Source organism: Glutamicibacter sp., from assembly GCF_035257265.1.
Classification (GTDB): Bacteria; Actinomycetota; Actinomycetes; order Actinomycetales; family Micrococcaceae; genus Glutamicibacter.
This window is the reverse complement of the sequence record NZ_DATEXC010000067.1, coordinates 1-56,969: the sequence shown is the minus strand read 5'-3', so window position 1 is coordinate 56,969 and position 56,969 is coordinate 1. Positions and strand designations below refer to the sequence as shown.

Here is a 56,969-nt window from a genome sequence, read left to right as displayed (position 1 = left end):
ACGGAGTCGGATTTTCCATTGCTTCGGGGCTCATCCACGCGATTTCCCAGACGTGCCCGTCCGGGTCCTTCACGGCCGCCTGGTACATCCCGGGAAATGGTTCGTCCGCCGGACGGTAGACCCTGCCGCCGCCGGCGAGGGCGCGCGAGGCAAAATCATCGACCTCTTCGCGGGTCTCCGCGGACAGTGCGTTCAGGGCTTCGCGGTGCTTTGAACCCAGCGCAGGAACATCTCCATCCACCAGGAAACTGGCAAAGAACTCCTCACGGAGCACCATGATCAAGATGTTTTCGGCAACGACCCAAGAGGTTGCGTTCTCGTCCGAGAAGGTGGTGTTCTTCTCGTATCCCATGGCGGAGTAGAAGGCATCGGACTTGGCCAGATCGGCGGTAGGTAGGTTTACAAAGATCATCGTGCTCATGCTCATACCTCGGTAGCTGGTGGGCAGGGCGCGAACTACGCCCGAGACAAACTCTGCCCCAACACCGGCCCGTCGACAAGAGATTTTCACACCAAAATTTTCGCGGTTGAGCTGAACCAGGAAATGCGAATGCCCCAGCCCGCAAAACGCGGACTGGGGCACACCACCGTCAATTCATCGATGGCTGAGGGTATCGGTCAGAAAACTAGATCAGTGCCTTGGTGATTTCCAGCGGGATACGGTCACGGGTGTAGGTGATGTGGTCATAACCGTGCGGTTCAGGCTTGCCGTCTTCACCAATGTTGACGAATACGATCTTCTCAATGGTCAGGATCGATTCCTGGGTGAAGATGTTGCGAACTTCGGCGCGCAGGGTGACCGAGGTGCGGCCAAAGTCGATGGCGGTCAGGCCCATTTCAATCAGGTCGCCTTCCTTAGCGGAGGCGATGAAGTTGATTTCAGACATGAACTTGGTGACCACATGCTTGTTGCCAAGCTGGATGATCGAGTAGATGGCCGCCTCTTCGTCGATCCAGCGCAGCAGGCTGCCGCCGAACAGCGTGCCGTTTGCGTTGAGATCTTCGGGGCGGACCCATTTGCGTGTGTGAAAAGTGATTCCCTTAGCCATATCTAAAATGCTAGGTTAACTAGGCCTCTTTGCGCTGTTAGACTCTGCACATTGTCGGAGAGAACACAATTATTCTGGGTAAGAAATGATCGCTGCAAGACGCTCTCACTGTGTAATGATGCACTACTTGATGCCAAGTAGGAGCGCTATTGATAGTCTCAACATAGCGCAGAGAAAAACGTAAAAACATAAGTAGAAAGTGGGTGAACATGAACTATCCTTCGGACGGGAACGACACCATCCCTACCGATTTCGATGATGTGGTCCAGCAGGTATCTACCGGTTCGCTGGCACACCAGAAAATTGACGAGCTTCTACGCGAGGCACACGAGCGTTATTCGGATGTGGATGATGGATTGTTAGCCCACTACATCCCTATCCTTGGCCACGCTGACCCCGACCTTTTCGCCATCGCCATGTCCCACGTGGGCGGCTCGGTGCACGAGGTCGGAGACTGCCAGCACGAGTTTTCCATTCAGTCGATCGCCAAAATGTTTGTTTACGCGCTCGTAGTTCAAGAACACGGCCGAGAAGTTGTCCGTGAACGCATCGGCGTGAATAACACCGGCATGCCCTTTAACTCCGTGATGGCAGTCGAGCTGAATAACGGGCACCCGATGAACCCAATGGTCAACGCCGGTGCCATCGCCACCACCGAGATGATCCCGGGCCGCACCTCGGCTAAAAAATGGGAAAATGTCCGCTCCGGACTTTCCGCCTTCGCCGGTCGCCAACTGACGCTGGACGACGATGTGTATGCCTCGGAATCCGAGTCCAATGAACGAAATAAAGCCGTCGGCCGACTGCTCAAAAGCTACCGCCGCATCGAAGGCGATCCCTTGGCCGCGGTGGATGTCTACACCCGGCAATGCTCGCTGAACGTCACCGCCTATGATCTCGCGGTCATGGGTGCGACCCTCGCCGATGGCGGCGTCAATCCGGTGACCGGCCAGCGTGTAGTGGATGCGGATGTTTGCCGTGACACACTCGCCGCCGTAGCCACCAGCGGCCTCTACGAGCACTCGGGGGATTGGCTGTTCGAGATCGGGATCCCGGCAAAGTCAGGTGTCTCCGGTGGCATCGTTGCCATAGCTCCGGGTAAGGGCGCTATTGGCGCGTTCTCGCCACCCTTGGATATCGCGGGCAACTCGGTGAAAGCGCAGTTGGCGATCGGACATTTGTCGCGCGCCATGGGCCTGAACCTGTTTGCTTCGGCTCCGGAAAAGAGCCTGCTGGCGAAGGCCAGCAGGGGCTAGAGCCAGTTTCGGAGACCCTTCAGTGGGGTTATTTTTACCTAGCGACTTGGTCGTGCTCACGTGAGCACGACCAACTTTTTTGTGCTATGGCTAACCGTCTATTTTGCTGATCCAATCGGATAAATTTTTCTGACCACTTGCTTCGGAGTGTTATCAATCCAATAGATCATTTCTTCGACTATCTTCGAAATATCAGGTCAGAACGCACAATATTCTCAGTTTATGTGATTTACGCATACCCGTTCGGCACCTACGAATCTCGCAATTCAGAGATAGTTCATATTTATCTATCCTCGTGTTGAAAATATTACCCTTTCCGGTTTACTGGTAGAGAGACCTGCAGTGGGCTCGGCAAAGTGAGGACTAAAAATGAAGAAAACAACGAAGGCGACCATTGCGGCAGTCGCCGCCGGTGCATTGCTTATTGGCGGTGCCGGTACTCTCGCACTGTGGCAGGCCGAAGACAATGTCGATGCGGGAACGGTTACCACCGGTCACCTAGAACTGACCACCGACGGGGAAGGAGTTTGGACCGACGCAAGCCCGGATGCGGCAACCACGACGTTTGACCCTGTGACCGACAGCATTGTTCCGGGCGATACTGTCGAATTCAACCAGACGGTGACCATCGATGCTGAGGGTAAGAACATCCAGGGGGCACTGACTGTCGGCACCGTCGGTGCCGTTCCTGCGGATCTTGAAACCTATGTCACCATTGCGCTGGATGTTGATGCCTCGGCAGAAGGTATTACCGAAGCAGGCGGCGTACTTTCCTTCGCCGCCGCGGGTGTTTATGAGGTTCCCGTTTCGATCACTGTCACCTTCGACGAAGGTGCAGTTGGCACAACTCCCAACACCACCATGGACGAGCCTATCGATTTGACACAGCTGACCTTAACGCTGGATCAGATCCGTTCATAAGTCGCTCCGCAGCAGGTAATTGAATGCCTAAACAGCTGAAGTTTACTTTAGTCGCGGCCGTCGTCCTGGCGCTTTTTCTAGGAGCCCAAGGCACGGCCGCCGTTTGGCGCGCCGAAAGAAATATTGATGCGGGCACCATGAGAACGGGAAATCTGCTGCTTTTGGTGGGAGCCGAACCCAAAGAGGCAGCGAACTACGAATTCATTGAACTTGACGGCTCCAATTTAGTCCCCGGGCAGTATGTGCAAGCTCCATTGATGCTGAGCAACGGCGGGACTACCGACCTGCTCTACAACCTCGTGGGTGCTTCGGCGAAACCGGAAACGCCAACGGATGCCGATACCGCGCTGGCCGACTCCAGCATTTTGAGCATTTATGCTGGCATGACAGCGGTAGCTTGCGATGGTCGGCAGGCGCTCTCCGGACAGATGCTCTATAAAGGCACGGCCAATTCGACGGCCAAGTTTGCGGTGGCCCGTCCATTGCTGAGCGAAAATGGGGACGCTAGCAAGGAGAACCTCTGCGTAAGACTGTCGATCCCGTCGAATGCTCCGCAAGCTGCTTCTGGAGGTTCGCTCAAATTGGTGCTGAACTTTGTGGGGCAGCAACAATGAGTGCACGCAGTCGGGCAGAGCTTCGAATTGAACGCGAGAAGACTGGCGTGCTGTGGTGGGTAGGGCAAACCATCTCGTGGCTGGCGCTTTTTGTCGTTCTCGCATTGATTGCCATTATGGTCCTCATTCCACGGTTAGGCGGCGCGACCGCCTATACCGTACTTACCGGCTCGATGAGGCCGGACTATCAGCCCGGTTCGTTAGTTGTGGTGCGTCCGGTTGATCTGAATGAAATTCAGGTGGGCGATGTGGTCACCTATCAACTTGTTTCAGGCGAACCAGAAGTTGTGACGCATCGTGTTGTCGGGGTGGGAAATACGCTTGGCGGTGAACAGCGATTTGCCCTTCGGGGTGATGCAAACAATACGAATGACGCACCAGTTGTTCCCGAACAAATTAGAGGAAAACTCTGGTACGCGGTGCCGCTGTTAGGATTCGTAAACTCTGCAATTAGCGGTCAGCAACGTACGTGGCTGATTTGGCTCGCTGTGGGTGGACTGCTTTGCTACTCAGCTGTAATGCTTGCCGGTGCGTGGCATGACAACCGGCGCAAGGTGGAAAAATGAGCACTCGACGAATCTTTGCGTGGCTGTTCGCCGGCATCGCGCCGATGTTTTTTCTCGTCTTCACCCACGCGTCGGCGCAGGCAACAACGGCCTCGACAGTCGGCAACCAACTGAGCTACAGTACCGACGGGGAAAATTACACCCATACCCCTTCGCCCATCTTTACCAATGTTGAAAAAATCATCCCCGGTGAAAGCTTAAGCCGTTCCTTGTGGGTGCGTAATGATCTTTCAAAGTCCGTAGAAATCACAGTGCACACGAACACCCTCGAAGGTGCCAACGATTTACGGGCGGAAGCTTCGCCTAAGGGAATCATTTCACTGTCTGCTGGCGAGACGACCACCGTTGTAATCCGTGCGTGGCTGCCGGAAGTCGCAGGAAATGCCACCCAGAACATCAGCTCGGAGAACATCAGCATCCGCGTACGGGCAAGCGAGAAGGATCCGTTAGGCGAGGAACCCGATGAAGAATCGGCACCTCCAGTAGAAAATCCAGACTCTCAACCTCCTCAAGATCAAGACCAGCTGGGCGACACCGGATTTTTCCCTCGGTTCCTGCCGTTGGCAATCGGGGCACTAATCACCGGCGGAATACTCTTTGCCCTGAGCCGGCGAAATAGACAAACCATTCTGAATACTGAAGGAGATTCCCGATGAGCCGGCGTGGAATGCAGATTAAGGCGATGCTTACCTTGGGAATCCTTGTGGGATTTGGTGCTGTTTCGACCCTTGCCGCCTGGACGGGAACTGCCACAGCGACCTCCAGCATCAGTTCTGCCACGGTATCACTCGGTGTTGGTGCCACAGCCTCAACTGCTACGACGGCCAGTTACACAGTGCCAATAACGGGTGCCGGATGGTATCCGGGAATGAGCCAGGCCGCCGTCGTAGTTGTGAAAAATACCAGTTCAATTGCCGTCCCTTATTCCATTGCAGGAAGCGTCGCAGAAACTGGTGCCGGCACATTGGGAAATGCCCTGAACGTGGCTGTGAAAACAGGCGGTGGAGTTACGGGGACAGCGCCGAATGTGACCTGCACAGGTACCTCAGCTGTCACCAAAACGGCAGGTAGCGCGTTCCCTGCAGCAGTGGTACGGCCGACTTTGGCTCCAGGGGCCTCTGAAACACTTTGCGTGCAGTATGGGCTTCCGTCCACTGCAGCTAATGCATTGCAAGGGAATGCGACGTCCGTTAAGTTAAACTTCACCGCAACGGTGGGTTCCTGAAATGCGACTGCAGAAATCGCGTACACCTAGTGGCAAAAGCGCGCGTGGATGGCAGGGCTGGATGCTCAATGTGGGCGCCATGCTTGGTTCGATTTGCTTACTCATGGCACTTTTGACTCTATTCTTTGGGATCAAGCCGTTGATTTTTGTCTCAGGGTCTATGGGGCCACAGATTCCGATGGGCTCCTTAGGGATGGCGGTGTCTACTCCTGTCAGCGAGATCAGCCCAGGCCACATCGTTTCCGTGACTACTTCAGATAGCACCCGGGTCACCCACAGAGTTGTTGAGAATACTTTAGAAGGGCTCCTCCTCAAAGGCGACGCAAACCCTGTCGCTGACTTGGAATTGTATCAAGTCGATCGAGCCGATCGGCTCTTCTTCAGCATTCCGAATCTGGGATACGTCATTAGCTGGCTCAACCGGCCTTGGGTCTTTTTCGCAAGTGGGCTGCTGTGTGCTTACGTCCTATATGTGGCTTTTGTTAGACGTAATCCGCAAAATTGCGACGATGAGGACAACCAAGACAAAGGCGCTGGTCAGTTGGGAAGGCTTCGGGTAAATGCGGGCTCTTCGCGTCGTGCTTTCCGTCGGATCTCCAAGGTTCTTTCGGTACGCTCGATGGCTGTGTTGATGGCAATGTTGATAGCGGTTCAGTTGGGTACTGCATCAAAAATTGAAACGACAAAAGCTGCTTTTGCCGGAAGTGCCACGGCAACATCGAGTCCATTAGCAGCTGCAACGATCCCCTCAGTTCCTGGTCCACTAAAGTGCGAAACAACCGGTGGTTTACTCGGCGCAGCGACGAGAGCGGAAGTCACTTGGTCAGCGCCCGCGCTGCCACGCGGAGCAAGATATGCAGTCCGGGTCCTGTTATCCTCAGGGCAAATAACTTACATCAACGTTGACGCGGGTACCAATATCGTCGTTTTTCGGCCGGGTCTAAATTTGCTGGGGCTGCTACAAGGTCAACAAACTTTCCAGGTCAAAGTTCTCGTAGCTTTAACTACAGACGGGTTGGCAGTCGCAGCGAACGGAAGCAATATTGGCTGGGTCTCCCCAGTTGGCGGCGCCCCGGCGACATCTGTGCACTACAACCCGGGGGTACTGTTGCTGAATAACTTCTCTTGCGTGTAGGTACAGGCCACCGTTCTGCACCTCGGCCGTTGTTTCTAGCTGTTCGATCCTGCCAGAATCATGTCTTGGCCCCAACGAAAAGTGTCCGGCGCCCCGTTTTTGCTTTCCAAACCCGCTTTCAGAGATTCGCTGAAAGGACCGCTCAGCTCTGCATCTACTTCCCATAAGTCCTTTGATGCGGCCTCGTTCAAGGCTGTGCCGATGACGAACGAATCGATAAACGTGGTAGCGCGCAGGCGTTCGGCTGGATCAAATCCCGCGGCAGCAAATGCTTCAGTTGGGGCGTCATAGATACGCAAGGTTGTTCGGTCGTGAAACCTCATAGCTAGTCAGCAGGGTGACGAGCAGCGAGTCCTGTACATAAGAGTGCCAGTCCGCAATAGCGATGATGCGAACAGTTGGCTGCCAATCTTGGCTTTTGTATTCCGGAGGCTTGACGGCGGACATAGCCCTTCCTCGCACGAGCTCAATAATTTCATTCTTCTAATCAACGTGGTGGTAGAGCGAAGAAGCGCTAGCCGAAAGCGTTTTAGCCTGTCGCGGAATGGTGAATTCACCTTGCTTATCGACTTAGGCTAATGCAAAATTCGCGATGGATTAGCAACTCAGTTTGGGTGAAGACGTCCAGGCCGACAAAAGTGTCCATGGTCGTGTTGATCATTACTAGTGCTCTTTTGATCTAGTTTGTGTTCAAGGTCGACTAACCGTCAGTGGCAAAGTCTTACATCCACGTTATGACAGGCAGCCATTTTCTGGCGCCGCGCCCCTAACCAGTACCCACCATGCTGCCATGTCAAGCTCGGTGGCAACTATCCTGCCAGCAAGTACCAGACCTGCCAAGATCTATTGGAGGTATTGGGCACGTATGCCATAAATCGCTCCGTAGACAGGGAAACCGGAAGGCAGGTCGGGCTAGGTCAGAGAATGAAAGTGATGTGTCGTTCTAATAGGACATGTCCTGCACGTGGCCGGGTATGCATGATCCTGCCACTAATACCTCGCGACCGGAAGCAGGCAATGATCTCGTATGACGGTCGTTGCTCAGTTGACCGGCGGAGACTGCGAGCCCGCGGAATGCGCATTCTGAAGTCGTATCCGGGTGTACTAACGTAAGGAGCAAAGACGCGCTTGCGCTTGGCGCGGGAACTGGAAGGCAAAACACTGTTGGAAACGCTACAACTCGGGGCATTGCTCGGGCTCAGCGCTGCAGTATTCGTTGGCGCTTCCACCCAAAGAATCTCCGGCATGGGGTTCGCTCTGGTCTCCTCACCGTTCCTCGTGATGGTCCTGGGACCCTTCCACGGGGTCATGGTGGTCAATTTCCTTGGCGCCTGTAGTAGCTTTCTGATTCTGATTCAGGTCTTCCGCGACGTTGAGTATAAGAAGATTCTGCTGATGCTGATACCTGCGGTAGTCATGACGATTCCTGGTGCATGGGTGGCTTCCAAACTTGGCGGACCGTGGCTTTCTGTCGGTATCGCGGCGATGGTTATTCTTGCGCTGCTCTCAAGCTTCATGGTGCGCAATCTGCGCGCCGCACAGAGCAAGGAGCTTGCCATTGGTGCCGGCGCAGTCTCCGGATTTATGTCCGTCACCGCCGGGGTTTCTGGGCCCGCAATTGCCGGTTACGCGGTAGCTAGCCGCTGGCCACAGGCGAAGTTCGCAATTTCCGTTCAGTTGTATTTCTTCGTGCTTGCCATCGCTTCACTGCTGGCCAAGGGCGGGATGCCTGAGCTCCATTGGACGCAGTGGACCGGATGTCTTGTGGCGATGGTTCTCGGAATTCTTCTGGGTAACTATCTTGCACCCAAGATTCCAGACAAATTCAGTAGGGCCTTTGTCATCATCGTTGCGTTCTCTGGTGCCATAACTTTGATGATCAATGGGCTAACCCAAGCGTTGGCCTAAGCCAACGTTGGATAAATATCTACCAATGAGACAATTAGAAGTGTGCGGACCGAAGCGAACATTGAAACCCAAGGTAAACCGGCCACAGAACTCGAGATTGAGCGGCAGGCCTTGTGGGCCGGGTTTTTCTGTTCCATCCTAGGATTAGTTGTCGGCTTCATCCTCTTTGTGGGTAACCGGCCAGGTTTGTCTGGTGGCCTCTCCGTCGGTGCGGTGGCTGCCACCACCGGTGGCATCTGCGCAGCGCTAGTCAGTGTCATCGCTTTTCGACGGCTGCTCATCTCGCGCGAACCGTGGCTCCGACGGATCCCTAAGTGGCGACAGATCGTGACAATGCTAGGCCTGCTGATGGTTCACGCGGCGAGCACCATCATGATTTTGATGGTTGCTTTTCACCTGATGCAGCAGGCATTTTTTGGATTACATGTTGACGTGGTTGCAGGTGCACTGCTTGTCAGCGGTGCCACCGGCTTGAGTGCATACCTGTGTCTGGTGGCCACAGCACGCACGAATGCCCAGACACTATCGGTCATCCTGGGAATCTTCATGGCTTCGGGTGTAGTTATTAGCATGCTGCTGGCAGAAGACCGCGGCTGGTGGCAGTCGATGTTCTCCTCGCTAGGAACGTACGACGCGGGCATCGGATCTTTCTGGACCTTCAACACCACGCTGGTTATTTCGGGGCTCGTGCTGGCAGCATTTACCGAATTCATAACCCGTGACCTAGCCAGGCTCGCCCGCACTTACCGATGCCGCCCGGGTTTTGAGAAGTACCGAATTTCTAAGTTCGTCCGCCCACGCCCGAGTATCGTTCGTTGGTGTCTGCTCGCGGTAGCACTAGGTGTCATCTTGATCGGTGTCGTCCCGGTTAACGTTGCTCCCGAGGTGCATGGCGCGTTTGTGCAGCTGGCGGCGGTGGGCCTGGTGGTGCTTTTAATCAGCACCGTGGTTTTGCTTCCGGGATACCCCGTGGTCTTCCACCTCATGTCGCTGACGGCGCTCGGTGCCTTGTGGCTTGCGTTCTTGCTTTGGCAGGAATGGAACTACTACAACCTCACCGGCTTTGAACTTGCCGTCGTGGCAATTATCTTCACGTGGATTTCGGTGTTTATCCGAACTACCTCGGCGCTAATCCACGACAAGAAGCAACAGCTGCGCAAGGAAAAACGTGCGCGTCGACGTGAACAACGCGAGCAAATTACAACAGGCACGGAAACCTCCGGTGCATCTTCCGAACCATCTTTTGGGCCTCAGAAAATCCGTCGTAATGGGGAGGACGTAGGTTTCCAAACTCGGTAGCCTAGAAATATGTTGATCTCCGAGATGCTGTATCTACTGCTCACCAAGGACGACGGACAACCGGAAACGGTGATGAGCTCCTATAAATACGGGATGAACTCGGCCATCATTGCCGACCTGATCTTGGCAGGGCGAATCGGGCTCACCGATGACCCGAATCCACGAATCACCATCGTTGGCGCTGGACCAATCGCAGACCCTGTCTTAGAACACTCGCTGGAAAAGCTCGAAGGCAAAGACGGGATAAATCTCGATTCTGCCGTAGCGATCAACGGGCTATGCAATATTCGTCTGGTCACCGACTCGCTAGCCAAACAGGGGCTTGTCGAATATGGCGAGCGAGGATTATTGGGCTTAGGCAAGGCGCCCGTCCGCGTGCTCAATGGGCAGCTGGAACGTCAATTCCGTACCGGGTTGAGTTTGGTACTTCAGGGACAGCGTGAGGCCGCAACCCATGAGGCGACGCTGCTTTCCATCATTCATGGCATGGGTGTGTTGCAGCGGGTGCTGGCCGAAGAAATCGAGCCCCTCGGTGTGCAGCGCGCTCAAGCACGAATTAAGGAAGTCGCCACCGATTCCCGAGCAGGCGATGCGGTCCGCAAAGCGGTCGCAACCATGAACGAGGCCGTCGCAACGAACACCATCCTGCCCGGCGCTAGCTAAAACACCGCCACTTAGGCAGGTTGCTCAACCAGTCCTGCATGCATCACTACGTCGACGGTTGCTTGATAGTGATTTCGCAATAAGTGGCCCAGCTTTTCGGCGTCACGAGCCAGCGCCGCGTCAAGAATATCTGCGTGCTCTTGTTCGACGTCGCGGGCCACGGCTGCCTGAGATGGCGCGGCCCAGCGCCGGTAGAGCTCGGTGAAGTTCGCCAGATCGCCGGAGAGCTTGAGCATCGGCTGGCATTCGCAGGGTGCTAGGAGCTGGTGGTGGAATTCGCGGTGCGCCTGGGACCACTGCGGGTTCACTCGATCTGGTTCCTCGGGTAGCCGCCGCGGGGTGCGCGATAACTTATGGTGTATCGCGATCAGTGAGGATTCCCAACTGACGGTTCCGCGCTCGGTGGCAAGCTTCGCGGCCAGGGCTTCGGTGACACACCGCAATTCGGTGATATCGGCCAGCTCGCCCAGATTCAGGTCCGGGACAAAAAATCCACGGTTCGGCCGAATGGTGACCAAGTTTTCACCGGCAAGGCGGGTCAAAGACTCACGGATCACCGTGGTGCTGGTGCTGAATTGTTCGGCCAAAGTGGTGGGCTGCAAGCGATCCCCAGGGGACCAAAACCCGTCCAGAATGGTCCGGCGAATTCCCTCTAGCGAATGCGTTGATGCTTTTGCCATGCTGGCCTCCTCAGTATTTGCCGAACCTTTGTGAATGGCAATCAAAATAATCATATTATGCCCGCGTGCTCAGATAATTGAGCGACTGGGCTAACTTGTAAATAACTGACAGTTTCAGCCGACCCTTTACGCAGGCCTACCGCCCGCTTAGGCTCAAGTAATGTCAGTGATGCTGCGTACTATCCAGACCGCCGTGCCCGATACGATCCTCAAACAAGACGAGGTCCGTGATGTCTTCGCAGTGCAACCTGGACTAACCCGACTGGGCCAACGGCTGATCACCACCTCCTTTGATTCGTCAGCGATTAATACCCGCTATAGCTGTGTTGAGGACTTCGATACGCTCAACCCACCTGCGAATCCGCTGTTCTACGATGCGCGCACCCAACAGCTTCATTCGCCGAGCACCGCGACGAGAAACAACGAATATGTGGCTCACGCACCGGGACTATTTATTGCTGCGGCACGCAAAGCGCTAGCCGCCTGCCCGGAGATAGCTCCCGACGAAATCACCCACGTGATTACGGTGTCCTGCACGGGCTTTTACAACCCCGGCCCGGACTACCAAATTGTGCGTGCACTGGGTTTACGCCCCAATACGGTTCGCCACCACCTAGGCTTCATGGGCTGCTATGCAGCGTTTCCCGCACTACGCGCTGCCCGGGATTTCTGTCTGGCCGATCCGCAAGCGACGGTATTAGTGGTGTGCGCCGAGCTATGCACCCTGCATGTGCGCAGTTCCAACGATCCGGACACCATTATGGGTTCTGCGCTCTTTGCCGACGGCGCCGCAGCGGCCCTCGTTACTCAGCGTGGCAACGGGGGACTGGATATGGACGCCTTTGAAACCGTGCTGACCCCGGTGGGCGAGGAAGCGATGGCTTGGAACATCGGCGATGAAGGCTTCGAGATGGTGCTTGGCACCTACGTCCCGCATATTATCGATGACCACATCAGCGGCGCACTGGAACCACTCTTTGCCAAAGACGCCACGCCAGCACTAGAGGTTTCACAGATCACACACTGGGGGATCCACCCCGGTGGCCGGGCGATCCTGGATCGGGTGCAGAACCGGCTGGGACTGAGCGAGGTCCAGCTGGAACCTGCCCGCAGAATCCTCTCCGACTACGGCAACATGTCCAGTGCCACGGTGTTATTTGTGCTCAAAGAAATTATGGAGAATCCAGCGGCTAAGCCCGGAGAACGAGTCTGCGCCATGGCTTTCGGTCCAGGACTCACCGTGGAAACCGGGCTGTTCACCCTCCGCCCGGAGGTCTGATGTTTGAACTCGCCCGCGCCAAGGACGCCGTCGAAGAAATGGACAGGCCCGACTGCGACCCGGCACTTCTGCGCCGAACCTACGCACAGTTTCCCCTGGTTAACCGGGTGGTGGCAGGGTGGGGCAGACTTTACGCCGAGCTCATGGTGAATCAGCTGCCCACCAACCGGCCCGCCACCTTGCTGGATATCGGCTGCGGTGGCGGGGATATCTCCATCATGCTGGCCAAACGAGCGTTGGCCGACGGAATCAACCTCAAAGTTCTGGGAATCGACCCCGATGAACGAGCCTTTCAGTATGCGCGCGATGCCGGGCAGAGGTCTGGATTACCCGCAAGCCGTCTCGAATTCCGCCAGAGTGACAGCAGCCAGCTGGCAGCGCAGCAGGCCCAGTTTGATGTGGTCATCTCCAACCACCTGCTCCACCATCTCGATGAGCAACAATTTTCCGGGCTGCTGGAGGACTCGCAGCGGCTGGCCACCGGCCGGGTAGTGCACGCGGATATCCGCCGCTCACGGATCGCTGCGGTGCTCTTCGGTGCGGCAACACTGCCGCTGGCAACCAGTTCCTTCATCCGGCGTGACGGACTGCTCTCCATCAGACGCAGTTCCACCTCAGTCGAATTGGCCCGGCGTGTGCCCGCCGGGTGGCGGGTAGAAGAACGCCGCCCCTTCCGAAACCTGTTGCTTTGGGAACCGGCCGATGCAGTCTGACATCGCGATCATTGGCGCGGGGCCGGTGGGTTTGACCCTCGCCATCTTGCTGATTAAACGTGGCCATCGGGTGCAAGTTTTCGAAAAACGCCAGGAGATCGCAGAGCATTCGCGGGCAATCGGCCTGCATCCGCCGGCGCTTGAAGTATTGCACGAAGCCGGAATTGCGCAACAGCTGACGCACCAAGGACTGCAGATCCGCAAGGGCGTGGGAGTCTTCACGCGAGGCCAGCGCGCGGCTCTGGGCTTTGCGCGCATTCCCGGCGACTACCCGTATGTCCTGGCACTGCCGCAACGCCAAACCCAGCTGCTCTTGCGCGAGCGGCTGGCCGAGCTGGCACCACAGGCACTTCAGCTAGGTTGCCGCTTCCAACATGTGCTGGGGCAGGGCACCGACAGTGTGCACTTCACCGTGCAGCACAGCAACGCAGAGCCCCAGGTTCATGGTGCCCGGTGGCTGATTGGCGCCGACGGGGTGGATTCGGCAGTACGCCGTGCCTTAGCGGTACCGTGGCGCGGCAGAGCATTGCCCGACGCCTACCGCATGGGTGATTATCCCGATGCCAGTGGATTGGGTGAGACCGCGGTGCTCTACCTGCACCCAAGCGGGATTGTCGAATCCTTTCCGCTGCCCGGTGAGCAACGCCGCTGGGTGGCACACCGAGATCGAAGCCAAAGCTTGTCGTTGGAAGAACTCGTCCACCGGCGCACCGGCCACCGGTTAGCTCAACACTCACGCACCATGCACAGCGACTTCACGACAGCACAGTTTGCGGTGCCGAATATGGTCCACGGCCGAACCATCCTCATCGGCGACGCCGCCCACCAGATCAGCCCCATTGGTGGTCAAGGCCTCGCGCTGGGACTCCTCGATGCAGGAGCGCTTGCCGGGGTGCTGAATTCCGGGTGTTCCAGGCATAAATTAGCTGACTTTGAACAAACCCGGTTATCCGCCGCACGGCTTGCTTCCCGCCGGGCGCACCTGAATATGATGCTCGGCCGGCCGATGGCCCAATGGCTCAGCGGCCCGCGCGACGCGGTGTTCTCACGGATTCTAGCGAACCAGGAAGTGCATGATTCGGTAGCAAGAATTTTCACCATGACCGATCGCACGATGCGTGCCCAAACTCACCGCCAACATCCAGTAGATACGTGAAACAATAGGTAGCAATGACTTCCAGCGATCCCACCACACTTTCCGCCGTTGAACGCAAGGCCCTGCGCACCGAGCAGGCCGCCGCGCAACGTGCCCAGCAACTGCGTATTTCCAAGTCCCGAGCCCAGGCCGAAGGCCGCGCTCAGGTCGTTCCGACGGCCGAAGGCTGGAAGCAGGAGATGGGCGCCGATGGCCGCCCCGAGCTGCAGTTCGCCACCAAGCGCCGCGTCTCCCAGCCGCCAACGCACTTGGCTGATCTTTCCCTGGCCGAGCGCCAGGCCAAGCTGAAGGAACTGGGCCTGCCCGCCTTCCGCGCCAAGCAGCTGTCGACGCACTACTTCACGCACTACACCACCGACCCGGAGAAGATGAGCGATCTTCCCAAGGAGCGCCGCGCGGAACTAGCCGAGGCAATGTTCCCGAAGCTGCTTACCGAGGTGAAGCGCCTGGAGACCGACGATGGCAAGACCATCAAGTTCCTCTGGCGCCTGTTCGACGGTTCGCTCATTGAGTCCGTGCTCATGCGCTACCCGGGCCGTATCACCCTGTGCATCTCTTCGCAGTGCGGTTGCGGTATGAACTGCCCATTCTGCGCCACCGGCCAGGCCGGGTTGACCCGCAACATGTCCACCGCCGAAATTCTGGATCAGATCGTCCAGGCTAACCGCGTGATCGCCGAGGGCGGTCTGGGCGGGCAGAAGCACCCCGATGAGCGCGTGGGCAACATCGTGTTCATGGGTATGGGCGAGCCGCTGGCCAACTACAAACGCGTGATGAACGCCGTGCACCGCATGGTCGCCGACGTCCCTGAAGGCCTGGGCATGAGCGCGCGTGGCATCACCATCTCCACCGTGGGCCTGGTTCCTGCCATCCGCAAGCTGGCCGAGGAAAACGTCCCGGTGACCTTCGCCTTGTCGCTGCACGCACCGGATGACGAGCTGCGCGATGAACTGATCCCGGTCAACTCAAAATGGAAGGTCGACGAGGCACTGGACGCCGCGTTTGACTACTACGTGAAGACCGGACGCCGCGTCTCCATTGAATACGCGCTGATCAAGGACATGAACGACCACGAGTGGCGTGCAGAAATGCTCGCGAAGAAGCTCAACGCCCGTGGCCGCGGCTGGGTGCACGTGAACCCGATTCCGCTGAACCCGGTACCGGGCTCGGTCTGGACCCGAAGCGAGAAGGACATCACCAGCAAGTTTGTGCGCCGGCTGGATAGCCTGGGCGTGCCGACCACCTTGCGCGATACCCGCGGTAAGGAAATCGACGGCGCCTGCGGACAGCTCGCGGCCGACGAAGACTAATCTTTGGTCAGCAAGGGCCCTGCCACACGTGGAAGCGTGAGGCAGGGCCCTTGGCATATGTGGCGGCTAAACATGCTTGACGGGTATGGTTCACATATGGCCGTTTCAGACCCGCTTTTTCTCGACAAGACCAACCCCGAGCTGTGGAACTCCATTGGGAAGTTCTCCGCTCAAGTTGCCAAATCCTACCGCGCAGCAGGGGTCAGTGACCGCACTGCCGAGCTGATCAACTTGCGCGTTTCGCAGATCAACGGCTGCGCCTACTGTTTGGACCTGCACACCCGCAAGGCGCTGGCGGCCGGCGAAACAATGCAGCGCATCGTCTTGCTCAGCACCTGGGATGAATGCGGAGGGCACTTCGACGAATTTGAATGTGCGGCCCTAGCGATCGCCGAGGCCACCACCGACCTGCCCTGCCCCGAGGAACGCATCGCCGCAGTTGCCTCGGCGCGGCTGCTGCTCAACGATGAACAGGTAGCAGCGATCCAATGGATCGCGGTGGCAATGAACGCGTTCAATCGCATCTCCATCCTTTCGCGCCACCCGGTGAAGGAAAAAGAACTAGGCCAAGGAACGGCTAAATGAAAGTCTCAACCCGTGGCCAGGTACCGCCCTTTGAGGTCATGCAGATCGTCGATACGGTAGCCACCATGCGTGCCGCCGGCCACGACGTGATCTCCCTGTGCGTCGGTGAGCCGGGCGGGGGCGCCCCGGCCGCCGTCAACGAGCTTGCCGCAAAACTCCACGCCGAGCAGGCAGACTTCGGATACACCTCAACCATTGGATTAGAACCCACGCGGCAGGCCCTGTCCGATCATTACCGGCTGACCTACGGTATTCAGATTCCGGCGGAAAACTTCGTGATGACCGCAGGGTCCTCCGGCGCATTTCAGCTGGCATTTCTTGCGGCGTTCGACCAGGGGGACATCGTCGCGCTGGCTCGCCCCGGGTACCCGGCTTATGCCAATATTCTGCAAGCCCTGGGACTGAACGTCGTAGATCTGCCTACCGGTCCCGCGCAGCGTTTTCAGCCGACCGTCGAGCTTCTGGAAGCGGCGAAAAAGAAACACGGTCGCCTCGACGGACTGGTGATCGCCTCCCCGAACAACCCCACCGGCACCATGCTCAGCGCCGAAGAACTCGAAACCTTGGCTACCTGGTGCCAGACCAACGGGGTGCGGCTGATTAGCGACGAAATTTACCACGGCATCGAGTTTGTCCCGGAGCGCAAGGGCCACACCTCCTGGGAGTACTCGCGCTCCAGTATTGTGGTGTCTTCGTTCTCCAAATACTGGGGGATGACCGGCTGGCGTCTGGGCTGGATGATCGTCCCGGATGACATGCTGGCAGTGGTCGACGGATTGGCCTCGAACCTGGCACTGTGTGCCCCAGCGCCAGCACAACGAGCGGTGCTCGCAGCATTCGAACCAGACAGTCTCCACGAAGCAGAAGGACGCGTGCGCGAGTTTGCGCGCACCCGCGAACTGGTACTGGGCAGTCTGGACAAGCTCGGAATTATTGCGGCCGCCCCGGCTGACGGCGCGTTTTATCTCTACGGAAAACTCTCGCCGCAGGTACTTGCCCAGTTCGGTTCGGCTTCGGCTTTTTGTGCCGCGGTCTTGGAAGAAGCGCAGGTGGCGCTCACCCCGGGTGGTGATTTTGACCCGTTCGAGGGGAACCTGTTTATCCGGTTATCCTTCGCCGCCGGCTATCACCGTGTGGCCGAAGCACTGGACCGAGTCGAAGAATTCCTGAAAAAGAATATGTAGCGCCACGCGGTTATGCACAGTTCGACGAGGCAGCTAACCGCTTACCGGCCTAGGGGTTGAAGCTGAGATGAATCACTGATCATCTGCCAGCTAGGAGCCCTGAGATGAGCGACTTACCGCTTCCCGTCGACCACGAATGTCTTGCCTGCTATATGTACCGCGTGGCCGGGCAGTCGCCGTGCGGCGGATCCCTGCGCGTACTCAAGGAGTACCGCGATCACAGCGCACCGCGGGCCACCGCCTTAGAACGTAAAATTCGCTTGCTGGGCGGTTACTGCGACTGCGAGGTGCTCATGAACGCGTTGCGTCCTGCAGGCACCGAAGCGATCAGAGCGATAGACCGCGGAGATGATTTAATCTGCAAAGGAGTACGCCGCGGCTGTATTCAACCCTGCGAACAGTGGATGATACGCCGCGGCGTGCAATGGGCCGGCGGACAATTCCGCGGCCGGAGTGCTTAAAACTCTTAGTCCTCGATCACGTGTGACTGGGTGTTCTTCTTTTTCTTGCTTGCCATGCTGGCCTTGAGCAATTCGATCAGGATCGGAATGATCGAGATGAAGACGATCAGGATGAAGATGATGTCGATATTGTCTTTGATCCAGGTGAACTGACCCAGCCAGAAGCCCAGCAAGGTCACGCCGACGCCCCACAGCAAGGCGCCGATGAGGTTGTAGGCGACAAACGTCTTATGGTTCATCTTGGCCACGCCAGCGATTACCGGCACGAAGGTGCGCACCACTGGGACGAAGCGTGCGAGGATGACCGCGCGGCCACCGAACTTCTCAAAGAACCCGTGTGCTCGCTCCACGTTCGCCTGCGAGAAGAACCGGGAGTCTGGCTTTTTGAAGATCGCCGGACCCGTCTTCTTACCAATCATGTAGCCGGTCTGATCACCGGCAAAGGCGCAGACAAAGATTGACAGGGCAAATAGCCACAGCGGGACGTGAATCGTTCCGGCCGCGATGAGCATGCCCACGGTAAAGAGCATGGAATCGCCTGGCAGGAAGAACCCGACAAGTAGCCCGGTCTCCGCGAAAACGATGCCGCAGACTAACAGGACGACCCATGGGCCTAAGGCCGGGTCGTTAAGGAAGACAACAGGATTCAGCCAGTCGGGCAGGAACGCTGCTCCGAGGGTTGGCGTCCCGAACTGCGTCATGAGCGAGAGGAAAGAAGTTTGATCTAGCACGCTCAAAGCCTACGGTAAATCGCTGTGAGTTTCCCGGAGAGCTGACCGTATTCCTCCTCCACCCGCGCACACTATTTCCATGCCGGGGAACGGAATTCAGGCCATTGACCGGCACAGATCTTAGCAATGCGTGCACCCAGCGGATCGGACACAATTCGCCGGCGGTGCATCACAAGTTGCCAAGGTCACAGCCTCTGCGCAGTTTCAAGTCATCTGGTTCTCAAGCTCCCACAGCTACGCACCTGCAGGGCAGCACCGCCATGACAACGGTCATGGTCATGACATGACTTTCTGTTCTTCCCCGCGTGAGGCATCGCGCGAAGACTATAGGTATGCAAACGCTGATTAGAACCGAAGCAGTTTCGCTGACCGGGTTGACCAAGACCTTCTCCACGCCGCGCACTAAGGTCCAGGCGGTCAAAGGAATCGACCTGCAAATCCCCACCGGGCAAATAGTGGCTTTTTTGGGGCCCAACGGTGCCGGGAAAACGACCACCATTGACATGATCCTTGGGCTGACCCAGCCGACCGCCGGTGCAGCGAAAATCCTCGGCCTGGACCCTCCCCAGGCGGTTTCCTCCGGACGCGTCTCGGCCGTCCTGCAAACCGGAGGCTTACTGCGGGATATGACGGTGAAGGAAACCGTGACGGTCATTGCCTCGATGCACGGTAAGCCTGATCGCATCAATGAGGTCATGGAACGAACGGGCCTGACCCGGATCGCCAAACGGCGTGTGGGCAAGTGCTCCGGCGGTGAACAGCAACGCATCAAATTTGCGTTGGCCTTACTGCCCGATCCGGATGTGCTGATCCTCGATGAGCCGACGGCCGGCATGGACGTGATGGCGCGCCGCGAATTCTGGTCCACGATGCGATCCGAAGCCACCCAAGGGCGCACCGTCATTTTCGCCACGCACTACCTCGAAGAAGCCCAGAACTTCGCCGAACGCACCATCTTGATGAGCCAAGGGAAAATCGTGGCCGACGGCGCCACCGCCGAATTACGTCAGCTCATATCTGGCCGCACGCTCAGTGCGTCCTTCCCCTCAGAAGATCAGGGGGAACAGGCGGCAACATTTGATCAGTCGGTGCAGATCACCGAACGCAATGGCTCACGTTTCGCATTCCAATGCCAAAACTCGGACCGCTTTGCCGCCGCACTGCTGGGCGAATACCAAGCCTATGATCTGGAAATTTCCTCCCCGAGCCTGGAAGACGCCTTCATCCAGCTGACCAAGGACGCCTCATGATGACCACATACATCCGGGTAGAGTTCACCCGGCACTTCCGCGATGGCTACAACCTCATTTTCGCGTTGCTGCTCCCGGCAGCCATGTACATTTTGTTCGGCAACATTCCCAGCTACACCGCCTTGGATTTGGGCGCCGGCAACGTGAAGTTCTACTTAATGATTTCCATGGCCGCCTACGGCGCAGCAGTCAGTACCGTGGCGATCGCCGGTACCGTCGCAACCGAGACGATGCAGGGCTGGGGCCGGCAAATAGCGCTGACCAAAATGCCACCGGCGGTGTTCGTCGGCAGCAAGATGATTGTCGCGGCAACCGTCGCCGGCATTTCCGCGGCCATAGTCTTCACCTTGGGCGCCGCCACCGGAGCGCAAGTGAACGAACCATGGATCTGGGGTGCCAGCTACCTGATCGTCTTGCTCGGTGCGATGATTTTCGCCTGTTACGGCATCGGGGTGGGGATGGTCTTCAAATCGGAGTCGGCCCTCGGCCTGGCCTCCGGGCTGATGGTGTTCTTCGCCTTCTTCGGAAATGTATTCATGCCCCTGGAAGGCGGCATGCTGGATGCCGCCCGTTTCACCCCGATGTTCGGCTACGTCGCGTTGGCACGCTACCCGCTGCTCAAGGATATGCCCGCGGGAGTGGAGATGGCGCCGGATCCATTGTGGATGCCAACGGCTAACCTTGTAGCATGGGCAATCATTTTCGCGCTCTTCGCGGTAGTAGCAACCAGGAAAGCCAAGGCGCGCCAGTGAAGCTCAACGCACCAGGCACCAATCAAGCCCCAGAAGAACCTTGCGACTTCGGGGATGAACAGAAGTTCTGGGACCGCTGGGGCTGGATGGTGGCCGGAGTATGGATCATCTTCCTGGTTTTCCCCATACTTGACCTGCTCGTCGATGACTATCCGCTGCCCACCAGAGTTATTGGGTTGAGCTTGGTGGTGGTGTTCGCAGCCATTTACCTTCGGGCTTATGCGAAGTATTCGTGGATCGTCGGCCAAGGCGGAACCGAGCAACGCCGAGCGCACGTGTATTTTCTGATGCTGTGCGCCATCATCGTCATCGGCGTCCCGGTGACCGGTTTAACCGTCATGGGGCTGTTCCCGTTCATCACCTCCTATGCCGCGTTCCTGCTGACCAAGAAGTGGACCATCACCACCTATGCCGCGGTGCTGGTGGCCTGCTTTGCGCTGCCGGCGTTCTTCGGGAAATTCACGGACGTGATTTTCCTGATTGGCTTGAACATTGTCTTGATGGTGGTGTACGCCATTACCGTCGCCGCCATCACCCGTTCCTCTGATGCCGAGCGGATCCGGGCAGATTTTCTTGTGGTGGCCGAGCAGGAACGCGTGGCCAGAGACGTTCACGACGGCATCGGGCACTCGTTGACGGCGCTGAATTTGAAAGCGCAATTGGCGTTGCGGCTCATGGATGAAAAGCAGTACCAGCAGGCTCGGGGCGAACTGGTGCAACTCAGTGAGCTGGCGGTCGATGCCCTGGATTCGGTGCGCACCACCGTCCAAGGTCTTAACCGCCAAGACCTGGAGATTGAACTGGCCGAGCTGCAGCATGCGTGCAACGACAACAACCTCGAATTCACGGTAGCCGGAACCGCCGAGCAGATCCCATTGCAGTATCGCTCGCACGTGGCGTGGATCCTGCGCGAAGCGGTGACCAACGTGCTGCGTCACGCCCACGCGAGCACGGTGGTGCTGCATATCGAACCGGGCCAAGTGAGTATCGACGATGACGGGGACGGCTGCCAAGCAAATCGCCCCGGTCATGGCATCAGAGGAATGCAGGAACGTGCCCGGCAGTTCGGCGCCAACTGTACAGTGGGTTCATCACGGCTGGGCGGAACCAGCGTGCAAGTAGTCTTTGACGCCAAGGAGGCCCGGTGATTCGCGTACTCATCGCCGATGACCAGCACCTGGTCCGCGGAGCTTTGGCTGCCCTGCTGAATCTGGAAACAGACATCACAGTGGTCGCCGAGTGCGCGGACGGTGATGAAGTGGCCCCCGCCTTGGATACCCAGCCCGCAGATATCGCGCTGCTCGATGTGCAGATGCCGCGCCAGGACGGATTATCTACCGCCGCCGAACTGAAAACCAGCCACCCGGGGGTTAAAGTGCTGATTCTTACCACCTTTGACCGGCCAGGTTATTTCCGCCAGGCCTTCGAAGCGGGAGCCCACGGATTCCTCGTCAAGGATTCGCCGCCCGCGGAGTTGATCGCCGCTATCCGCAGGGTCTACTTGGGGGATAAAGTGGTCGATCCGCAGCGCGCCATGCTCAGCGTAGAAACACGGAATAATCCGCTGACCGAGCGGGAAAGAGAAATTCTGGGCTTCGCAGCCACCGGTGCCCCGGTGTCGAAGATTGCCTCCACGGTCCACCTGAGTGCCGGAACCGTGCGCAATCATCTGTCTAACGCGATCGGCAAAACCAATACGGCCAACCGGATTGAGGCTGCACGTTATGCCCGCGAGGTGGGCTGGATCTAACGCGTCGCGAAGTGCGTGATCAAACCGATGACCCACACCGAGGTGGCAAGCAGTACGCACCCGAATTCGACGAGAATGCCCAACCCCATGGCCTTGAGCGTCGCCCACGAGGAGGCCAAGGCGCCGGCAAATTTACGGTGCCGTGCGGCTTCGCCGATAAACAGTCCCAGCGCAAAACCTATAAACAAACCCACCACTGGGATGATAAACGCCCCGGCGATTGCACCGATCAGCCCCCAGAAGATCGAGCCCTTAGGGATCTGATGTTGCTTGAGTTTGCGCCCGGTCAGCACCGCGGAGGCGGACCAACCCAGGGCGGCGATCAGCATACCGAGCCCCGCCGCCCACCAGGAGGCTCCCGAGCCAAGCAGCCAACCCCAGCCCAAGAGGGTCACAATGGTCAGCAGCGATCCGGGAAGTACCGGGATGATCGTGCCCAAGGCGGAAACGACCAGCAGCAATCCGGCGATAACGGTGTAAATAATCTGTGCATCCACACCCTTAGTGTGGCACGGTGAAGTCAAGAATAACTTTTGGGCACGAGCAAAATCTTGAGGTGTTTGATGAGTCAGCAGCAACGCGGCAGCATCGGTGTGCAGATCACTAACCACGTAGCCACGGTAACCCTGGATAACCCCACCCAGTACAACGCGCTGACCAAGGACATGTGTCTGGAGCTGGTCGGTGCATTTTCCGGATTATCCGTTGACCCCCAGGTGCGCACGATCCTCGTCACCGGCGCCGGGGCAGACTTCAGCGCGGGCATCGCCATTGACCAAATGGATCTGGTGCTCTTTGACGAGCCGGTGGACGGCGAACTGGTCAACCATTTTGACCTGGTGGATCGGGCGATCACCGGCTGTCCCAAGCCGACCATCGCGGTGGTGCGTGGAAACTGTTTTGGTGGGGCCTGGCAGCTCGCTTCGGCCTGCGATATCCAGTTGGCGGCGGATACGACCCGCTTGGCGATCACCCCGGCCAAGGTCGGACTGGTTTTTCCGCGTCCGGGCGTGGAGCGTTTGGTGCAAACCGTGGGACAAAGCCGCGCAAAGTACCTGCTATTTAGCGGCGCAGAGATCTCCATGGAGCAGGCTTCGGCCTGGGGCCTGTTTACGCAGGTGGTTCCCAAGGAAAAACTCGAAAGCCAGCTGGCGACGCTGATCTTCCAAATGGCCGCAAATTCCGCGTTCTCCATTGTGCACACCAAGGAAGCCATCACCCTGAGTACCGCGAGCACCCCGGACTCGTTGTTCGACTCCTACTGGGCGCAGCTCTGGGAGCGCAATGCACGCAGCGAAGACTTGGCCGAGGGCCGTGCTGCCTTCGCTGCGAAACGTCGCCCAGAATTTAACTGGGGCTCATCAGGGAACTAAAAGCACCAGCTACGCGCCGTGCTTTGCCACCAGTTCACGCTTGAGAATCTTCCCGCTGGGACCCAGCGGGAATTCGCTGACGATCTCGATATGCCGAGGATACTTGTACGCTGCGATTTGCTTGCTGATCCAGGCGCCGATACTTTCTTCCGTCAGCGTTGAACCGGGTTCTAAGGTGATCGACGCGGCTATTTCCTGGCCATGCAGCTCGTGCGGGATCCCGTAGACCGCGGCGTTGGAGATTTCTGGATGCCCGACCAGTACCTCTTCCACCTCGCGCGGGTACACGTTGTAGCCGTTGCGCAGAATCATGTCCTTGGTGCGGTCCATAATGCGCAGATACCCGTCTTCGTCTTTGGTGCCAAGGTCCCCGGTGCGGAACCAGCCGTCCACCACTGCCTCGGAGGTCGCTTCCGGACGGTTCAGGTACCCGGAGAAGAGATTGTGCCCACGGATCACCAGCTCGCCGAGCTCCCCGGTAGGCAGCAAACGGATTTCTTGCGGGTACCCCGGATCGGCGATCTCTACGTCCACACCCCAGACCGCGGTGCCGATGGTCCCAGGCCGAGGCGCCCGTCCCATCTGATTAAAGGCGGCCACCGGCGAGGTTTCGGTCAGCCCGTAGCCTTCATGGATCGGCGCACCGAAGCGGTCTTGGAAGGCGGTGAGTATCGCCACCGGCAGCGCGGCCCCGCCGGAGACCGCATAACGAAGCTTTGTGGGTTTATCAGCCCGCGTCTTTCCCGCTTCCAGCAGCGCAACATACATCGTTGGCACACCGAAAAAGATGTCGATGTTTTCGTCGAGCACCAGATCCAGCGCGCCTTTCGCGGTGAATTTCGGCAGCAGCACGATCTCGGCTCCCGCCCGCATCCCGGTGTTGAGCACCGCGGTCTGCCCAAAGGTATGGAACAGCGGCAGCCCGCCAAAAATCTTGTCGCCCACTCGCATATCGATGGTGTCCAGCAGCATCGTGCTGGTTTGTTCCACCAGCGCCAGGTGCGTGCCCAACGCACCCTTGGGTGTTCCGGTGGTGCCTGAGGTGTAAAGGATTGTGGCAATATTTTCGGGGTGCTGCGGAACGTAGGTGGTGATCGCGGTGGCTTTGGCCGCCCGATCTTCGAGCCGGTCGGTCTCCAGCTCCTCCGGGGCTAAGACGCTGAGCAGCTGGACTCCGGCAAGCCCCGCAGCGGCGGCGCCTTCACCCAGCAGAGGAGCGGCGCAGACGAGCATCTTCGCCGACGCATCGTCGAGCACATAGGCGATTTCTTGCTTTTTCAGCAACGCGTGCACCGGGACCACTATGGCACCCAGGGAGAGGATTGCGTAGTAAACGCGCGCAAAATCGGTGACGTTGGGAATGAGCACCGCCACTCGATCTTCCGCTCCGATGCCCGCATCGCGCAGCGCACCGGCATAGGCGCGCGTTTCATCCCACAGCTGACCGTAGCTGGTGCTCTGGCCATTGACGGTGATGGCGTTCAAATCACGATGGCGCACGGCGCTTTCGGCCAACAGCGCAGCCACGGACATGGTCAGGTTTGAGTTCGAACGAATCACTGGGGCTCCTAAAGCACGAACAACACATCTCTAGTGAAGTGGATCACGTTATCAGCGTACTGAAACTTTGTTCCAAATCAAGGTACTGAGTATCATTATTTAGCTCTCGGCGCATTGAATACCCCGCAGGACAGACTTAGACTCAGCCTGTCATCACTAATCAACTCGCAAACCAAGGGGACAAAATGTCCATACCCGATTTTCCGCCGGGCGCACCGTGCTGGATCGATCTGCTCACCAGAGATCTCGATGCCGCCAAATCCTTCTACTCCCAGCTCTTCGGGTGGAGCTACGAGGTGGGCGACGAGGAAAAATACGGTGGATACCTGACCGCGACCAAGGATGGGCGCACCGTCGCGGGCCTGATGGGCAACGATCCGGACAATGATTACCCAGATGTCTGGAGCACCTATCTGCGCGCAGATGACATCGAAGAGCTCGCCGACAAGGCCGAATTCCATGGCGGGCAGGTCTACCTGCCACCGGTCGAAGTTCCCGAGCAGGGGAAGATGGCGATGATCGGAGATCCCTCGGGCCTGGGGGTGGGGCTCTGGCAGTTCGCCGGGCACACCGGCTACCAGAGCCAGGGTGAACCGGGCACCCCCGCATGGCATGAACTGCATACCAGAAAGTTTGACAGCTCGACGAAGTTCTACCGCCAAGCACTTGGCTGGGAGCTAGAGGTGCTCAGCGATAACGATCAGTTCCGCTACCAAACGCTCGGCTCCGGTGAGCAGGCGCGGGCCGGAATTATGGACATCTCGCACTTTGACGATCCAAGTTTGGCTGGCTGGAAGGTCTACTTCAACGTGGCCGACGTGGACCAGGCGGTAGCCACGGCGGTTGCCTCCGGAGGCACCGAAATCAGCGCGGCGATGGATTCGGACTTTGGCCGGGTGGCTGTCATCGCCGATCCCACCGGCGCCGAGTTCTACGTCATCGCAGCGAACGACTAGGGGAGCAGGGCCGTGCAAGCCAGCTGATTTCCCGCACCGCTCAACGCCTAAACCCTCCGGTAACTACAAGTCAGCACGGCGCTAGGCGGTATGCTCGAAATCATGCAACAGCGAATACTTGGACGCACCGATAAAACCGTTTCCGTCATTGGCCTAGGCACCTGGCAGCTGGGCGCCGACTGGGGTGAGGTGGATGAGGTCGCCGCTTTTGCGGTGCTCGACGCCGCCTACGCCGCGGGCGTCAGCTTCTTCGACACCGCCGATGTGTACGGCGACGGACGCAGCGAGGCGCTAATCGGCCGCTGGCTGAAAGCCAACCCGCAGGCGCATCTCACCGTGGCCACCAAGATGGGCCGCCGTGTGGAGCAGGTTCCCGAGGCCTACAACCTGGACGCCTTCCGCGCCTGGAACGATCGTTCGCGCACCAACTTGGGTGTGGACACACTGGATTTGGTGCAGCTGCACTGCCCGCCCACCGCGGTGTACTCCACCGACGCCGTGTATGACGCGCTGGATACCATGGTTCAGGAGGGCCGGATGCGCAGCTACGGCGTCTCGGTGGAAACCGTGGACGAGGCGCTGGCCGCGATCGCCCGCCCGAATATCGCCACCGTGCAGATCATCATCAACGCTTTTAGGCACAAGCCGCTGGAAGAAGTTCTGCCCGCAGCCCGCGCGGCCGGGGTGGGCATCATCGCCCGCGTACCGCTGGCCAGCGGCCTGCTGACCAACCGCTACACGCTGCACACCGCATTTGCCGATAACGATCACCGCAACTTCAACCGCGACGGTTCCGCCTTCGACGTGGGAGAGACCTTCTCCGGCGTGGATTATGCCACCGGCGTGGAGGCGGCCGGGGACTTCGCACGGCTGGCCGCCGCCGAGGCCCCCGAGTCAACCAGCGCCCAAGTGGCACTGGCCTGGCTGGCCGCCCAGGACGGCATCAGCTCCATCATCCCCGGGGCACGCAACGCCGAGCAGGCACGGGCTAATGCCGCCGCCGGGTCGCTGCAAATTTCGGGCGGCTTTAACGCATCGGTGCGCGAGCTCTATGACACGAAGCTGCGCGCCGCCATCCACCCGCGCTGGTAGCCGGCCCGGGTGCGTGCTAGCTGGGCGGGCCGATGCGGATGGCCGCGCCCAGTTGCACCGGAGCCGCCGGGCGGTGCTGACCGCGCTCGGCCACGTATTCCAGCTGCGTGTCGACCGCGCCGGGGGCGTTGACGAAGGAGCGGAAGCGGCGCAGCTTCTGCGGGTCCGCCAAGGTGGCAGCCCATTCGTCCTGATAGTTGCCCACATGGGTTTCCATGGCGGCCTCAAGTTCCGCACCCAGACCCAACGAGTCAGCAACCACCACCGCGCGCACGTGCTCGATGCCTCCATCCAGGTCCGCCATCCAGTGGGCGGTGCGCTGCAGCTTGTCGGCGGTGCGGATGTAATACATCAGGTAGCGGTCGATGTAGCGGTCGATGTAGCGGATCAGCGTCGTATCGTCGATGCCGCCGGCCAGCAGCTGCCCGTGGGCCGGGTTCGCCCCGCCGTTGCCTCCCACATACAGGTTCCAGCCCTCGGCGGTGGCGATCACCCCGACGTCTTTGGCGCGCGCCTCCGCGCATTCGCGGGCGCAGCCCGAGACCCCCATCTTGAACTTGTGCGGGGCACGCAGTCCGCGGTAGCGCAGCTCCATTTGGATGGCCATGGCCACCGAGTCCAGCATCCCGTAGCGGCACCAGGAGGAACCCACACAGGTTTTTACGTTGCGCAGCGACTTGCCGTAGGCCTGGCCGGACTCAAAACCGGCGTCCACCAATTCCTTCCAGATTTCTGGCAGCTGCTCCAGGCGGGCGCCGAACATGTCGATGCGCAGCCCGCCGGTCAGCTTGATGTACAGATTGTACTTGGCCGCGACGGCGGCGATCACGCCGAGCTTCTCTGGGGTGATCTCCCCGCCCGGGATGCGCGTCACCACCGAGTAGGTGCCGTCTTTTTGCATATTGGCCATTACCCGGTCGTTGGTGTCCTGAGTGCCGGCCAGTCCGGCATCCATCGGGTGCACCGAGGTCTGGCTGGCCAGAACCGAGGCGATCACCGGCTTGCAGATGTCGCAGCCCGCGCCGGTGCCGAAGCGTTCCATGACCTGCGGGTAGGTCCGCACACCGGCCAGGGCCACCGCCTCGAAGAGCTGGGCGCGGGAGAATTCGAAGTGCTCGCACATCGCGGTGGAAACTTCGGCGCCGTTGTCCAGCATCTGCGATTCCATGAGCTTCTTGAGCATCGGCACGCAGGATCCGCATTGGGTTCCGGCGCGGGTGCAGGCCTTCAGCCCGGCCAAGCTGGTCACCGGGGCATTGCCCGCGCAGCTGCCGCAGCCGCCCACCGCATCGCGGATGGTGCCCACGCTGACGTTGTTGCAGGAGCACAGCACCGCATCATCGGGCAGCTCGCCCTGCGGCGCTTCGCCGCCCAGCGCGCTGAGGTAAGCGCCCGGTTCACCGGGAAGCTCGCGACCCAGCAGCGGACGCAATGACTGGTACGGGGTGGCATCGCCAACAAAAATGCCGCCGAGCAGCACCTTCGCGTCCGAAGACATGACGATCTTCTGGTAGAGGCCGCGCGCAGCATCCGCGTAGACAACCTCCAGCGCGCCCTCTGTGCGGGCGAACCCGTCGCCGAAGCTTGCCACATCCACACCGGAGAGCTTGAGCTTAGTAGCGGTGTCGAAGCCGGTGAATTCGCCCCTGCCTCCCTGCAACCGATCGGCCAGGATCTCGGCCATCGCGTTGGCCGGGGCCACCAGCCCCACGCACACCCCTTCGAAGTTCGCTACCTCTCCGATGGCGTAAACATGCGGGATCGCGGTGGCGCAGCCCGCATTGATCTGAATGCCGCCACGCGGTCCGAGGCCAAAGCGCGGCGCGCTGCATTGCTGCGCTTCGAGTCCCGTGTTGTAACTGCGGGCGAGCTCATCGCGCGGGCGCACCCCGATGGACACGATGACCAGATCCGCGGCGATGGTGCGTTCGTCGGCCATCAGCACCCCGGTGACCGTCCCGGTTTGTGCGTGCGTGAGAATTTCTTTCGGGAACACCCCGCCGTGCACGGTGAACCCGGTCGCCGCGATGAGCCGGCCCATCGCCTGGCCTGCGCCCTCGTCGAGCTGCGTTCCCATCAGCCACTGGCCGCCATCGATCACCACCGCCTGCGCGCCGAGCGCTTGCGCTCCTGCCGCGGCTTCCAGGCCGAGCAGCCCGCCGCCGATGGTCGCGACCACCGGGGCGCGCCCCAGATCATTGGTGAGCTGGCGGACTTGATCGGCGATGGCCCAGACATCTTCCAAGGTGCGGTAGACGTGGGTATGCTCGGCCCCCGGAATCGGGAGGGTGGCGGCGTTGGAGCCGGTGGCCAGAACCAGCTCGTCGTAGTCAAAATTGCGTCCGTCGGCGGTGCTCACGCGCCGGTTGGCGGCGTCGAGCCCAATGACCGCAGCACCCGTTTCGAGGCTGACAAACTCGTGTTCCCACAAGCTGGCTTCTCCGAGCGTCAGGTCGACGTCCGGGGTGGTCAGGGCCTGGGACAGGGCAACCCGGTCGTAGGGCAGATGCGTTTCCTCGGTCAGTACGGTCAGGTGAACGCCGCTCGGTTCGCGGCTGGAAAAGGCCTGCGTGAAGCGGTGAGCGGCGGGACCTCCACCGACCACCACGATGCGGCGTAATCCATGTGCTGTACCCATGATGTAACTCGACTTTCGCTCGGAACATTACGTGCTGGTTGCTGCTAAGCCCCAGCCTAGAAAGCCGATTTTGCGCGCTAATTACCCTGGTGTTTCGGTCACCGCAAATTTATCCACCATGGCCAAAAGCATCGGTGAGAAGCATGAAATATGTTGGAATTATTGCCTTTGGCACACCGTTGGGGATCGCAGAAATAGTCTCGGAATTCCGCTGAATCACGGGCTTGAGCGCAGGCTCACCATGGGCAAAGGCCGCGGTGAGGGACCCTTTACGAAGGTGCAACAGAACAACGTACGGCGCGAAACATTGAAGTCCTAGGCTCAAACCACCGAAGCAAACCAGTTGAAAGGAGCGCCGTGATGAGCGCTGCAGTCCAAGAGTATGCATTAGAAATCCCAATCACGCACGTATCGGTCTGCCCGGCCGATGATCTGGAACCGGGATGGGGAGAGAGCGCCTTGCTCGATGGCCGGCAAATCGCGTTGTACCGCACCGATTCGCAGGACTTCTTCGCCGCCTCCCATCACTGCCCCAGCAGCGGGGCTAAGGTGATGGCTCGCGGAATTCTCGGCGATGCCGCCATCGCTGGCCAGCGGGTGCCGACCGTCGCCTGCCCGCTGCATAAAGAAATCTATCGATTGGATACCGGTGCATGCCTCAGTTCCGACTCGCAGCCACTTCCAGTACATAAACTCATCGAGATCGAGGGACAGCTATGGATGGAACAGAGACGATGATTTACGATCATGAAACCCCCGAGCGCATAGAGCATTCGGCCTGGCAAGGCTGGATAGAGGTCCATTCGGCGGCTGGATGCTGCCCAGCGCACTGACAATACCTGAGTGGGAGAATTTACGAGCAGGCAGCCAATGAGGCCGGGACAAACACGCACTGTGTTTGTCCCGGCCTCATTCAGCGATTAATTGCCACGGTCATGAAACCGGACTGTGGATTGGCTTGACGCCAGGATGCTGGTGGTTTCGCCGGAAAGATGCGCCGAATTCATCCCCCAAGCACCGCCCGGAGATTGCTGCCGGGCTAATTTTTCACAAGGTGAAGCGAGATTGCTGTGGGATGCTCCGCGGACATATGCACCGTATTCTCGGCGACCACCTTGACCCTGTCGGTGGCTATCAACCCACCGGTATTCGAGTTGATGTCGAAGCGCGGAAAATTGCTCGAGGAGATATCCAGCCGCAGCCGATGCCCGACTGCAAAGTGATTCGCAGTCGCCGGCGCCGAAACCCGAACACGGTAGACCTGATGTGGATTCATTAGCTCGGGTTCCGCAAAGGAATCCCGGTATCTGACACGCATGATGCCTTCGGTGAGATTCAGGGCGTATCCCTGAGGAAAATCGCTGTTCGGCGGGTACTCATCGATTAGTTTGATGGTCAAATCGGTGTCCTTGGCCGAGGAGGAGAGATAGATGTCGGCGGTGACCTCGCCCGCAATGCTCATCGACTCCTCGAGCCGATCGGTTCGGAAGACGAGCACGTCCGGCCGGGCGCTGAGCGGAAGCGGTGTCTGATCGGCGGCGAATACCGAGTCGTTGACCACCTGATCAAAGCCCCCGCCGCGCATTACAGGCTCCCCGCTGGTTACTTGTCCGCCGATGGTGGGAACCGGATTATTGGGATCGAACGAATAGGTAATGCTGGTTTCTGCCCGAACCGGTTCGGTAGTCAGCTGCCCTTGGGGTGAGCAGTACAGGTTAATTTTCTGCGTGTTCTCCGGCGGCCAGGTGCTTGCCTGTTCCCAGTGGCCACCGTGGTCCAGCCGTCCCTGCTCCGTGGCGCGGCCGCTGCCGCCGCCCATCAGGAAATAGGTGACACGGCTGCGTTGGTCGGCCGTGGAATTGCTGCGGAGTACCTCGTCCATCCAGTCTGCTCGGAAATCCAGGTACGAGGCCGCGAGATTGCCGTCAAAGTATGCGTTCGGGCCGAAGTCCACGTCGCCCGCGTATTTTTGGCATCGCTTGCCGTGAATCCAAGGACCCAGAAGCAGGTACGCCGGGCTGGTTTTACGCGCGGAAAGCTGCTGGAAGTTCTCGGTGGCCGAAGCGACGTACGGGTCGTACCAGCTGGAAATGTGGAAGCTGGGAACATCGGGAAACTTGTCATAGGAGTCTCGGGCATAAATGGCTGGCTGGCTCCAGTAGCCGTCGAACTTTTCGTTGGCCCATTGCTCAAGCAAGAAATTTTCGTACTCAGGGGTCAGGCTTAGCGGCGAGTTGCCTTTCCGCCATGGCGTTTGCCGGAACCAATCAGCAACGTTCACTTCTGCCAGGCCCGAAGCGATGACGGGGTTCACAGCGGCTTCGGGACTGCGGACCGCGTGGCGAAAAGCCCACGTGGCTTGCTTGAGTTCGAAGGCTCCACCCATGCGCATGCCAACTTCGTAGGCCGAAGAGAAACCGCCGGAGTCCATGAACATTCCGGCAAGGCCGGTTGGCGACAGCGCTGCGGCCGCCGTTTGGACATGCGCCGAGTAGGAAACGCCGTTCATCAGCACCCTGCCATCGCACCAAGGCTGGGAGATGATCCAAGTGATGGTATCGGCGCCATCTTGGCCCTCGTTGAGGTACTTCACGAAATCGCCCTCGGAACGTCCTCGGCCTCGGCAATCTTGCCGCACGACGATGTAGCCCCTTTGCACGAAGAAGTCGGCGATTTCGGAGGGTTGCGGAGTTGCCTGATCGTGCACAGACTGATCTGAATCCCGGCTTGAACGTTTTCCATAGGGGGTGCGTTCCAGAACGACGGGAAGTGGCCGATCGTGCTGGTTGACACCGTAGACATCGGTTGCCAACTTGCAGCCATCGCTGAGTGCAACCATGAATTCCTGAAGCTGGGCGGTCGTTTCAGATAGCAACGAAGCGTCATCGATAGAGGTAGGCAAGGCTGAACTCGTTTCTTGTAGTTAAACAACCGGTAAAACTCGCAGGTGCATCGGCGGTTCCTGCCACTATGAAGCTATCCAGTGAAGTGGCAGTGCGTGAGACAATTGGCAAAAGTGAGCCAATTGTTCATGAAGGCTCGCCACGGTGGAGGAGGACAGATGGCCATCACGCTGCAATTTGCCGGATTCGATACGAAAGATCTAGGCGTTTCAACTTCTCCGCTCGCGGAGCTGATGGCGATGCTCCATGTGTGGGCCGAACCTGACCACCATTTCGACTCATCAGCACAGATTCAGGAAATCGCCCGGCAACTGGATGACCAGTTGATCGCAGAATTCAACGAGCTTTCCCCCTTGTGGGCCAGGTTTCGGGCGCGTTTCTTCTTCCCCTTGGCTTCGGATAAGAACCAGATTTTCGAACGGGAGTTAGCCGTTTTGGCAGCATTGCCGTTGGAAACATTCGTCAGCATGGCCGCGGAAGGAATCCGCGGGTTCAGCAAGGGGCTGCCGGCCGCTGAAAAACTGCTGCATGATCAGAGCGGCCGAGCGGAATTCCTCGAGACTTGCCGCTCCCGTTCGCTTGGCCGCTTCGAGCTAGCCGATCAGCTTTTGCAGAACCCGCCGGAGTTCCGGAGCAGAATCATTAGATTCTTAGCCGATTGCTGGAGCTCGTTCTTCAGCAGAGAATGGGAAGGCTTATTTGTTCCACTCGGTGGTGCCGCGGCACAGCTCGCGGGCAAGCTGCAACGAGCTGATCCCGCAACGGTCGTCGCCACTCTGAGCGTCACTGCCAAAGCATTCCCCGGGCTATCGGAAGTTCGTTTCGACAAGCTTCAGCAGCGCAGAGTTCAGCTATCAGGCAGGCAGCTGCTGCTGATTCCCTCACGGTGGATCGGCAACCACCTCACGGTCAAGGATCACGCCGGCTATCCGGTCATCGTCCATTTTCCCGCGCAGGCCGGCCAGAAGGAAGTCCTCAAGATTCAGCAGGTACGCGACCGGCTCAGTGCCCTGAGCGCAGAGTCACGAATGGAACTGTTCAGGCACATTTCGGCCGAGCCCATGACCACCTCCGAACTCGCGGCCAGACTTGGACAGCCCGCAGCTCAGATTTCCCGCTCCCTGCGTGTTCTGCGCGAAGCCGATCTGGTGGTCTCGGAGCGCCGCGGCAAGCTGGTCTATCACCGAATCGACACGGCCATCGTGCTTCGGCTCGGCCCTGACCTGCTGGCCACGCTGACTCGGTGAACTGCGCAAGCAGATTCCGGAATTCTCGGAAGCGCTAGAGAATCCGGCTGTTTGAGATTGCCGGAGGCCTGTGCATTATTGGCCATTGGGCCGGGAAACGATTGTCGTAAATTGGATAATCATGACAGCCGACACGGCAGGTTGTAATAGAAATCACTAGTGGGGTAAGTGCCCCTGCGCTGCCAGATGCAACTGGGAGCTTTGAGCCAACCCACTATCGGAGGATTCCATGACCACCATTAAAACCGAGAGCCGCAAGGAGCCGTTAGGGCTCCGACTACTTGCGGGGGTGGAACGAGCAGGAAACGCTCTGCCGCATCCGTTTTGGTTGTTCTGGATCCTTTTTGGTGTGCTTGCTGTGGCCAGCTGGATTCTCTCGAGCACGGGAATTCAGGTGGTGGACCCGTCTACCGGCGATAAGGTCGGCGTTAATAACGCGCTGAGCGTCGAGGCTATCCGCGACCTGCTCACCGGAGCGGAAGAATCTTTTGTCACCTTCGGTCCGCTAGGCACGGTCTTGATCGTCATGCTCGGCGTTGCCGTTGCAGACCGATCCGGTCTCTTCGAGGTGATCGCACGCCGCGCGCTGAGCAACGTGTCCCCGCGTTCGGTTGTTTTCGCTGTGGCCTTGGGCGGGGCGCTATCCAAGTTTCTTTCGGATTCCGCCTATGTGGTGCTGATTCCGCTGGGAGCGGTGGCCTTCAAAGCCGTGGGCCGTTCGCCGATGCTGGGAATGATTGTGGCATTCGTTTCGATCAATGCGGCCGGTGACGCGAATCCGCTGATTGCTCCTGGCGACGTCGTTTTCGCCAAGGTAGCCACCGAGGCGGCGCATATTATCGATCCCACGCTCACCGTTCGTGCCACGGACAATATGTACTTTACGACCGTCTCCGCACTGGTGCTTGCAATAACTATCACCCTGGTCACCGAGCTGATCTTGAAGAAGCGCGAGCACACGCTGGTGGTCGACGAGCAGCATGCGGACTCCGCCAATGCCGGCGCGGGTTCCACTCCAGTGCTCACCGATGCCCAAGAACGACGCGGACTGCGTATTACCGGACTTGCTGCAATGTCGTTCATTGTGCTTCTGGTAGCGACCATCCTCATTCCAGGCTCGCCGCTACGCGGAGCGGGAGGAGAATTTCTCGAATCCCCTTTCCTGGACGGAATCGCGTTCTTCCTGTCGCTGTTCTTCCTGATCCTGGGATCCGCTTTCGCTAAGGGATCCGGGCAACTGGAATCCGCCTCCGACATCCCTCGGTTCATGGCAGATGGTGTGCGCTCCATTGCTCCGCTGATTGTCTTGTTCTTTGCGGTTTCGCAGTTCCTCGCATTGTTCAAATACACGAAAATCAGCACTGTGGTGGCGGTGGTCGGCTCCGATTCCATCCAGGGCTTGGGCATCGGCAGCGTGGGCTTATTCCTGATAGTGGTCGTAGCCATCGCAATGCTGAACCTGTTGATCACCTCCGGCCAGGCGCTCTGGGCTTTGGTGGCTCCGGTCATCGTGCCTATGATGATGCTTCTTGAGACGAATCCCGCCACTACGATGGCGCTCTACCGCATTGCGGATTCATGCACGAACTCCATCACGCCGATGAGCACCAGTTTTGTGCTGTGCGTTGGCTACCTTCAGACACTGAACAAAAAAGCCGGTATTGGTACGCTGATTTCCTTCACCTTGCCCTGTGCGCTGATCATGTTCGTGGTGTGGCTTGGCTTGTTCTTCGCCTGGTGGGCCCTTGGCATTCCACTTGGCCCGGGCGCACCGGTGCGCTAGAGATCGGCAGAACACCGAACGCCTGCACTGTGGACGCATGCATCAGGAACTTCTGAGAGTTGAACCGGAATGCCCAAGGGCGTGACGGCTCGAATCGATGCGAGTGAAACAGCAAGGTGCGCCAGTCCGGGATCTGCAGGACTGGTGCCTCAGGCCCGAACCGGCATCTTGAGCATCGCTTCAATCACCGCGCGGCAACCGCCGCAACCGGTGCCTGCGCGGCACGACTCGCCAACTTCAGCAACCGTGGCGCGCCCTGAGGCAACCGCGTGGGCAACCTGGCCATGGGTCGCTCCGGAGCAACGGCACAACTGGTCATCGGGGCCGGGTGCTCCCGCGGGTTCCAGCATTCCGGGATCATCAAGCCGCAGCAGCGTCGAACGGTCCGTGGGCAGCATGCTGCCGCGTTCATAGCTGAGCACTAGCTCCGCGCTGGTGCGTGGCAGCCCCATGGCGAGGAACCCGGTGAGCACACCTGCCTGGGAAACCATTTTCAGGTACTTGCCCTCGGCGGGGTCGGCGTAGACGGTAACTTGACTGCCGGACTCGTCCCAGAGTCCGGCAGCGATATTTCCGCCGGCAGTTAGCTCAATGCCTTGGCCCTTGAGCATCAGCACATCCGAAGATGCCAGGGTAGGAGGGACGAGGCCGATCGGGTCATGCTGCGTTGGACCGGCCGGACCCGGCGCGGGGATACTGAGCATGTACTGAGCCAACCATCCTGCCTGGGCCCACCCCGGTGCGAGCAGACCCACCGGCGCTTGGCCGGCGACTTCCGCGCAGTCGCCGATGGCGAAGATGCGATGTTCGGTATCCGCGGCCAGATGCTCGTTCGTCTGTATTCCTCGATTCACGCCAAGCCCGCAGCTGGAGGCCAGCTCGGTACGCGCCCGTACGCCGGTAGACAGCACCAAGGCAGCGCCTTCGATCACGCCGTGAGTTTGCGTGATCAGCCCGGTGAAGCGCGTTTCATCCTTCTGGATTCCGGTGGCGCGAGCCTCTGAAATGACCTCGACGCCGGCATCGCGCAGCTGGCGGATCAGCAGTGTGCCGCAGTCCGCATCCACTAGCCGCCCCAGCGGCGCCGGTCCGTGGTGGATCAGCACCGGGCGGTGCCCGGCGCCGGCCATGGCCAGCGCGGCTTCGATACCGAGGATTCCACCACCGAGCACCAGCACGCGGCCGCCTCCTTGCAGCACGGCGTTGAGCTTCTGTGCGTCCTCGATGGTGCGCAGGGTGAGTACCCCGTCGGGGAGTTGCGCCTCGGCATGCGGATCGAAGTTCAAGCCATTCAGCGGCGGAATCGTTGGCCTGGCCCCGGTGGCGAAGACCAAACGGTCGTAGCCCAGCGGTGCGCCATCCTCGAAGAGGACGTGGCGACGCGAACGATCCACCCGCTTAACGGTGCGGCCCAATTGCAGGGTGGCGCCCGCAGCTCGCAGCCGGTTTTCATCGACCATGCCCAACAGCTCTGCGCGGGTGGAACCGATGGCAAGCTCCGCAAGCAGCACACGATTGTAGGCCAAATGCTTTTCGGCCGAGATCACGGTTAGCTCGATAGTTCCAGCCGCGACTGAGGGCAGCAGCCCCTCGACGAGGGAAGCGGCCACCGGACCGAATCCGATGATGATAATGCGTTCCTTGGCTTGCCGGATCATGACTCTTCTCCTACGGGGCTCAGCCAGACGGCGACATGCTTGAACTCGGGCATCGAACTGAGCGGGTCAACCGCCGCGGCAGTGAGATTGTTTGCGTTATTTGATCCGGGAAAATGGAAGGGAAGAAATGCGGTGTCCAGACGGATTGCGGTGCTCAGGCTGGCACGTGCCACCACTTGACCTTGTCCGCTTTCCACCCGGACCCGTTGTCCGTCCGCGATGCCGAAAGTTAGCGCGGTGGCCGGATGGATTTCCAGTCTTGCCTCGGGCGCGGCAGCCTGCAGCTCGGCCACACGGCGTGTCTGCGCTCCCGATTGGTAGTGTTCCAGCAGCCGTCCGGTGACCAAGGAAATTTTGCCCGCTTGCGGTGCTTGCTGGTCTGCTGCGTCCGGGTACACCGCGATCAGCTTCGCCTTGCCGTCGCGATGCGCGAAGCGGTCCAGGAAAAGCCGTGGGGTACCGGAACGGGTACCGGGCGTGCGGGAAATTTTCGAATCCTCGGTGCAGGGCCAATACACGGCGGCCCCTGCATCCAGATCATCCCAGTCGATGCCCGAATAGTCGGACAGCCCGCCGGCAGAGGCAAGGCGAAGCTCTTCGAAAACCTCACGGGCGTCGGCGGAAAAGTGCCCGGGGGAGCCCAGCCTTTGAGCCAGTTCGGCCAGAATCCATAATTCGTTGCGCGCCTGACCGGGGGCATCCAACGCCGCCCGGCGGCGAAGCACCCGACCTTCCAGATTGGTCATGGTGCCTTCCTCCTCGGCCCACTGGAGTACCGGGAGCACCAGGTCCGCCTCGGCCGCCGTTTCCGAGAGGAAAAAATCGGACACCACGAGGAAGTCGAGCCGACGCAGCGACTCGATAACCCGGGACGCGTCCGGGGAGGAGAGCGCCGGATTGGAGCCGTGCACCATGAGCATCCGTGATCCCTGCGGCGTACTTAAGCTGTGCAGCAACTGCGTGGCGGGAATTCCCGGGCCCGGGATGATTTCCGGGTCTACTCCCCAGACCTTGGCCACATGCTTGCGATGCGCCGGGTCGGTGATCTTGCGGTAACCGGGCAGCTGGTCGCACTTCTGCCCGTGTTCGCGCCCGCCTTGTCCATTGCCCTGCCCGGTGATCGTGCCAAAACCTCCGGCGGTGCTACCGGGCAGACCCAGCAATAGCGCAAGATTGATGGCTGCGGTGGTGGTATCGGTGCCGTTGGCGTGCTGTTCCACTCCGCGGCCGGTGAGGATGTAGACCGGGCGACCCCCGTCCCTTGCGCTGCGTGCGGCGTCCGCCAATGCCCGAGAAGACGCAGAAGGCTGGCAGATAAGACCCCGCCCAGGAGACTGAAAGCCCTAGGGCTTGCGGGACCAAAAAACCGCCGTAGGCTCCAATAGCGGAGATCAGTCCCAAGGCCGCCGCTCCCTTGCGAGCGGCACCGACACCGTTCGTACTCAGTTCCGCGCGCAACGCAAAGACCGCTGGAATCATTCGGTAGGTGGAACCGTTGCCGACACCGCTGGCGGTGAAAAGTACCAGGAAGAGGCCCAGGAACACCCAGAAGTTCGCGGCCGGCAGGGTGATGATCAACCCCACGGTGACCAGTGCCATCACTGACAACGACGCCAAGGTAATGCGTGCTCCGCCGAATCGGTCCGCGAGCCTGCCACCGAACGGGCGCGCCAGCGAACCGACCAGCGGGCCGAGGAAGGCCAAGGTGATCGTGGCGGTGCCCAGTGCGAAGGCCGAATATTCAGCGAAAGTATCCACGATCAGCTTCGGGAAGACCGCGGAGAAGCCAATGAATGAACCAAAGGTGCCGATATACAGGGCCGCGATGATCCACAGATGCTTTTCGCGCAGGCAGGCGAGTGCTCCGCGCAGATCCGAACGCGCGTTGGACAGGTTATGCATATTGCGAAACGCACCGAATGCGGCGATCAGGATCAACGGGATCCAGATGATGCCTGCCATTGGAAGCTGCAAAGTTCCGGCAGCGAACACGGTGATGGCGATCGGTACCAGCAGCTGGGCAACGGCCGCTCCGAGGTTGCCGCCGGCGGCGTTGAGTCCCAAGGCCCAACCTTTTTGCGAGGCGGGGTAGAAGTAGGTGATGTTGGCCATCGAGGAAGCGAAGTTTCCGCCTCCGAAACCAGCAAGTCCTGCAAGGGTCAGCATCACCCAGAAGGGGGTGCTGGTATTTGCGACTGCAAGGGCCAGTCCGCCGGCTGGGAGCAGCAGCAACAGGGCCGAGACGATAGTCCAGTTGCGGCCGCCGACGCGGGCCACCATGAAGGTATAAGGAATACGAAGGGTGGCGCCGACGAGGCTCGGTATGGAGATTAGCCAGAACAATTGGGACGTGCTGTAGTCGAATCCCGCGGACGGAAGATACACCGCGACGATGGCGAAAAGCTGCCACACCACGAAGCCGAGGAATTCGGCAAAGATCGACCAGCGCAGGTTGACCGCCGCGGTTTTCCGGCCCACAGCATTCCAGAATGCGAGATTTTCTGCATCCCAATTATTGATCCAGCGTCCTTTGGACAGCTGAAGTGATAAATCGGCTGCTGTGGCTGCGCCGCCCGTCTGCGGGTCTGAATCTAGTTTGGTGCTCACGCGGTTCTTTCCCTTCACTGCCGGCTGATGCTTTTGATCATTCCAGAGAGGTATTTCGCCTAGGTACGAGCGGTGTTGCACCCAGGGGAACTTAATCTCACGGTGCCCCGGCGTGCTGCGAGAGATGTCCGTAATCTGTTGGAAACCAGCTGTGCTGCACCAAGTCAAAATGACTATTTGTGGTTCACGCAGCAGCCTGCAGCGCGGCGGGCGTCAGGGATTGGATGATGGCGCTCGCCGAGTGCTTCGTCGTCGCAGTGCTCCCCGCGCTCCACTTCGTGCCAGCAATCGGCCGATATGAGACTCTTTGATGTGCTTGAGGTCCCCTAGCGCCAAGGCCGTGAGCTCCGAGTAGTTGTCACCGCTTTTGTTCCATAGTCCACCGAGCTCCAATGAGATGTCCCGGTCATCGGCAACGGAACGAAGCAATGCGCGTAGATCCGTGCCGTCGGAGACGAAGAGGCCGTTGTATAGCCGACCTTCTACTGACACCCGGGCTCGGCTTCAGGAGCCGCAAAAGGCTCCGGCTACCGGAGAAAATACGCCGAATTTCCCGGACGGTCGGCGTAATTCCAGCGCTTGGCGGTTTCCTCAATTGCGTGGATGCGGCGGGTTTGAGCCGGTACCGGATGGGGATCCGCTTGATGGCCTCCGCGGCGGGATTTATCGCATGGGTCGTGGTGAATGCCGTGGCCGATCGCTACAGGAAGATTCACCCGCTGATGCGGGTGGTTGCCGCCGGGTTTTTGGTCTGCTTTGCCCGCGGACCGGTCACCGCACTTCTTGGTTGACCTATGCCGAATGCAAGTTGACATTACTTGCTGTGATGCACTTCACTTAGAATGAATGAAGTTGGTTTTCCATGATCCGAAATTTGGAGGCTCATCATGGCTGGCTGTGTTGCCTGGTCTAGGGGCCAGATCGCGCACGGAGACTAATCGTCGGCTCGCTCGGAGGGGTACCTTCCGCGCGTAGCTCGCCGAGTTTTCATTCAGGATGGCACCTGATGGAAACTAGTCATCCATCCACGTCATTCAGAGTGCGCCTGAGCTTTCAGGTGCAGGAGGTGTCAGCGGCATGACCGCCGAGACAACGGAAAAATCGAGCTGTCTAATAACCGTCAACGGAACCGTCCGTGAATTTGATGGCCCGCCGCATACCAACACGTTGGATTTTCTGCGCGGCGAAGGGCTGATCGGGTGCAAGGAGGGGTGCGCGGAGGGTGAATGCGGCGCCTGCTCGATCCTCGTGGCCCGCAGTGACGGGCAGGGGACCCGCTGGACTGCGCTCAATGCCTGCCTGCTGCCAGCCGCCTCGCTCGACGGTCAGGAAGTCATCACTTCCGAGGGTCTGGGCAGCGTGGATAACCTGCATCCGGTGCAGGAAGAGATGGCTAATCGCGGCGGATCCCAGTGCGGTTATTGCACTCCCGGATTCGTCTGCTCCATGGCCGCCGAATACTACCGCCCGGAGCGACTTGCCAACACCGCAGTATGCGCGGATCACGGCGAGGAGCACCGGTGCGGACCTAACGGGTTCGACCTGCATTCGCTCTCAGGCAATCTATGCCGTTGCACGGGTTATCGTCCCATCCGAGACGCGGCCTATGCGCTGGGCGCACCGGATGCGCAAGACCCGCTTGCCAACCGGTGCGGCCACGCGGCACCGGCGGCGGTGTCCACCGATCTTCTCCGCGTGGATACACCCACCGGCGAGACCGGCCGCTTCAGGCGGCCGGCCAACCTGGATGACGCGCTGCGCATTCTTGGAGAAGAACCTGAAACTCTGGTCATTGCCGGCGGTACCGACTGGGGTGTTGAAGTTAATATCAAGGGTGCCCGCGCCCGATCCTTGCTGGCCATTGACCGGTTAGCCGAACTGCGTCAAGTCCAGGTCACCGGCGACTACATCGAGCTGGGTGCCGCGTGTACCCTGAGCGAACTCGAACGTCTTCTGGATGGCAGGGTCCCGCTGATGGGTAGGCTTTTGCCTCAATTCGCTTCCCGGCTGATCCGAAACGGCGCCACCATTGGTGGGAATTTAGGCACCGGTTCACCCATAGGGGATACCCCGCCTGCCCTACTGGCCCTGGAAGCAGACCTCGTGCTGAGCAGTACCTCGGGCAATCGTATTGTCCCGCTAGCGCAGTACTTTACCGGCTATCGGCAGACCGTGCGTACTGCCGGGGAGCTGATCACCGCGATTCGCATCCCCCTGCCGCTCGCAGAACTGACCAGCTTCCAGAAGATCTCCAAGCGACGCTTTGACGATATCTCTTCGGTGGCCATTGCTTATGCGGTGACCGTCGAAAACAACCACATCGTAAAGGCTCGCATTGGCTTGGGCGGAGTGGCAGCCACTCCCTTAAGAGCTAGCGCCACGGAAGCTGCTTTAGAGGGCAACGAATGGTGTTTAGCGACTGTCTGCTCGGCGGCCGAGGTGATGGCGCAGGAAGGAACTCCCATGGACGACCACCGCGCCAGCTCAAGCTATCGGATAGCCATGCTGAAGTCCTCGCTGGAACGATTCTTCGCCGAGCAGCGTTCCCGAACTGCCGGAGTAAAGGGGGAGCAGATCTCATGAGCCAGCTTTCACAGCGCCCCGAATCGGCCATAGTTGGCCAGCGCCGACGGCACGAATCCGCGGCCGAACATGTCACCGGAACCGCTCTCTACACCGACGACTTGGACCAGCGGCTGACCGGGGTACTGCACGCCTATCCGGTGCAATCCACCCACGCCCACGCAAAAATCCTGGGACTTGATACTAGCGGCGCCAGCAAAATCCCTGGCGTCGTGCGGGTGATTACCGCCGATGATATTCCCGGGGTCAACGATCAAGGCGGCAAACATGATGAACCCATGATCCCGGCCGACGAGGTGATGTTCTACGGCCAGCCGGTCGCCTGGGTGCTCGGCGAAAACCTGGAGGCCGCCAAGGCAGGCGCGGCGGCGGTCACCGTGGACTACGAGCCACTGTCCTCCCTGATCACCATCCGGGAAGCCATTGCGGCGGAAAGATTCCACGGCATCAACCCCACCATCGACAAGGGCGATGCGGCCGGGGCCTTCAGCGATGCGGCCCATGTTTTTGACGGTGAATTTGAATTCTCCGGCCAGGAGCATTTTTACCTGGAAACCCAGAACTCGCTGGCGCTCGTGGATGAATCCGGGCAGATCCTGATTCACTGCTCCACCCAGCACCCCACCGAAACCCAAGACATCGTCTCCCATGTGCTCGGCATCCCGGCCCACGAGGTGACGGTGCAGGTGTTGCGGATGGGCGGCGGATTCGGCGGCAAGGAAATGCAGCCGCACGGTTATGCGGCCTTGGCCGCGCTGGGCGCGGTACTGACCGGCCGACCGGTGAGGGTGCGGTTGAACCGCACCCTCGACATGACCATGACCGGTAAACGGCATGGGTTCTACGCCACCTGGAAGATCGGCTTCGACGCGCAAGGCAAGATCCTTGCCCTGGACGCGAGCCTTACCGCGGACGGCGGCTGGAGCCTGGATCTGTCAGAACCAGTGCTCACCCGCGCCATGTGCCACATCGACAACGGCTACTGGATCCCGAATATCCGGGTGACCGGGCGGATCGCCAAATGCCACAAAACCTCACAAACCGCCTTTCGCGGCTTTGGCGGGCCGCAGGGCATGCTGGTAATGGAAGACATCCTGGGCCGGGTCGCACCCAAGCTGGGGATCGCGGCCCGCGAGCTGCGCCGGCTCAACTTCTACGCTAACGGCCAAGACACCCCCTACTATCAGCCGGTGCGCCACCCCGAAAGGCTCGAAGCGGCCTGGCAGCAGGTCCTTGAATCCGCTGAGATCACGCAACGCGAGGGGGAAATTCGCGAGTTCAACGCCCATAATGAGCACAGCAAACGCGCGCTGGCTCTCACCCCGGTGAAGTTCGGGATCTCCTTCAATCTCACCGCCTTCAATCAGGGCGGCGCCTTGGTGCTGGTCTACAAGGACGGCTCGGTGCTGGTCAACCACGGTGGCACAGAAATGGGCCAAGGACTGCATACCAAGATGCTGCAGGTCGCTGCAACCACCTTGGGGGTGCGATTCTCCACGGTGCGCATCGCCCCGACCCGGACCGATAAGGTTCCCAATACCTCCGCCACCGCCGCTAGCTCCGGCAGCGATATTAATGGCGGCGCCGTCAAGGATGCCTGCGAGCAGATCCAGGCCCGGCTTGCGCAGGTCGCCGCCGGCAAGCTTGGCGTTCGGGCGCACGAAGTGCGCTTTGGCAATGGAAAGATTACTGCTCTGGGCAAAAGCCAGGAACTGAGCTGGGAAGAAGTCGTCCATGACGCCTACTTCCAGCGCATCCAGCTATCCGCCGCCGGGTTCTACCGCACCGAGGGGCTGCACTGGGATTTGAGTCAGATGTCCGGCACACCCTTCAAGTATTTCGCCTACGGGGTGGCCGCCAGCGAGGTAGAAGTCAGCCGCTTTGATGGGTCCTACACGCTGCGCCGGGTAGACATCGTCCACGACGTGGGTGATTCGCTGTCCCCACTGGTGGATCTGGGGCAAATCGAGGGCGCGTTTGTGCAGGGCACCGGTTGGCTGACCCTCGAAGATCTGCGCTGGGATAGCTCCGATGGTCCGGGACGCGGACGCGTGGCCACCCAAGCCGCAAGCACCTACAAGATCCCCAGCTTCTCCGAAATGCCCGAGGTGTTCAACGTTTCGCTACTGGACAAGGCGCACGAGGAGGGTGCGATTTATGGTTCCAAAGCGGTAGGCGAGCCGCCGCTGATGCTCGCCTTCTCCGTACGCGAAGCCCTGCGCCAAGCGGTAGCCGGCTTTGGCCCGGAAGGCTGCTCGGTTCAATTGGCCTCGCCAGCCACTCCGGAAGCCGTCTTCTGGGCTATCGAATCGGTGCGGAACTCCGGGCCATGACCTGGATCGATGCGGTCACCGCGCTGCGTGGTCAACGCCGTGCGGCGGTGCTGGCCACGATCACCGCCGTGCGCGGTCACGCCCCGCGGGCGGCCGGAGCAAAAATGGTGATCGCCGCGGACGAGATTTTTGGCACCGTGGGCGGCGGAAACCTGGAAATGGCTGCCATAAACCGTGCCCGCGAAATGATGACGCAGGGCAAATCCGAGCCGGAAATCATGATCCTGAAACTGAACGACAAGGCCCCGGCGATCTATGGCCGGCAATGCTGCGGAGGAGAAGTGAGTCTGTTGCTTGAACCATTGCCGGTGCCGGCCTCGGTGGCGATCTTTGGGGTCGGGAATGTCGGGATGGAACTGGCCCGCATACTCTCCCGGCATGATCTTGACCTGTATCTGACCGATTCACGGCCCGGGTTCCTTGACGAACTTGCTGTGCTGGAACCGAGCGTGGCACGGGTGCATGCGCAGGTTGCGGTGCTTGGCGAGCAAGTCCTGAACGACCTGCCACAAGGTACCCATGTGTTGATCATGACTCATGACCATGCCGAGGATTTCCATCTGTGCGATGCGGCCCTACGCCTTGGGGAGCTCGGTTCCATCGGGTTGATCGGGTCGAATGCCAAGTGGAGTCGTTTCCAGAAAAATCTGAGCCTCAGTGGCCATCGTGAGGAGAAAATTGCGCGGATTCAATGCCCCATTGGCATGGCTGAGGTGGCCGGCAAAGAGCCGGCCATCATTGCGGTGAGCGTGGCTGCTGACCTCTTACCGCGATTGCACCGGGTCCCGAGCGCAGCAACAGGCAGGACATCGCAGCCGAACGCTACATAGCCGGAAGCTTGTGGCATATCTACGAGGTCGAACCAAGCCTGCTCAGCGGCCGCCGGGTTCTAACTAGCTGCTGAAACCTTGGCGCTATCTCGCATTCCGGCTCGGGGCTTGGCGTTCATCGCTGCCACCGAGTACACCACCAGACCGAAGACGGTCATTGCCGCGGCGGCGAGGTTCACCGCTGTGAAACTGCCCGAGGAATCCAGCACCAGTGCGCCGAGGACCGAGCCGAGCATGATGCCCGCACCCAGCGCGGCGGTATTTGCCGTGCCTACCAGCGGGGATCCGGGGCCGGCGAAGCGCAACACGATTGTTTGCAGCGGCGTGAGCAGTCCAAAGCCGCAGGCACCGAGCAGGAACAACGCCGGAATGACTACAGCCTTGCTGGATGCGCCGAAGGAGAGCACCAGAAGAGTCAAAGAAAGCAAAATCAATAATGTCACGGTGGTGCGCACCAGTGCCCGGTCCGCAGCTTTTCCTGCCAGCATATTTCCAACCACGAGCCCGGCACCGTAGATTCCCAGCAACCAGATCACCTCACCCTGGCCAAAACCGGAAACCCCGGTGAGCATTGGTTCGATGTAGGTGAAGGATGCAAAATGCCCGCCGAAACCCAGCGCGGTCGCACTCAGCGCCACCCACAGCCGCGGATTCCTAAAGGGGCGCAGACTCTGCTTGTAACCGGCCGGTTCAAAATTGCGCTCGACCGGTAGTAGCAGCGCGATGCCAACCAGACTTGCCAAGCTGATCGCCGTGACGATGAGGAAGGAAGCACGCCATCCCCACATTTGACCGATGAGCGTACCCAAGGGCATGCCAAGCAGCATGGCTAAAGTCAGCCCGGTGAAGACCAGAGCGATCGCGCTGGCCTGCTTTTTCGCAGGAACGAGCTGGGAGGCGGCCACCGAAGCGACACCGAAGAACGCAGTATGGGACCAAGCGGTGGCGAAGCGGCTGCCCAGCAGGAAGCCGAAGTTCGGGCTGATGGCAGCGAGCAGATTGCCAACGGTGAAAATCGCCATGAGGATCAGCAGCGCGCGTTTGGTAGGCAGCCGAAGCAGCGCTAGGGCCAGGATCGGTCCGCACATCTGCCCCAAGGCGTAGGAGGTCGTCACCATTCCGGCGTCCGGGATCGAGACTCCGAACTCCTGCGCCAGCGAGGACAATAGCCCGTTGGTCAGAAATTCTGTGGTGCCGATGGCAAAAGCGCCAATGGCCAGGACTAGCAGTGCAAGAGGCATAACCGGGGTGCCCTTTCGGAGGACGGGTGGAAAAATAGGACTGAACCTAATATTGCCCCGCCTGGTGCCGGGCAACCAGACACCTGTTCTTCGTACTACTGACAGGGTTACCTTCGACCTCAATGCCTCACCGGATGAGCGACTAGACTGGCGCCGTGGCTGAATCAAATGACCTTGGCACCTTTCTGAAACACCGTCGCTCTGGGGTTTCCCCGGTGGAGCACGGTATTTCTGTGCGCGGTGGACGGCGCGTCGCAGGCTTGCGGCGCGAGGAAGTCGCCCACCTTGCCGGAGTCAGCGTGGCCTATTACACGCGCCTGGAACAGGGGACCAGCATCAACGCCTCGGTTCAAGTGATGGACGCGTTGGCGCGTGTTTTGCTGCTTGACGAAGCCGAGAGAGCGCACCTGCTGGATTTGAACAGTGCGCGCAGCACCATGAAATTGCGTCGCCCGAAAGTCGAAAACGCTCCGGCACCGATGTTGGATCTGCTCGCCGCAATGCCGCAGGTCCCGGCCCTGCTATTGGGCCGGCGCAACGACATCCTGGCCTGGAACCGGCTGGGGCACCGGTTGCTCGGAAGCCATCTGGAATTTGAAGCACCCCAGGATCCGCAGACGCGTCCCTCGACCACAAGAATGCTGTTCCTCGATCCGCGCACCCGCGCGCAGGAAGCCGACTGGGACCACTACGCCGGCACCCATGTCGCCTTTTTGCGGATGCTCAGCGGACGCTACCCGCAGGACCGGGAGCTGGCCGAGCTGATTGGTGAACTGGCCATGCGCAGCACCGAATTCGCCGAGTTCTGGGCTAGCGCGAAGGTGCGCGGGTGCACCTATGGGCAGCGCACCTTGCACCACGAGCAGGCTGGCACCATCGAGCTGACCTACCATGTGCTCAGCCAGCCGGCGCTGCCCGACTACCGTATCGAGTTTTACACCACCGAAGAGTTCAGCCCCAGCAGGGCAGCGCTCGAACGGCTCGCGGCCGCTCTTAACACCGGCAGCGCTGAACTTCGTTCTTAACCCGCGTGATCTGCTCCGGGCTTACCCTGCAGCACCCACCGATCAGTCGTGCTCCGGCGGCGATCAGTTCGGGCACCGAATGCGGAAGATCTGCCCCTGCGGTCCCCGGGATCCAGCGCCGGGCTTCGCGATCCCAAATCTCGCCGCTATTGGGATAAACCATCAACGGCAGATCTGTTTCCTGCCCGAGCACTCTGAGCGCTTTGAGTGCATCTGGCACCGGAGTGCAATTCACTCCGAGCGCGGCGAACGCGCCTGAGGCGTGCACAACCCGGGCCGCCTCGGCCAGGTCGCTTCCATCACCGAGCACCACCTGCTGCCCGTCGGCGGAGGCCCGCACGGTGAGGCTGAGCAGTGCAGGAATCTGCAGCTGTGCGGCCAAGGAAGCCAACGCTTTCACTTCGTTAAGGTTCGGCACGGTTTCACAGATGATCGCGTCCGCTCCGGCATCGGCAAGGATCAAAAAGCGTTCGCGATGCCAATCTGCCAGCTCGTCCACGGTGAGCCCATAGGCTCCGTCGTATTCGGTTCCAGCTCCGGGGCCCGCGCCGTAGGGACCCACCGATGCGGCGACCCAGCGGGCGGGGGAGCCGGAGACCGACTGCGCGGCTTCCCGGGCCAGACGCACGCTGGTGCGCAACAGGTCTTCTAGCTCGGCCGCGGTGGCTGCTGCATCGGTACTGCCGTTAACACTTGCCAGGCCGTCAAAACTGACCTGGTAGGAGCTGGTGGTGGCCAGCTGCGCGCCGGCGGTGAAAAAATCTTCGTGGGCGGCGCGGACCTCTTCGGGCCGGGCCTCGAGAATCTGCGCGGACCAGAGCTCGCCGGTGACGTCGTTTCCGCGGTCCGCCAGATGGGTTCCGAGCCCGCCGTCGAGGATCAGCGGTGCGGTGCTTTGGGAGTTCAGGGCGTCCCTGAAATTGCTGGGGTGATGTGGATTATTCACGCTCCGAGGGTACCGCGGCGGTGGCTCGATGACCGACTTTGACGCCGCATGAACGAACATGACAAACACCGGAATCCACGGGGTGGGATGCCGATATTCTGAAGCGCATTCATATCTCAAGGAGCTACATGAGCCAGCGCAACGCGGTGCAGACACCGCCGCAGTCCCCGACGAGCGAATCCGGGCTGCGCAGGTCCATGACCTCGCGTCACCTGGTGATGATCGCCCTGGGCGGGGTGATCGGTTCGGGGCTTTTCGTCTCCTCCGGATATACCATTTCGCAGGCCGGCCCGTTGGGCGCGGTGCTGGCGTACACTGTCGGCGCGCTGGTCGCCTACATGGTGATGAGCGGGCTCGGGGAGCTTTCCGCACGCCATCCGGTGGCCGGAGGATTCCATGCTCACGCCACCCGCGATCTGGGCCCGGCGTGGGGCTTTGCTACGGCCTGGCTGTATTGGATGTGCTGGGCGGTGGCACTGGCCAGTGAATTCACCGCTTCTGGTTTACTCATGCAGCGCTGGTTCCCCGAGGTGCCCGTGTGGGCGTGGTCCTTGGCTTTCGCCGTCTTGCTGTTCGCGCTCAACGCGATGTCCTCACGCGTTTTCGCCGAAACCGAATTCTGGTTTTCGCTCATCAAGGTGGCAGCGGTTCTTGTTGTCATCGTGGCGGGCGCAGCAACAATTATCGGGCTTAACCCGGTCAGCGGCTCCGGGCCGATCGGCTTGTCGAATTTTGACACCGGCCAGGGGCTATTCCCGATGGGCATCAGCGGAGTGCTGGTCACTATCCTTGCGGTGTTCTACGCATTCAGCGGCACGGAACTGATCGGTGTGGCCGCCGGCGAGGCTAAGGATCCGCAGCATAACATTCCCCGGGCGATCCGCACCGCGGTGGTGCGCCTTGCGGTGTTCTTCATCGGTGCGATCGTGGTGATTGCGGCGATCATACCCTTCGCCGAGGCGGGGACCGACGAGAGCCCGTTTGTCACCGTGCTCGATGCCGCGGGCCTGCCCGCCGGAGCGGACATCATGAACTTCGTGATCATCACCGCCCTGCTCTCGGCCGGAAATTCGGGGCTGTATTCGTGCGCGCGCATGCTGCACTCCATGGGTGCCTCCGGCCAAGCGCCGAAGCTCCTGTCCACAACCAACCGCCGTGGAGTGCCGATGCTGGCGCTGAGCCTGTCGATGCTCGGCGGCCTGGCCTCGCTGCTGTCCAGCGTGATTGCACCCGGCTCGCTGTTTTTGGCCCTCGTGTCCATCTCGGGGTTCGCGGTGGTGGCGGTGTGGATCGTGATCTGCGCTTCACATCTGTCCTTCCGGCGACACTATGTTCAGGTTCATGGAAGCACCGCCAGTTTGCCGTATCGGGCCCCGCTGTTCCCGGTATTGCCCATCATCGCGCTGCTGCTGCTCGCAGCTTCCCTGATCGGCGTCGGATTTGACCCGGTGCAGCGCCCTGCGCTCTGGTTCGGGGTTCCATTCACCCTGGTGTGCCTGGGGTATTACCGGTGGCGTCATGGACCGGGAGTGTTCAGCCCGCAACGGTGTGAGCCTGATCTGCCGCACGACGTGGTGGGAACTTCGCGGGCAGGTTAGGAGTTAACAACGGTAGAACGGTACTTATTGTGCCGTTGCCCGATTACTAGGAGGCCGCTTCATGGCACTGTTCGACAAATTACTGCGCAAGGGAAAGCAGCTTGCCGGCGAGTACGTGCGTGAGCAACTGAACCAGCGCAGCTCGCAGGGCGGCCAGAACAAGCAGTACAACCAAAACAATCAGGACTACCGGCAGCAAGCTGAGCAACGCGGCTACCAGAACCAGAATCGTTACGCGCAGCCACAAACCTTCGAAGCCCGCCGCACCCCGGCCTCGCGCGAGGACCAGGCGGCGATCGAGAAGTACCGCTACATGCTGCGCACCGCCCCGCCACAGGAGATGGAACGCGCGCACACCCAAGCGTTTGACCGGTTGACCCCGCAACAGCGTGAGCTGCTGCACGACGAACTTTCCGCGCGGCTGCCCGCCGCGGAGCGCCCTGCCACGCACGATCCCCAGGACCTGGCGCGCGCGGCCACCCGCGCGGAGGTTTCCCGGCCGGGCTTCATGGAGCGGATCCTGGGCCAGGCAGGTTCCGGCCAGAGCGGACCAGGCCGGAAATCGATGGGCTCCATGGCTGCAGGAGCTGCCGGTGGGCTCGGAATTGGACTGCTCGGCGGCGTGGCAGGTGCCTTCATCGGCACCGCGATCGCCGGACCGCTGCTTGATGGTTTTGCGGGCATCGGCGAGGAGTTCGGTTCAATGACCGAGGGCCTGGGTGAGACCGTGGCGGGAGCCGGAGAGCAGTTCTCGGCGGCTGGTGAAGGATTCGCTGACCAAGCAGGTGGGGTCTTTGGCGACTTCCTCGGCGGCGCCGGCGGAAGTTTCGGATCGGATACCGGCCTCACCGACTTCGAGTTCTAAACGCTTAAATGAGTTTCGCCCCGGAAAATCCTCCGGGGCGAAACGCGGTTAAAACCTACTTCTTCAGGTGGTCCACCAGCGATGCTGCGATACCGGTGTAGCTACCGGGGGTCAGCTGCTGCAGACGGGCTTCGGCCGCTTGGGACAGTCCCAGCTCGCCGACGAACTCCTTCAGGCGGGCCGCATCCACGCGGTGTCCGCGGGTCAGGTCCTTCAGGCGCTCGTACGGGTTGTCCATGCCTTCGACCCCGGCGATGGCCTCGGCGCGCATGACCATCTGGATGGCCTCGGCGAGCACCTCCCAGTTGTGGTCCAGATCCTCGGCCAGCACTGCCTCGGCGACGTCCAAACGATCCAGGCCCTTGGCCACGTTGGAAATGGCAAGCACCGAGTGGCCGATGGCCGTACCGATGTTGCGCTGCGAGGAGGAGTCGGTCAGGTCGCGCTGCCAGCGGCTGGTCACCAAGGTCGCGCCCAGGGTGTCGAGCAGACCGTTGGAAATTTCCAGGTTCGCCTCGGCGTTCTCGAAGCGGATCGGGTTGACCTTGTGCGGCATGGTGGACGAGCCGGTCGCACCTTCCACGGGGATCTGCGCGAAGTAGCCGATGGAAATGTAGCTCCACACATCGGTGCACAGGTTGTGCAGGATCCGGTTGAAACGAGCAATATCCGCGTAAACTTCGGCCTGCCAGTCATGGGATTCGATCTGGGTGGTCAGCGGGTTCCAGGTCAGACCAAGATGCTCGACGAAGGACTTGGATACCTGCTGCCAATCGGCACCTGGCACCGAAGCGTAGTGGGCCGCGTAGGTACCGGTGGCACCGTTGATTTTGCCTAAGTATTCGGTCTTTTCGATGCGGTCCAGCTGGCGGGTCAGGCGCCAAGCGAGAACCGCCAGTTCCTTGCCCAAGGTGGTGGGGGTGGCTGGCTGTCCGTGGGTGCGCGAGAGCATCGGCACTTCGCGGGATTCCTCGGCCATCCCGGTCAGCTGCGCGACCAGGGCGCGTGCTGCCGGCAGCCACACCTGGGTAACGCCGCCCTGCACGCCCAGCGCGTAGGACAGGTTGTTGATGTCTTCACTGGTGCAGCCGAAGTGGACCATCGGCTTGAGCTGGCCGATGCCGATCGCATCCAGACGGTTCGCGATGTAGTACTCGACGGCCTTCACATCGTGCACGGTGACGGCTTCGATCTCAGCAAGTTCCTTCACCGAGTCAGCGTCGAAGTCGGTGACGATCTTGCGCAGGGCAGCCTGCTGGTCGGCAGTGAACGGGGAGGTGCCGGGGAGTACGGAGTTTTCGGCCAGGTGGATCAGCCATTCGACTTCCACGTGGACACGATCGCGGTTCAACGCCGCTTCGGAAAGGTAGTCAACCAACGGTGCTACCGCACTGCGGTAGCGTCCATCGAGGGCACCAAGTGCCAGGGGTTCATTAGCAAGGGAAGTGCGCGCAATCTCAGCCATGCTCATATTCTTTCATTACTCGGTGCACATCACATCTTTTACGGTCGACGATCTTTCCACAGCCCGTAGTGCAACACCTCAGGCTGCACAAAAATAGCGCGAAGATGGAGGCATATTTTCACCGGCTCCCCGGTGAAGAATGACCGCTGGGAGAAAATTATGATGTTTCAGGCGACCTTAGATTCGGTGGCCTTCCAGTTGGATGATGCCCAGTCGACGACCCGCTTCGCGATTGAACAACTAGCTTCAATCAACTCTCTGACTTGGAGGTCTACGGCTGGTAAGGCGTTCGCTTCGGAAGTGAGCCAACTCAGCGACAGGCTCATTGCGCTGACTAAAGCCTTGGGTGAAGCTGAATCGTATCTGTCGTTGGCTATTCGTGAAATGAACGCATTAGAGGCACAAATTCTCGACCAGCGAATGGCATCCTAGCCATGGGGTATGACGTCAATTACAACTCCTTGGATTACGCCCAATCACGTCAAATTTGTCAACAAGTATATGGACAACTTCAAGATGTCCAGGCGCAACTGCTCAGAGCTTCAGTCCGCGCCCAAGAATGCCAACAACAATCACAAAACCAATGCCTAGCTAACGGGATAGCAAACTATGGGTATGCGGTCGGAGTTTTGGCGGATAAATTGCGCACCGGATACCATCACGCCACCGAAGCGGTGATCGATGCGCGTCGGCTGGAAGAGAAAGTTTCTGCCGCGATCGAGAATTATGTCAGGGCCGAAACCCGGATCGAAAATTCAATTCTGGTTTCCGGAAAATGGCAGATTCTGGCGGACCTATGGAACAACACGCGTCACAACGATTCGCGTCCGCCCACCCAAGACATGGAAAGCATTCTCAAACTCTTTGTCTTGCTCTCCTCACCTCGTGACCGGTTTGGCTTTGCCCGACCACAACCAGAGATGATGCATGAAACTACACAGAATCTCGCAGAGTTCATCAAGATCTGGGGCCCGCTTCGTAACAAAGAGTTGAAGCTGAGCGACTCGGGCCCGGTAGAGAAAATTGAGTCCGATGGAACGGTCAACACGTTCTACAAGCTGCATCAGGTCCTTAACGATGCAGGTCCCGAAGAGGACGGGAAGATTCTGATTGCAGAGGCAGAGAAGGACGGAAAGAACGTCCACCTGGTGATTCTTCCCGGAACTCAGCCGGACTCAGACGGGCAGAACCCCTTTGACACGTATGGAATCATCGACGGATTTGGTTTGGATTCGGAAAACTTTGCGGGGCCGATTGCTGAAGCACTTAAAATCAGTGGAGCGCAGGAAGGCGATGAGGTGATTCTTAGCGGGTATTCGCAAGGTGGGATACACATTGCGAACCTGATGAAAAACAAATTTCTGGGCAAAAAGTTCAAAATGAAAAAGATGCTGACTTTTGGCTCGCCCATTGGGCACATCGATCTTCCCGAAGATATCCGCAGCCTATCTCTTGAGGATTCCAAAGACATGGTTCCCGGGACCGATGGTACGGAAAATACGCGGAAGAAAGACCAAATCACCGTGAAATTTGACGGTCCGCGGATTGAAGATCAACTCGATGACGGACTTTTCGGCAAGCCCCACGATTTAGATAATTATGGGGATCACTTAAAAGAGATGGTCGAGAATCCGGTTCCAGACTTGCAGGATAATTTGCGGGAATTCGCAATTCCACCGGGACCGCTGACCTATCGGAAGTTCAAGATCGAACGCAAAGAACGCCCCAAGAATACGAAGCACGAAGAATGGGAAGAAGAAAAATATCGGATGGGGCGGTAGTCCCGAATACGCACTCGTAGATTGTCTGGCCCACCCCGAAACATTCGGGCGTGGGTTTTGTCTTGTCCTGCAGGCATGGCAAATCAGCGTTTTTTGCCTACCACTTTGTCTAAAGCTGAAGAGTCACGGCACGATAGGCCGCCGATTCATCATCTAAGGGTGACTACTTTTACTACGCGCTGACGAACAATTGTCTGCAAAACCTCCCTCATTGTCCTTGCCTTGGTGGGCACTGGTGGGCTTACTCGTGCGCTCAGCAGAACAGTAAGAGTGCAGAGTAACTTTGCGTATCCAAGGCGCTGGATCTAGCCAGATGAATGTATGGCTTTAGACGTCGAAAACCATTAGGGGCAATGCGTGTGACAATGTGGAAGTTATCGCCAATTTGACGAAGGAATTGGGTAGTAAAAGCGCCAGTAATAACCCTCGACGAGCCTGACGAGGGTTGCTACTGGCGGTTGTGGATGGGTATCCGTGCGGGGTGTGGCCGAATGTTCTTGCCAGCAGGAGAACGGTGCTTCGGCGGGGCTAGTCCCAGTAAGTATTCCGCCGCGGCAACTGCGCAGGGTCAAGATGCTTCGGCAAAATCACATGCGGCAACCCATCAACCACCACAAGCTTAATCCGGCCAGAATCAGCATCCATATGCGCACCCCGGCACAAACCACCCAAATTAATCAGCTTCGTCTCGCCGCCCAACCACCACGGATCAATATGATGAAACTCAATCTTCTCCGGCGGCTCCGTGCAACCCGGCACAATACACCCATGATCACGCGCCAGGACCGCGCGTTTAAGTCTCTCCGGCACCAACCGTTGGGCACGGCCATAATCGAGCAGTTCACTCTTCGAATTGAATACCGCCGGGATGATATCTGCTTCGCATAACAACCGTCTCAAATCCCCGGGCGGAAGCTTCACCCCGTGAGCAGTGCGTGCGTCCCCGGAGGCGAGGTCCTGCAAATTTTCGAGTTTCAAATGCACCAGAACCTCAGGCCTGATCCTTTGGCTGCCACCCCCGCTGGCGGGGATGGTGGTGAGCAGGTCCAGCAACGCATTCAACGCGCGTTCCGGGACCGTAGCCGGAGCTTCCACGGTTTCTGGCTCCCAGATCGCTTCCTCTAATGCCCCTTCGGGTAAGAAGTCCAGGATGCTGGGTTCTACTACGGGTGTCTGTGCAGGTGCGTCATCTTGTGCTTCTGATTCTGGGCTGGTGATGAGCTCAGCCTCAGCGGGTTCGGATTCGGCGGATTCTGTAGTAGCAGCCGGTTCGTCAACTGTGCCGGCCTGTGCCGGGCGGTTGACCCGAGCCTGCGCCCCCGCACGGGTCCGCGCATTGTTTGCCTGCGCAATCAACGAATCAAACAATTCACCTTCCACCGTGGAAACCCGGAGCAGAAATTCACGGCTCAACGCGTTCTTCACCGGCAACGCAAAAAACCCTCGGCGCAACGAGGAAGCCGTCGCAGTGCCTGCGGTGGTGCTCGCGGTCGTGATCAGCTCTTTGACCTGCTTCGTCGTTTCGGCAACACTCTGCCCCGCAGAGAGCAGGGTAGCTGCGTGTTCTTCCACAGGACGCCCATCGGCATGAAACAACGTGGGCTCGGTGCGGATCCCGTCAAAACTCTGGTCCTTAGGTTCACGCTTGGCCAGTTTCTGGCTGGTGTCCCGCACCACCGAGGGATGCAACGCCGGTGATAGTTCAGTGTCCGGGGTGGTGAATAGTGCGGCGAGGTGTTCGAAGCGCGGTGGGAGCTGATTGCCTGCCATATCGCGGCGGCCAATGAGGTCGTTGGCGTCACCGATGAGTTTGTTCGCTTCGGCGAACGGGATGTGAGTCCAGGAGGCGAGCAGTGCGGCGGGGGTTTGGAAGCTTGCTTTACCCGGGCAGCGGCGCGGCGCGCGGCTGGTGTCCGGGGGTGTGGTGCGCAGTGTGTCGAGTTCTGTTTCGTCCAGGGTGTGGGCGTTGGTGGCGGCGAGCCGGTCGGCGCCGGTGAC

The 56,969-nt window shown here is 59.6% G+C and carries 54 protein-coding genes (1 of these 54 running past the window's edge); 36 read left to right on the top strand and 18 right to left on the bottom strand.

What is annotated here, in order from left to right:
- Positions 1 to 421: the 5' portion of a VOC family protein gene (locus VJ369_RS17630; RefSeq protein ID WP_324093300.1), read on the bottom strand. It extends 2 nt beyond the left edge of the window; the window shows 421 of its 423 coding nt (coding positions 1-421); its start codon is at positions 419 to 421; only part of the stop codon is in view: it crosses the left edge, with 1 base visible at position 1.
- Positions 422 to 626: 205 nt separating this feature from the next.
- Entirely contained in the window at positions 627 to 1,049 is a 423-nt protein-coding gene (locus VJ369_RS17625; RefSeq protein ID WP_105552734.1) for an acyl-CoA thioesterase, read from the bottom strand.
- Between the two features lie 209 nt (positions 1,050 to 1,258).
- Between VJ369_RS17625 and glsA the strand changes: the two genes are divergently transcribed.
- The 7 genes from glsA to VJ369_RS17590 all read left to right on the top strand — a co-directional run bounded on the left by glsA (position 1,259) and on the right by VJ369_RS17590 (position 6,766).
- A complete protein-coding gene (gene glsA / locus VJ369_RS17620) occupies positions 1,259 to 2,305 on the top strand; it encodes a glutaminase A (protein WP_324093299.1) in 1,047 nt (348 codons plus the stop codon).
- A 369-nt stretch (positions 2,306 to 2,674) separates the two neighbouring features.
- Positions 2,675 to 3,226 carry an alternate-type signal peptide domain-containing protein gene (locus VJ369_RS17615; RefSeq protein ID WP_324093297.1) on the top strand — a complete coding sequence of 184 codons (552 nt, stop codon included), beginning with the start codon at positions 2,675 to 2,677 and terminating at the stop codon, positions 3,224 to 3,226.
- A gap of 23 nt (positions 3,227 to 3,249) precedes the next feature.
- Positions 3,250 to 3,840 (top strand): hypothetical protein, encoded by a 591-nt coding sequence (locus VJ369_RS17610; protein ID WP_324093296.1) that lies wholly within the window; start codon positions 3,250 to 3,252, stop codon positions 3,838 to 3,840.
- Positions 3,837 to 4,406: a signal peptidase I gene (locus tag VJ369_RS17605; protein ID WP_324093295.1), complete on the top strand. Its 570-nt coding sequence runs from the start codon at positions 3,837 to 3,839 to the stop codon at positions 4,404 to 4,406. Before VJ369_RS17610 ends, VJ369_RS17605 begins: the two co-directional genes overlap by 4 nt.
- Positions 4,403 to 5,062, top strand: a complete 660-nt coding sequence (locus tag VJ369_RS17600; RefSeq protein WP_324093294.1) for a hypothetical protein — start codon at positions 4,403 to 4,405, stop codon at positions 5,060 to 5,062. Before VJ369_RS17605 ends, VJ369_RS17600 begins: the two co-directional genes overlap by 4 nt.
- On the top strand, positions 5,059 to 5,631 hold the full coding sequence (locus tag VJ369_RS17595) for a hypothetical protein (protein ID WP_324093293.1): 573 nt from the start codon (positions 5,059 to 5,061) through the stop codon (positions 5,629 to 5,631). The genes VJ369_RS17600 and VJ369_RS17595 overlap by 4 nt, the downstream gene beginning before the upstream one ends.
- Before the next feature lies 1 nt (position 5,632).
- On the top strand, positions 5,633 to 6,766 hold the full coding sequence (locus VJ369_RS17590; protein WP_324093292.1) for a hypothetical protein: 1,134 nt from the start codon (positions 5,633 to 5,635) through the stop codon (positions 6,764 to 6,766).
- A 35-nt stretch (positions 6,767 to 6,801) separates the two neighbouring features.
- Here VJ369_RS17590 and VJ369_RS17585 read toward each other — a convergent pair whose 3' ends face one another.
- Positions 6,802 to 7,065: a hypothetical protein gene (locus tag VJ369_RS17585; protein WP_324093291.1), complete on the bottom strand. Its 264-nt coding sequence runs from the start codon at positions 7,063 to 7,065 to the stop codon at positions 6,802 to 6,804.
- Positions 7,052 to 7,213 carry a hypothetical protein gene (locus tag VJ369_RS17580; RefSeq protein ID WP_324093290.1) on the bottom strand — a complete coding sequence of 54 codons (162 nt, stop codon included), beginning with the start codon at positions 7,211 to 7,213 and terminating at the stop codon, positions 7,052 to 7,054. Before VJ369_RS17580 ends, VJ369_RS17585 begins: the two co-directional genes overlap by 14 nt.
- Before the next feature lie 687 nt (positions 7,214 to 7,900).
- On the opposite strand from VJ369_RS17580, the gene VJ369_RS17575 reads away from it, so the two are divergent.
- The 3 genes from VJ369_RS17575 to VJ369_RS17565 are packed head-to-tail and all read left to right on the top strand — an operon-like array spanning position 7,901 to position 10,636.
- Complete coding sequence (locus tag VJ369_RS17575) at positions 7,901 to 8,674, top strand: sulfite exporter TauE/SafE family protein (RefSeq protein WP_324093289.1); 774 nt, start codon at positions 7,901 to 7,903, stop codon at positions 8,672 to 8,674.
- A gap of 42 nt (positions 8,675 to 8,716) precedes the next feature.
- Positions 8,717 to 9,973, top strand: a complete 1,257-nt coding sequence (locus VJ369_RS17570) for a hypothetical protein (protein ID WP_324093288.1) — start codon at positions 8,717 to 8,719, stop codon at positions 9,971 to 9,973.
- Positions 9,974 to 9,982: 9 nt separating this feature from the next.
- Complete coding sequence (locus tag VJ369_RS17565; RefSeq protein ID WP_324093287.1) at positions 9,983 to 10,636, top strand: GOLPH3/VPS74 family protein; 654 nt, start codon at positions 9,983 to 9,985, stop codon at positions 10,634 to 10,636.
- Between the two features lie 11 nt (positions 10,637 to 10,647).
- Here the strand turns inward: VJ369_RS17565 and VJ369_RS17560 are convergent, their stop codons facing one another.
- A complete protein-coding gene (locus tag VJ369_RS17560; protein WP_324093286.1) occupies positions 10,648 to 11,316 on the bottom strand; it encodes a GntR family transcriptional regulator in 669 nt (222 codons plus the stop codon).
- Between the two features lie 160 nt (positions 11,317 to 11,476).
- On the opposite strand from VJ369_RS17560, the gene VJ369_RS17555 reads away from it, so the two are divergent.
- From VJ369_RS17555 to VJ369_RS17525, 7 genes are all read left to right on the top strand, one after another.
- Positions 11,477 to 12,595: a type III polyketide synthase gene (locus tag VJ369_RS17555; RefSeq protein WP_324093285.1), complete on the top strand. Its 1,119-nt coding sequence runs from the start codon at positions 11,477 to 11,479 to the stop codon at positions 12,593 to 12,595.
- Positions 12,595 to 13,308 (top strand): methyltransferase domain-containing protein, encoded by a 714-nt coding sequence (locus tag VJ369_RS17550; RefSeq protein WP_324093284.1) that lies wholly within the window; start codon positions 12,595 to 12,597, stop codon positions 13,306 to 13,308. Before VJ369_RS17555 ends, VJ369_RS17550 begins: the two co-directional genes overlap by 1 nt.
- The gene (locus VJ369_RS17545; RefSeq protein ID WP_324093283.1) at positions 13,298 to 14,464 is read left to right on the top strand and encodes an NAD(P)/FAD-dependent oxidoreductase; all 1,167 of its coding nucleotides are present in this window, start codon (positions 13,298 to 13,300) and stop codon (positions 14,462 to 14,464) included. The genes VJ369_RS17550 and VJ369_RS17545 overlap by 11 nt, the downstream gene beginning before the upstream one ends.
- A gap of 14 nt (positions 14,465 to 14,478) precedes the next feature.
- Positions 14,479 to 15,774 carry a 23S rRNA (adenine(2503)-C(2))-methyltransferase RlmN gene (rlmN, locus tag VJ369_RS17540; protein WP_324093282.1) on the top strand — a complete coding sequence of 432 codons (1,296 nt, stop codon included), beginning with the start codon at positions 14,479 to 14,481 and terminating at the stop codon, positions 15,772 to 15,774.
- Between the two features lie 96 nt (positions 15,775 to 15,870).
- A complete protein-coding gene (locus VJ369_RS17535; protein WP_324093281.1) occupies positions 15,871 to 16,359 on the top strand; it encodes a carboxymuconolactone decarboxylase family protein in 489 nt (162 codons plus the stop codon).
- A complete protein-coding gene (locus tag VJ369_RS17530; RefSeq protein WP_324093280.1) occupies positions 16,356 to 17,543 on the top strand; it encodes a pyridoxal phosphate-dependent aminotransferase in 1,188 nt (395 codons plus the stop codon). The genes VJ369_RS17535 and VJ369_RS17530 overlap by 4 nt, the downstream gene beginning before the upstream one ends.
- A 104-nt stretch (positions 17,544 to 17,647) precedes the next feature.
- The gene (locus tag VJ369_RS17525) at positions 17,648 to 18,004 is read left to right on the top strand and encodes a DUF2695 domain-containing protein (protein ID WP_324093279.1); all 357 of its coding nucleotides are present in this window, start codon (positions 17,648 to 17,650) and stop codon (positions 18,002 to 18,004) included.
- A gap of 5 nt (positions 18,005 to 18,009) precedes the next feature.
- Here VJ369_RS17525 and VJ369_RS17520 read toward each other — a convergent pair whose 3' ends face one another.
- Entirely contained in the window at positions 18,010 to 18,705 is a 696-nt protein-coding gene (locus VJ369_RS17520; RefSeq protein ID WP_324093384.1) for a DedA family protein, read from the bottom strand.
- 362 nt (positions 18,706 to 19,067) lie between these two features.
- Between VJ369_RS17520 and VJ369_RS17515 the strand changes: the two genes are divergently transcribed.
- Genes VJ369_RS17515 through VJ369_RS17500 form a run of 4 tightly spaced genes read left to right on the top strand, consistent with a single transcriptional unit; the run spans position 19,068 to position 22,487 of the window.
- The gene (locus tag VJ369_RS17515; protein ID WP_324093278.1) at positions 19,068 to 19,985 is read left to right on the top strand and encodes an ABC transporter ATP-binding protein; all 918 of its coding nucleotides are present in this window, start codon (positions 19,068 to 19,070) and stop codon (positions 19,983 to 19,985) included.
- Entirely contained in the window at positions 19,982 to 20,737 is a 756-nt protein-coding gene (locus VJ369_RS17510; protein ID WP_324093277.1) for an ABC transporter permease, read from the top strand. The genes VJ369_RS17515 and VJ369_RS17510 overlap by 4 nt, the downstream gene beginning before the upstream one ends.
- Positions 20,734 to 21,885: a histidine kinase gene (locus VJ369_RS17505; protein ID WP_324093276.1), complete on the top strand. Its 1,152-nt coding sequence runs from the start codon at positions 20,734 to 20,736 to the stop codon at positions 21,883 to 21,885. Before VJ369_RS17510 ends, VJ369_RS17505 begins: the two co-directional genes overlap by 4 nt.
- Entirely contained in the window at positions 21,882 to 22,487 is a 606-nt protein-coding gene (locus VJ369_RS17500) for a response regulator transcription factor (RefSeq protein WP_324093275.1), read from the top strand. The genes VJ369_RS17505 and VJ369_RS17500 overlap by 4 nt, the downstream gene beginning before the upstream one ends.
- Here VJ369_RS17500 and VJ369_RS17495 read toward each other — a convergent pair.
- Positions 22,484 to 23,011 (bottom strand): DUF456 domain-containing protein, encoded by a 528-nt coding sequence (locus VJ369_RS17495; RefSeq protein WP_414652676.1) that lies wholly within the window; start codon positions 23,009 to 23,011, stop codon positions 22,484 to 22,486. The genes VJ369_RS17500 and VJ369_RS17495 overlap by 4 nt on opposite strands.
- A 39-nt stretch (positions 23,012 to 23,050) precedes the next feature.
- On the opposite strand from VJ369_RS17495, the gene VJ369_RS17490 reads away from it, so the two are divergent.
- Positions 23,051 to 23,860, top strand: a complete 810-nt coding sequence (locus tag VJ369_RS17490; protein ID WP_324093274.1) for an enoyl-CoA hydratase/isomerase family protein — start codon at positions 23,051 to 23,053, stop codon at positions 23,858 to 23,860.
- Positions 23,861 to 23,869: 9 nt separating this feature from the next.
- On the opposite strand, the gene VJ369_RS17485 is transcribed toward VJ369_RS17490, so the two are convergent.
- Positions 23,870 to 25,393: a long-chain fatty acid--CoA ligase gene (locus tag VJ369_RS17485; protein ID WP_324093382.1), complete on the bottom strand. Its 1,524-nt coding sequence runs from the start codon at positions 25,391 to 25,393 to the stop codon at positions 23,870 to 23,872.
- Between the two features lie 212 nt (positions 25,394 to 25,605).
- Between VJ369_RS17485 and VJ369_RS17480 the strand changes: the two genes are divergently transcribed.
- Entirely contained in the window at positions 25,606 to 26,376 is a 771-nt protein-coding gene (locus VJ369_RS17480) for a VOC family protein (RefSeq protein WP_324093273.1), read from the top strand.
- 102 nt (positions 26,377 to 26,478) lie between these two features.
- A complete protein-coding gene (locus VJ369_RS17475) occupies positions 26,479 to 27,468 on the top strand; it encodes an aldo/keto reductase (RefSeq protein ID WP_324093272.1) in 990 nt (329 codons plus the stop codon).
- A gap of 16 nt (positions 27,469 to 27,484) precedes the next feature.
- On the opposite strand, the gene nirB is transcribed toward VJ369_RS17475, so the two are convergent.
- Positions 27,485 to 30,106: a nitrite reductase large subunit NirB gene (gene nirB / locus VJ369_RS17470; RefSeq protein WP_324093271.1), complete on the bottom strand. Its 2,622-nt coding sequence runs from the start codon at positions 30,104 to 30,106 to the stop codon at positions 27,485 to 27,487.
- Positions 30,107 to 30,466: 360 nt separating this feature from the next.
- On the opposite strand from nirB, the gene nirD reads away from it, so the two are divergent.
- On the top strand, positions 30,467 to 30,844 hold the full coding sequence (gene nirD, locus VJ369_RS17465) for a nitrite reductase small subunit NirD (RefSeq protein WP_324093270.1): 378 nt from the start codon (positions 30,467 to 30,469) through the stop codon (positions 30,842 to 30,844).
- Positions 30,845 to 31,145: 301 nt separating this feature from the next.
- On the opposite strand, the gene VJ369_RS17460 is transcribed toward nirD, so the two are convergent.
- Positions 31,146 to 33,008, bottom strand: a complete 1,863-nt coding sequence (locus VJ369_RS17460; protein ID WP_324093269.1) for a CocE/NonD family hydrolase — start codon at positions 33,006 to 33,008, stop codon at positions 31,146 to 31,148.
- A 159-nt stretch (positions 33,009 to 33,167) separates the two neighbouring features.
- Here VJ369_RS17460 and VJ369_RS17455 point away from each other — a divergent pair, with 159 nt between their 5' ends.
- Positions 33,168 to 34,256: an ArsR/SmtB family transcription factor gene (locus VJ369_RS17455; protein WP_324093268.1), complete on the top strand. Its 1,089-nt coding sequence runs from the start codon at positions 33,168 to 33,170 to the stop codon at positions 34,254 to 34,256.
- 229 nt (positions 34,257 to 34,485) lie between these two features.
- Positions 34,486 to 36,039, top strand: coding sequence for an AbgT family transporter (locus VJ369_RS17450; RefSeq protein WP_324093267.1), 1,554 nt, complete (start codon positions 34,486 to 34,488; stop codon positions 36,037 to 36,039).
- Between the two features lie 149 nt (positions 36,040 to 36,188).
- Here VJ369_RS17450 and VJ369_RS17445 read toward each other — a convergent pair whose 3' ends face one another.
- The 4 genes from VJ369_RS17445 to VJ369_RS17430 form a co-directional block, all read right to left on the bottom strand.
- On the bottom strand, positions 36,189 to 37,697 hold the full coding sequence (locus VJ369_RS17445; protein ID WP_324093266.1) for an FAD-dependent oxidoreductase: 1,509 nt from the start codon (positions 37,695 to 37,697) through the stop codon (positions 36,189 to 36,191).
- Complete coding sequence (locus tag VJ369_RS17440) at positions 37,694 to 38,917, bottom strand: molybdopterin oxidoreductase family protein (RefSeq protein ID WP_324093265.1); 1,224 nt, start codon at positions 38,915 to 38,917, stop codon at positions 37,694 to 37,696. Before VJ369_RS17440 ends, VJ369_RS17445 begins: the two co-directional genes overlap by 4 nt.
- Positions 38,841 to 40,304: an MFS transporter gene (locus VJ369_RS17435; protein WP_324093264.1), complete on the bottom strand. Its 1,464-nt coding sequence runs from the start codon at positions 40,302 to 40,304 to the stop codon at positions 38,841 to 38,843. The genes VJ369_RS17440 and VJ369_RS17435 overlap by 77 nt, the downstream gene beginning before the upstream one ends.
- A 213-nt stretch (positions 40,305 to 40,517) precedes the next feature.
- A complete protein-coding gene (locus tag VJ369_RS17430; RefSeq protein ID WP_324093263.1) occupies positions 40,518 to 40,796 on the bottom strand; it encodes a hypothetical protein in 279 nt (92 codons plus the stop codon).
- 122 nt (positions 40,797 to 40,918) lie between these two features.
- Here VJ369_RS17430 and VJ369_RS17425 point away from each other — a divergent pair, with 122 nt between their 5' ends.
- The 4 genes from VJ369_RS17425 (at position 40,919) to xdhC (ending at position 46,050) form a co-directional block, all read left to right on the top strand.
- Positions 40,919 to 41,095 (top strand): hypothetical protein, encoded by a 177-nt coding sequence (locus VJ369_RS17425; protein ID WP_324093262.1) that lies wholly within the window; start codon positions 40,919 to 40,921, stop codon positions 41,093 to 41,095.
- A gap of 286 nt (positions 41,096 to 41,381) precedes the next feature.
- Positions 41,382 to 42,887, top strand: coding sequence for a xanthine dehydrogenase small subunit (locus VJ369_RS17420; protein ID WP_324093261.1), 1,506 nt, complete (start codon positions 41,382 to 41,384; stop codon positions 42,885 to 42,887).
- A complete protein-coding gene (xdhB, locus tag VJ369_RS17415) occupies positions 42,884 to 45,220 on the top strand; it encodes a xanthine dehydrogenase molybdopterin binding subunit (RefSeq protein WP_324093260.1) in 2,337 nt (778 codons plus the stop codon). The genes VJ369_RS17420 and xdhB overlap by 4 nt, the downstream gene beginning before the upstream one ends.
- Positions 45,217 to 46,050: a xanthine dehydrogenase accessory protein XdhC gene (gene xdhC / locus VJ369_RS17410; protein WP_324093259.1), complete on the top strand. Its 834-nt coding sequence runs from the start codon at positions 45,217 to 45,219 to the stop codon at positions 46,048 to 46,050. Before xdhB ends, xdhC begins: the two co-directional genes overlap by 4 nt.
- A 59-nt stretch (positions 46,051 to 46,109) precedes the next feature.
- Here the strand turns inward: xdhC and VJ369_RS17405 are convergent, their stop codons facing one another.
- On the bottom strand, positions 46,110 to 47,291 hold the full coding sequence (locus tag VJ369_RS17405; RefSeq protein ID WP_324093258.1) for an MFS transporter: 1,182 nt from the start codon (positions 47,289 to 47,291) through the stop codon (positions 46,110 to 46,112).
- A gap of 155 nt (positions 47,292 to 47,446) precedes the next feature.
- Here VJ369_RS17405 and VJ369_RS17400 point away from each other — a divergent pair, with 155 nt between their 5' ends.
- Positions 47,447 to 48,316, top strand: coding sequence for a helix-turn-helix transcriptional regulator (locus tag VJ369_RS17400; RefSeq protein WP_324093257.1), 870 nt, complete (start codon positions 47,447 to 47,449; stop codon positions 48,314 to 48,316).
- Here VJ369_RS17400 and mmuM read toward each other — a convergent pair.
- Complete coding sequence (gene mmuM, locus VJ369_RS17395) at positions 48,285 to 49,262, bottom strand: homocysteine S-methyltransferase (RefSeq protein ID WP_324093256.1); 978 nt, start codon at positions 49,260 to 49,262, stop codon at positions 48,285 to 48,287. The genes VJ369_RS17400 and mmuM overlap by 32 nt on opposite strands.
- A 128-nt stretch (positions 49,263 to 49,390) precedes the next feature.
- On the opposite strand from mmuM, the gene VJ369_RS17390 reads away from it, so the two are divergent.
- Complete coding sequence (locus VJ369_RS17390) at positions 49,391 to 50,860, top strand: amino acid permease (RefSeq protein ID WP_324093255.1); 1,470 nt, start codon at positions 49,391 to 49,393, stop codon at positions 50,858 to 50,860.
- Positions 50,861 to 50,921: 61 nt separating this feature from the next.
- On the top strand, positions 50,922 to 51,725 hold the full coding sequence (locus VJ369_RS17385; protein ID WP_324093254.1) for a hypothetical protein: 804 nt from the start codon (positions 50,922 to 50,924) through the stop codon (positions 51,723 to 51,725).
- 55 nt (positions 51,726 to 51,780) lie between these two features.
- Here VJ369_RS17385 and purB read toward each other — a convergent pair whose 3' ends face one another.
- Positions 51,781 to 53,190 (bottom strand): adenylosuccinate lyase, encoded by a 1,410-nt coding sequence (purB, locus tag VJ369_RS17380; protein ID WP_324093253.1) that lies wholly within the window; start codon positions 53,188 to 53,190, stop codon positions 51,781 to 51,783.
- Positions 53,191 to 53,349: 159 nt separating this feature from the next.
- On the opposite strand from purB, the gene VJ369_RS17375 reads away from it, so the two are divergent.
- Both VJ369_RS17375 and VJ369_RS17370 read left to right on the top strand, forming a co-directional pair.
- Positions 53,350 to 53,622 (top strand): hypothetical protein, encoded by a 273-nt coding sequence (locus VJ369_RS17375; RefSeq protein ID WP_324093252.1) that lies wholly within the window; start codon positions 53,350 to 53,352, stop codon positions 53,620 to 53,622.
- 209 nt (positions 53,623 to 53,831) lie between these two features.
- Positions 53,832 to 54,971 carry a hypothetical protein gene (locus VJ369_RS17370; protein ID WP_324093251.1) on the top strand — a complete coding sequence of 380 codons (1,140 nt, stop codon included), beginning with the start codon at positions 53,832 to 53,834 and terminating at the stop codon, positions 54,969 to 54,971.
- Positions 54,972 to 55,499: 528 nt separating this feature from the next.
- Here VJ369_RS17370 and VJ369_RS17365 read toward each other — a convergent pair.
- A partial coding sequence (locus VJ369_RS17365) for an HNH endonuclease signature motif containing protein (protein WP_324093250.1) occupies positions 55,500 to 56,969 on the bottom strand: 1,470 nt, incomplete at its 5' end.

Excerpts from the sequence above, each read along its gene's own strand:
- VJ369_RS17625 (WP_105552734.1), bottom strand. The coding sequence starts at position 1,049 with ATGGCTAAGGGAATCACTTTTCACACACGCAAATGGGTCCGCCCCGAA.
- glsA (WP_324093299.1), top strand. The coding sequence starts at position 1,259 with ATGAACTATCCTTCGGACGGGAACGACACCATCCCTACCGATTTCGAT.
- VJ369_RS17615 (WP_324093297.1), top strand. The coding sequence starts at position 2,675 with ATGAAGAAAACAACGAAGGCGACCATTGCGGCAGTCGCCGCCGGTGCA.
- VJ369_RS17610 (WP_324093296.1), top strand. The coding sequence starts at position 3,250 with ATGCCTAAACAGCTGAAGTTTACTTTAGTCGCGGCCGTCGTCCTGGCG.
- VJ369_RS17605 (WP_324093295.1), top strand. The coding sequence starts at position 3,837 with ATGAGTGCACGCAGTCGGGCAGAGCTTCGAATTGAACGCGAGAAGACT.
- VJ369_RS17600 (WP_324093294.1), top strand. The coding sequence starts at position 4,403 with ATGAGCACTCGACGAATCTTTGCGTGGCTGTTCGCCGGCATCGCGCCG.
- VJ369_RS17595 (WP_324093293.1), top strand. The coding sequence starts at position 5,059 with ATGAGCCGGCGTGGAATGCAGATTAAGGCGATGCTTACCTTGGGAATC.
- VJ369_RS17590 (WP_324093292.1), top strand. The coding sequence starts at position 5,633 with ATGCGACTGCAGAAATCGCGTACACCTAGTGGCAAAAGCGCGCGTGGA.
- VJ369_RS17580 (WP_324093290.1), bottom strand. The coding sequence starts at position 7,213 with ATGTCCGCCGTCAAGCCTCCGGAATACAAAAGCCAAGATTGGCAGCCA.
- VJ369_RS17565 (WP_324093287.1), top strand. The coding sequence starts at position 9,983 with ATGTTGATCTCCGAGATGCTGTATCTACTGCTCACCAAGGACGACGGA.
- VJ369_RS17560 (WP_324093286.1), bottom strand. The coding sequence starts at position 11,316 with ATGGCAAAAGCATCAACGCATTCGCTAGAGGGAATTCGCCGGACCATT.
- VJ369_RS17555 (WP_324093285.1), top strand. The coding sequence starts at position 11,477 with ATGTCAGTGATGCTGCGTACTATCCAGACCGCCGTGCCCGATACGATC.
- VJ369_RS17550 (WP_324093284.1), top strand. The coding sequence starts at position 12,595 with ATGTTTGAACTCGCCCGCGCCAAGGACGCCGTCGAAGAAATGGACAGG.
- VJ369_RS17545 (WP_324093283.1), top strand. The coding sequence starts at position 13,298 with ATGCAGTCTGACATCGCGATCATTGGCGCGGGGCCGGTGGGTTTGACC.
- rlmN (WP_324093282.1), top strand. The coding sequence starts at position 14,479 with ATGACTTCCAGCGATCCCACCACACTTTCCGCCGTTGAACGCAAGGCC.
- VJ369_RS17535 (WP_324093281.1), top strand. The coding sequence starts at position 15,871 with ATGGCCGTTTCAGACCCGCTTTTTCTCGACAAGACCAACCCCGAGCTG.
- VJ369_RS17530 (WP_324093280.1), top strand. The coding sequence starts at position 16,356 with ATGAAAGTCTCAACCCGTGGCCAGGTACCGCCCTTTGAGGTCATGCAG.
- VJ369_RS17525 (WP_324093279.1), top strand. The coding sequence starts at position 17,648 with ATGAGCGACTTACCGCTTCCCGTCGACCACGAATGTCTTGCCTGCTAT.
- VJ369_RS17520 (WP_324093384.1), bottom strand. The coding sequence starts at position 18,705 with ATGACGCAGTTCGGGACGCCAACCCTCGGAGCAGCGTTCCTGCCCGAC.
- VJ369_RS17515 (WP_324093278.1), top strand. The coding sequence starts at position 19,068 with ATGCAAACGCTGATTAGAACCGAAGCAGTTTCGCTGACCGGGTTGACC.
- VJ369_RS17510 (WP_324093277.1), top strand. The coding sequence starts at position 19,982 with ATGATGACCACATACATCCGGGTAGAGTTCACCCGGCACTTCCGCGAT.
- VJ369_RS17490 (WP_324093274.1), top strand. The coding sequence starts at position 23,051 with ATGAGTCAGCAGCAACGCGGCAGCATCGGTGTGCAGATCACTAACCAC.
- VJ369_RS17485 (WP_324093382.1), bottom strand. The coding sequence starts at position 25,393 with ATGTCCGTGGCTGCGCTGTTGGCCGAAAGCGCCGTGCGCCATCGTGAT.
- VJ369_RS17480 (WP_324093273.1), top strand. The coding sequence starts at position 25,606 with ATGTCCATACCCGATTTTCCGCCGGGCGCACCGTGCTGGATCGATCTG.
- VJ369_RS17475 (WP_324093272.1), top strand. The coding sequence starts at position 26,479 with ATGCAACAGCGAATACTTGGACGCACCGATAAAACCGTTTCCGTCATT.
- nirB (WP_324093271.1), bottom strand. The coding sequence starts at position 30,106 with ATGGGTACAGCACATGGATTACGCCGCATCGTGGTGGTCGGTGGAGGT.
- nirD (WP_324093270.1), top strand. The coding sequence starts at position 30,467 with ATGAGCGCTGCAGTCCAAGAGTATGCATTAGAAATCCCAATCACGCAC.
- VJ369_RS17455 (WP_324093268.1), top strand. The coding sequence starts at position 33,168 with ATGGCCATCACGCTGCAATTTGCCGGATTCGATACGAAAGATCTAGGC.
- VJ369_RS17450 (WP_324093267.1), top strand. The coding sequence starts at position 34,486 with ATGACCACCATTAAAACCGAGAGCCGCAAGGAGCCGTTAGGGCTCCGA.
- VJ369_RS17445 (WP_324093266.1), bottom strand. The coding sequence starts at position 37,697 with ATGATCCGGCAAGCCAAGGAACGCATTATCATCATCGGATTCGGTCCG.
- VJ369_RS17420 (WP_324093261.1), top strand. The coding sequence starts at position 41,382 with ATGACCGCCGAGACAACGGAAAAATCGAGCTGTCTAATAACCGTCAAC.
- xdhB (WP_324093260.1), top strand. The coding sequence starts at position 42,884 with ATGAGCCAGCTTTCACAGCGCCCCGAATCGGCCATAGTTGGCCAGCGC.
- xdhC (WP_324093259.1), top strand. The coding sequence starts at position 45,217 with ATGACCTGGATCGATGCGGTCACCGCGCTGCGTGGTCAACGCCGTGCG.
- VJ369_RS17405 (WP_324093258.1), bottom strand. The coding sequence starts at position 47,291 with ATGCCTCTTGCACTGCTAGTCCTGGCCATTGGCGCTTTTGCCATCGGC.
- VJ369_RS17390 (WP_324093255.1), top strand. The coding sequence starts at position 49,391 with ATGAGCCAGCGCAACGCGGTGCAGACACCGCCGCAGTCCCCGACGAGC.
- VJ369_RS17385 (WP_324093254.1), top strand. The coding sequence starts at position 50,922 with ATGGCACTGTTCGACAAATTACTGCGCAAGGGAAAGCAGCTTGCCGGC.
- purB (WP_324093253.1), bottom strand. The coding sequence starts at position 53,190 with ATGGCTGAGATTGCGCGCACTTCCCTTGCTAATGAACCCCTGGCACTT.
- VJ369_RS17375 (WP_324093252.1), top strand. The coding sequence starts at position 53,350 with ATGATGTTTCAGGCGACCTTAGATTCGGTGGCCTTCCAGTTGGATGAT.